Below are 41,152 nucleotides of genomic sequence, written 5' to 3'. Positions count from 1 at the left end.
GACCGATCAGACACTAGCGGGCCGTCTCCTGTAACAGTGCCGCCAGTTTGCTGTAATCTTCACGCAAGGCTGATAACTGCTCTTCCAGTTCCGCCTTGGTCCGCCGAAGCTGACCCACCGTGGCGGCATCGCTTACATCCGTACCATCCGCCACATAGACGATCCGGCGGCGGAACGGGCCGTAGATGCTGGCGTCGCCTCCGACCGAAACGGTAAACGGTGTGGACGCTTGCGATCCTGAACCCAGGGCGACGGCGCTGGGCGCATACGCACCGGCATGAAAGCCGATGGTGACCGCGTCGAGGGCGGGGGTGCCAGTATGGGTAGAGGTCACAGAGGTCGCCATCCATCCAATTGCTATGGAATGGTCACCATTGGCGACGGCTTTGTCCCCGATGGCGATGGCGCGACCATCAGACGCGAAAGCAGCCGATTCAGAGCCGATGGCGATCGAACCGGCTCCTTCCGCGCGAGAAAATTCGGGAGCGTGGGGTACGACCTTGATGAAATCGTCAGTGAGCGCGGCCATGGGGGAAACTCCTCGGCGCTTTGGGGAAGCCAAGCAGCGTCCCGCGTCGCAGGACAGCCGCCGTTTGAATTAACTGATGGCTCTGCCATCAATGCACTCATTAGTTGTTTTTCTGCCCACATGCAATCAAAAAGATTCTTTTTAAAAAGAATAACAACCTTGGGATATGGGGTGCGGATGATTGGGAGTCATGAGGGCGCCTTGCCCAAACCCCGGAAAGGTTTGGAACCAAACTCCTTAGCTGGACTTGATTGATTATCCGGGGCCTGCCGCAGGGGCCTCCCGGTCAAACGAGATCTTCTGATCCGCACAGGAGGAAAACCATGGGTTTGTTCACCAAGGACATCGAGTCGATGAACGATCTGTTCGTTCATCAGCTGAAGGATATTTATTACGCGGAAAAGCGCATCCTCAAGGCGCTGCCCGACATGATCGACAAGGCGACCAATGTGGAACTGAAGCAGGGCTTCGAGACCCACCTGCGGGAAACCGAAGGGCAGATCCAACGCCTGGAGCAGGTGTTCCAACTGCACGGCGTGGAGGTCGAGGCGGTGAAGTGCCCCGCCATCGATGGCATCATCGATGAGGCTGACGACGTGGCCGGCGATGTCGATGACAAGCAGGTGCTGGACGCGGCGCTGGTGGCCGCCGCCCAGGCGGTGGAGCATTACGAGATATCCCGCTACGGCACCCTGGTGGCCTGGGCCCAGCTGCTGGGCCGGGATGACTGCGCCGAATTGCTGGCCCAGAACCTGGCTGAGGAGAAGGCCACGGATGAGAAGCTCACCATGCTGGCCAAGGCTCGCATCAATGTGATGGCGGCGGAATAGCCGTTCGACGCCTGCCGATGTCGCCCCCGGATGGCTGGCCATCCGGGGGCATTTCCTTAATGCAATCCATTGGGGCCGATGGGGCTCCCCTCGCGGGAAGAGGCTTTGGAAACCGCCTTCTTCGGGGCGGCACTTTTCGCGCGGGTCGTCTTGGCGGCCGCCTTCGGCCGGGCGGTGCTGGGTGCGCCGGCCTTGCGGCCTTCCAGCGCGTCGGTGAACGCCTCCCCCCACGCCAATGCCGTCTTGTCCTTGATCACGTCCCACAGGCCCAGCCAGCGCTGCTTGCGCTCCGCCAGCGGCATGGCCAGCGCACGGCTCAGGGCCTGCGCGATCTGGTCGGGGTCATAGGGGTTCACCTGGATGGCGGCGTCCAGCTGGGTGGCGGCGCCGGCGAAGCGCGACAGCACCAGCACGCCCGGATCCTCCGGATCCTGGGCCGCCACATATTCCTTCGCCACCAGGTTCATGCCGTCACGCAGGGGGGTAACCAGGCCCACCCGGGCATGACGCATGTAGCTGGACACCGTGGCGCGCTGGCTGCCCTGGGTGACCAGCTTCAGGGGCGTCCAGTCCGGTTCCGCATAGGCGCCGTTGGTGGCGCCGGTGATCTTCTCCATCTCCCGCAGCAGGGTGCGGTAGGCTTGCACCCCCTCCCGCGACTTGGCGGCGATCTGCAGCAAGCTGACACGGCGATGCCAGCCAGGTTCCGCCGCCAGGAACTGGCGGAAGGCCGTCAGCCGCTCCACCAGCCCCTTGCTGGGGTCCAGCCGGTCCACGCCCAGCACCAGCAGCCGATCGCGCAGGTTGTGCGCCAGATCCTGGGCGGGGCGGCGGCGCATGGCGGCGTCGGTCTGATGGGCGAACTCCCGCGCATCGATCTCAACCGGGAAAACGCCCAGGCGCACGGTGCGGCCATCCACCTTCAGGACCAGTTTGCCCACCCGCCGGGCGCCGGCGTATTGCGCGGCCGTCTGGGCGAAATGTTCCGCGTCCGCCGCCGTCTGGAAGCCGATCAGGTCGGCGGCCAGCACGTCGCGGACCAGGCCTAGCAGGCCTTCGGATATGGCGGCCACCACCGGCGGCGGGAAGGGGATGTGCAGGAAAAAGCCGATGGGGTTGGCGACCTTGCGGGCGCGCAGCGCCGCTGGCATGGCCAGGAGCTGGTAATCCTGCACCCAGACAAGGTCGTCCTTCCTCAACAGGCCGGTCAGCGCCGCGGCGAAACGGTCGTTCACGGCGCGGTAGGTCTCCAGTTCCTGCGGCTGGAAGCGCACCACGCTCGGCAGGATGTGCATCAGGGGCCACAGCACGCCGTTGGCGAAGCCCAGGTAATATTTACGGTGCTCATCCGGCGTCAGGTCGATCATGGCGCAGCTGACGCCCTGGCGGTCGACGATGCGCGGCTCCGCGTCCGGGCGCTCGGCCAGCGCGTCGCTCCACCCGAACCATAGGCCCTTGCGCTCGCGCAGCAGGCCACTCAACGCCACCACCAAGCCGCCGGCCTGCGGCGTGCCGGCGGCGGGAACCCGGTTGGAAACGATCACCAGGCGTTTCATGGGAATGCCCCCTTGGATGTGACTGCCCGCCATGGCAACCCGCGACCGCCTCGGCGGTTCCCTCCGCCCTAGGATAAATTGCGCCGGTTCAAGGGCTTCCCGGCGAGCCTATTTTCCCAAGCGATGCAACCAGATGCGGCACTTCCGGGTTGTGCCCCCGGGGCTTTGTCCCTGGGAGCTTTGTCCGTGGGAAGGGGACGGCTGGTGCGTCGGGATGCGCGGGACCGGAGGGAGAAGCTGATCGCGGCGGCGGCGGCGCTGTTCCAGCGTGACGGCTATCACGTGGCGCTGGAGGCCATCGCGATGGAGGCCGGGGTGGGGCGCGCCACCCTCTATCGCAACTTCATTGACCGCCGGGCCCTTGCCCTGGCGGTGTTCGACCGTCAGCTGGCCGCCCTGGGCCAGGATTGGGTGGCAGAGGGCGCCAATGCCGCCGCGTTCTATCCCTTCCTGTGCCGTATCGCCCACCATGCCATGCTGCACGGCCCCCTGATCGCCAGCCTGCGGGCGGAAAGCGACGGGCCAGCTCTCATCCACGGGCTGCGCGCCCGGCTGGACGCCGTGCTGGCGCCACCCTTGGCCGCGGCCCAGGCCGCCGGCCTGGTGCGGGCGGACCTGACGGTGGCGGATCTGCACCGGGCGGCCAAGATGCTGGTGGCCGCCGCCGCGGACCGGCTGGACACCGACGGGCGAGACCAGGCCCTGGCCGACGCGCTGCCCCTGCTGGTGGAGGGGCTGAAGCCGCGTTAGCCTTCCCGATTCAACAGGAAGGGACGCGCCACCGCCAGGAAGTCGGCCAGCCGGTCATGATGGGGCCAATGGCCGGCTTGCGGTATGGCGGCGGTACGGACATCCCGGAACAGGGCGGCGGCGCCGTTGGCCACCGGATCCTCCACCCAGCTGTTGGCCCCGTTGACCAGCAAGGTGGGGCAGGTGACGGCCGACCACAGGGCCTTCAGTTCGTCCAGGCTGATGCGGAACGGGTAGGCGGTGCGGATGTAGTTGTCGAACTTCCAGCTGTAGGTGCCGTCCTCGTTCTGGTGCAGGCCGTGCACGGTCAGGTGGCGCGCCTGCTCGGTGGTGAGGAAGCCGTTTTCCGCCTGCATGCGGCCCACCGCCTCCTCCAGCGTCGCGTACTTGCGGGGGCCGCGGGCCGACAGTTCGTGCACCTTGTCCACCCAGGAGCGGAAGCGGTCGGCCAGGGGCTTTTGTTCCCGCAGTTCCTGCCAGGGCCAAGTGCCCTCCACCACCGCCAGGCGCTCCACCAGTTCGGGATACAGGCTGGCCAGGAACAGGGCGGCGGCGCCGCCATAGGAATGGCCCATCACCACCACCTTGCGGCCGGCGCGCTGGCGCAGCAGCTGCACCAGGTCGGCCACCACCTCGGCCAGGGTGTAGGCGCCGCCCAGGGACCACGCGGAATCGCCGTGGCCGCGCAGGTCGGGCGCCAGGATGTGGAAATCGCCCGCCAGCTCCTCCGCCACCCAGTCCCAGCTGCGGCAATGGTCGCGCCCGCCGTGGACCAGCAGCAGGGTGGGCTTGTCCTCCCGGCCCCATTCCGCGTAGTGCAGGCGTAGGCGATCGGCGAAGTAGAAGCGTGAAACGGGCCCGTTCATCGGCTTTCCCCTGTGATATTACGGGGGCGGAATGAAAGGCCCGCCCGCCTTCTCATTCAATCGCGCGCGGCGATGGACTCCCGCTCCACCTCCGGCGACACCCAGTCCAGCATCAGCCGGTTCTGCCGCCGCGCCAGCAGCACCGCCATCTCCGGGTCCCGGGCCAGGATGGCATCCACCATGCGCAGGCGGCCGGCGCGCCAGTGGGCGCACCGGTCGGGGTGGCCCTGGAAAACGCGCAGGTTGGCGTCGCGCTGGCCGAATTCGAACAGGGTACGGTGGAACAGCTCCAGCGCCGGATTGCCGGCCATGCGCATGAGGACGGCGTACAGCGCCACCTCGTCCCGCACCACGTCGGCGGCCAGGTAGGTCACGTCCAGGCGGTCCACCAGGTGCTGGCGGAATTCCGCCAGGTCGGCGCGGGCGGCCGTGGCGTCTGTGCCCGCCGGGGTGCCGGCCGCCAGGCGCGCGGCCTCGACATTCACCAGCTGGAAGGCGTCCAGCACGTCGCGCACCGTGGTCTGGCGCAGGCGCAGGTACAGGGCGGCGGCCTGGGTGACGGCGCCGATGTCCGGCCGGCGGCCGTAATAGCCGCCGCCATTGCCCCGGCGGACGACCAGCAACTGCTCCTGTTCCAGGATGCGGGCCGTCTGGCGCAGGGTGGGCCGGCTCAGGCCATAGCGGGCCAGCAGCTCTTCCTCCGAGCCCAGGGGGGCGCCATCAGGCAGGGCCAGGATCTCATCACGCATCCGCCGGGCCGCCTGGGCCGGCGCCCCGCCCCGGACGGGCAGGGCTTCGCGCGTCTTCGCAGTCTGGGTCGTCACGATCGCTGGGTTCACAAGGTACCGGTTTGGGGGCCACAGGCCCCGTCGTCGCGCCGGATCATTTCAGGATTGCCCCGAACAGGCAACCTTTCGGGGCGTGACCCGCTGTCCCGCCGCCGCTGTTCACAAGTTTCGCAATCATCCTTCTCAGCCTTCACCCCCTTTTCCTAGTCAGGCCCGGCCGATCGCTGAATACTCTGAGGGACTATTGGCAGCCGGCTTCGCAAGAGGGCACCCCCATGTCCGAGTTCGCGTACGAGAACATCCTGGTCGAGGTACGGGGGCCCGTGGCCCTGATCCGCCTGAACCGTCCCAAGGCGCTGAACGCCCTGTCGGACGGCCTGGTCACGGACCTGGAGGATGCGCTGAACCGGCTGGAGGATGACGCCGCCATCGGCGCCATCGTTGTGACGGGCAGCGAGAAGGCCTTCGCTGCGGGCGCCGACATCAAGGAGATGAAGGACAAATCCTACATGGACGCCTACCTGGGCGACTTCATCACCAAGAAGTGGGGCCGTCTGGCCACCTGCCGCAAGCCGACCATCGCGGCGGTCGCGGGTTATGCGCTGGGCGGCGGCTGCGAACTGGCCATGATGGCCGACATCCTGCTGGCGGCCGACACCGCCAAGTTCGGCCAGCCGGAAATCACCATCGGTACCATCCCCGGCGCCGGCGGCACCCAGCGGCTGACGCGGGCCATCGGCAAGGCCAAGGCCATGGAGCTGGTGCTGACCGGCCGCTTGATGGACGCGGCGGAGGCGGAACGGGCGGGTCTGGTGGCGCGCATCGTGCCGGCCGCCGACCTGGTGGAAGAGGCGGTACGGGTGGCGGAGAAGATCTGCGGCTTCTCCCGTCCGGCCGTCATGATGGCGAAGGAGGCGGTGGACCGGGCCTTCGAACTGACGCTGGCGGAGGGCCTGCGGTTCGAACGGCGGCTATTCCACTCCACCTTCGCGCTGGAAGACCAGAAGGAAGGCATGAGCGCGTTCGCCGAGAAGCGCCCGCCCCAGTTCAAGGGCAAGTGACGCGGGAATAGACAGGCAGCTGGCGGCGAAACGGGACGGGAGACGACGAAGCAGGGAGGGCTGCGGCATGGTGGCGACGGACGGACTGCCCGGCTGGCGGATGGCATCGATCCTGCTGGCCCTGGTCGATGCCTTGCATCCCTGGCGCATCTACCTGCTGGCGCCGTCCGCCCGGTGCGCCGGTGGCGCCATCGGCCACTTCCTGATCGTTATCGATGACGAGGCGCCGCTGCCCTGCTGGGACGGCAATCTGGCGCTGGACATCCTGGGCCGGCTGGACGTGCCGGCCGCCGTCTCGGTGCAGTGCATGGGGGATTTCCGCAGCACGCTGCAGGTGCAGGGCTCCATCGCCCAGCGCATGGTGGAGGAGGGGGAGCTGCTGTTCGCGGCCAAGCCGCCGCCGACCCTTTCGCGTGATCAGTTTCAGCATCTTAAACGCCGTTCTTGATAATCAAGGTGAGGGAGCATGCGTAGCGTCGTCAAGACAGTGGGCCCCGCGCGGTCCTGGGATGAGGAAAGCCTGGCCCGCCTGGTCGCCATGAACGCCGATGGCCAAGGCGACCGGGAGATCGCCCTGGCGCTGGGGCGCACCGTGGCCTCGGTCCAGCACAAGCGGCATCTGCTGCGCCTCAGCACCCCGGTCGACCACCGCCGGGGCCGCCGCATGCGCATGGAAGGCATGGAGGAGGGGGCGCCGGCGTGAGCTCACTCCCCTTCCGGTGACCTGCGGGCCACCAACACGAAGGTGGCTATCCCGCTCAGCAGGGCGATGGGGATGATGCCCGTCAGTACGTCGGCGCTGCTGCGGCCGGCGGCGATCAGCTGGCCCGCCAGCAGGGGCCCGGCGACAGAGCCCAGGCGGCCAGCGGCCACCACGGCCCCCACGCCCAGGCCGCGCACCTGGGGTGGGTAATAGCCGGGCGCCAGGCTGTAGATCAGGGCTTGGGCCGCCAGCACCGCCGCCCCCGCCACGGCCGCGATGGTCATCAGGAAGTTGGCGCCCGCCCCGGCCAGGCCGGCAAGGGCCAAGGCCAGCGTCAGGAAAATGCCGACCACGGCCACCCGCCTGTCGATCCGCTCCATCAGCTGGCCGGCGATGCCCGAGCCGCAGGCGCCGCCCAGGTTGAAGACGAGTTGCACCCCCAGCACCAGGGTGCGCGGCAGGTCGCGCGACAGCAGCAGGATGGGCAGCCAGTTCAGCAGCAGGTACAGCACCAGCAGGGCGAGGAAGGAGCCCAGCCACAGCGCGCCGGTATCGACGCGCCGCCCGGGCGCGAACAGGGCCTGTCTGATGACGATGCGCGCCTCCGCCGGGGCGGGCGGCACGCGGAAGGCCGGTAGTGCCCAGGCCAGGAACGGCAACAGCAGCAGGGGGGCGATGCCGCCCGCCCAGAAGACGCCCTGCCAGTCGCCATGTCCGCCGCGCAGCGACAGGAAGGCGGCGGTGGCGCCGCCCAGCGGCATGCCGGCGTAGATGATGGAGACGGCGGCCGCCTTGGCCTTGGGCGCGCATTCCGCCGCGATGGCGATCAGGTTGGGAAAGGCGCCGCCCAACCCCAGGCCCGTCAGGAAGCGGGCGGCCAGCAGGCTGGGAAAATCCCAGGCCAGCGCCGTGAGGCAGGAGAACACGCCGAAGACGCCCAGGGACAGCATCAGCGCCACCTTGCGGCCCCTGAGATCGGAGACGCGGCCGCCCACCAGCGCGCCCACGATCAGGCCGGCGATGGCGGCGCTGAACACCCATCCCATCCGCGACGGCGACAGCCCGAAGGCCGGGCCCAGATGGGGGGCGGCCACGCCGGCGGATTGCAGGTCAAACCCTTCGATGGCGGCGGCCAGGAAGCAGAGTGCCATGGTCAGGCGCCGAACGCCGGATCGTTCCCCCGCCGATCCCGCCATCCCGGTCACAGGCAATGTTCCACCCATCCCGTCCCCCGTCGTTATTCTTTAATGGCGTTTCCCATCAGATTTATCTTCGATCTGATCCCGCCGCTAGGCTGCTTTGAAAATCCGCCGTTACACCTGGGGGCCAAAATGCATGACCGTATCCGGCCGGCTGATCGGTTAGGCTGCTGGCTTGGGGACACGAAGGCTTGAGATCATGACGTTCACGATAGACCGCACTTCCAATCCGACCGACGCCGCCACGCTGGCGCGCATCCTGGAAAACCCCGGCTTCGGCAAGGTCTTCACCGACCACATGGTGACCATCCGCTGGACCGAGGGCCAGGGCTGGCATGACGCCACGGTCACGGCGCGGGTACCGTTCACCCTCGATCCGGCCTCCGCCGTGCTGCACTACGCCCAGGAAATCTTCGAAGGCATGAAGGCCTACCGCGCGGCCGATGGTGGCGTGACGCTGTTCCGGCCGGAGGCGAACGCCAGGCGCTTCCGGGAATCGGCGGAACGCATGGCCATGCCCCTGATCCCCGAGGAGCTGTTCCTGGAAGCGGTGGAACAGCTGGTGCGCATCGATGAGGCGTGGGTCCCGGGCGGGGAAGGCAGCCTGTACCTGCGCCCCTTCATGTTCGCCAATGAGGCCTTCCTGGGCGTCCGCCCGGCGTCGGACTACATCTTCTGCGTCATCGCCTGCCCGGTGGGCGCCTACTTCAAGGGCGGGGCCAAGGCCATCACCATCTGGGCGCCGGACAACTACACCCGCGCCGCGCCCGGCGGCACGGGTGCGGCCAAGTGCGGCGGCAACTACGCCGCCAGCCTGATCGCCCAGCTGGAGGCCAGCAAGCACGGCTGCGACCAGGTGGTGTTCCTGGACGCGGCCGAGCATCGCTGGATCGAGGAACTGGGCGGCATGAACGTCTTCTTCGTCATGGACGACGGCAGTCTGCTGACCCCGCCCTTGAGCGGCACCATCCTGCCCGGCATCACCCGCGACAGCATCATCCAGCTGGCGCGCAGCCTGGGCCGCACGGTGGTGGAGCAGCCCTACTCCCTGGCGCAGTGGAAGGAAGATTCCGCGACGGGCCGGGTGCGTGAGGCCTTCGCCTGCGGCACCGCCGCCGTGGTGTCGGCCATCGGCACGGTGCGGACGGCGGAGGGCGATTTCGTCATCGGCAACGGCGAGGGTGGGGCCACCACCGCCGACCTGCGCGAACGCCTGGTCGGCATGCAGCGCGGCGGTGTGCCGCCGCTGGTCGAAAGCTGGGTGCGCCGGGTGATTTAACGCTTCGCTTTCAGGCGGTGACGCGGGCGCGGACGCCCTTCTTCGTCGGCTCCGGCGCCGCCTGGCCCGGCAGACGGCGGGCGACGGAGCGCGCCACCTCCTCCGCGTGGATCAGCACCTGGGGCAGGCCCATCAGCTCACCGAAGGTGCCGCGCGCCAGGGGGCCAGAGACCCACAGTGTGTCGTCGGGCACCCCGCGCGCGTCGATCACCCGGCTCTGATCATCCACGGCGATACCCAGGCCCAGCGCGTCGGCGTGCAGGCGGCCGGTGGCGACCAGGGGCGCCAGGGCCGGCACGGCGTCGATCAGGTGGTCGTGCGCCGGGCCGGTGGCCACCACCACCACGTCCACCGTCCGGGTGAGGGGGGCGCCGCCCCAGCGGGGGCGCAGGGTGGCGCGGATGCCGTCGGCGTCGGCCGTGATGTCGGCCAGGCTGGCCGCCAGGATCTCCAGCTGCCCGCGTGCCTGCAAGTCCTGGATCGTCGCCTCCGGCTGCGGGGCGATGCGGTAGCGGTGGGCGTCCCAGAAGGGGCGCAGGTGGCGCAGCAGTTTGCGCTTCTCCGCCAGGGGCAGAGCCCGCCAGATGGTCCGGGCGTCGCGGCGCACGGCGTCAAGCACCGCTTGCCAGGGGCGCCCCTCCACCTCCGCTGCCGTCACGGTGGCGCGGATGCGGCGCAGCAGGGCCAGCGCCGTCACCTCCGGCCGGGTGGCGAAATCGCCCGCCAGCTCGGTCGCGTCCAGGGCATGGCCCCGGGGCGTCAGGCCCCGGCGGGAGAAGACGGTGATGGGGCCCTTGTGCCCGGCGGCCTGCAGGGTGGCCAGGATGTCGGCCATGGTCAGGCCCGACCCCACCACCAGCACGCGCGCCTCCGGCGCCACGGCGTCCAGGGCGCCCGGTGCCCACGGGTTGGCGATCAGGCGCGGGTCGTCGCCCAGGGCCTGGACCAGGGCCTTAGGCGGGGACGGTGGCGGATGGCTGGTGGCGATCACCACCATGTCGGCCACCAGCCGCGCGCCATTCTCCAGCGCCACGGCATAGCCGAAGGACTGGCCGGGCGGGGCGTCACGGGGGATGGGGGTGACGGCGGTCGCGCGCCGCTGCACGTGACGGATGTGGGCCGGGCCGTCGGCTGCCGCCTGCTCCCGCACCAGCCCGTCAAGGTAGCGCCCGAACTCCAGCCGGCTGGAGAAGATGTGCCCGCCCTTGACCAGGGCCTGCGGGTCGGTGGCCAGCACGCCGGAACGGCGCAGCCAGCGGTCGTAATGCCCCATGTCGGCGGAAAACGCGCTCATGCGCGCGGCCGGCACGTTGATGCGGTGCTGCGGGTCGGGGGTGGAATAGGCGACCCCGCCGCCCAGCAGCAGGCGCGGCTCCACGATGTCGATATCCACCGGCACGGTGGCGGTACGCGCCAAATGCAGGGCGGTGACGGCGCCACTGAACCCGCCGCCCAGGATGACGACGCGGGGGGCGGTTCGCTGTTGGGGGGCATTGCCCAGGGACATGGGAAACCCGATCAAGTGATACCGGTTACAGGTGATACCGGTTACAGGGCGGCGGCGGTCAGGCTGTCGGATGCCAGAGTGTCAGGGGCCAGCGATTGGTTCAAGGCGGCACGGAGCCGCCGTTTGTGAACTTCGAAATTATGGCTGTCGCGGTCGCGCGGGCGGGACAGGACCACCGCCTGGATGTCATCGACGCGACCGGGGCGGGGGCGCAGCGTCACCACCCGGTCGGCCAGTACCAGCGCCTCCTCGATGTCATGCGTCACCAGCACCAGGGTCGGCCGCTCAAAGGCCCACAGCTCCAGCAGATGGTCCTGAAGCGTGGTGCGGGTCAGGGCGTCCAACGCGGAAAACGGTTCATCCAGCAACAGCACCTGGGGCCGGGTGACCAGGGCGCGGGCCAGCGCCGCCCGCTGCGCCTGACCGCCGGACAGTTCGCGCGGCCAGGCGTTGGCGTGGGCGGTCAGGCCTACCCGTTCCAGCGCCGTGCCCACGCGGGCGGCCCGCTCCCCCGCCGCCAGGGCCGCCAGGCCGAAGCCGACGTTGTCGGCCACGCTGAGCCAGGGCAGCAGGCGGGGCTCCTGGAACACCAGGCCCACCGCCGGGTGGGGACCGCCGACCAGGTCGCCGCCCACCCGCACCAATCCGGCGCTGGGCGTCTCCAGCCCCGCGATGAGGCGCAGCAGCGTGCTTTTGCCGCAGCCGGAACCGCCGACGATGGCCAGGATCTCGCCCGCCGGCACGGTCAGGTCGATGCCGCCCAGGGCGCGCTGGCCGTTGGGGTAGGTCTTCGCGAGGCCCGAGATTTCAAGCGCCACGCTCATCAGCGGCCTCCCTGATAGGCGTCCTGCCAGCGCAGCGCGGGGGTGGCCAGGGCCACGATGGCGGCGTCCGCCACCTTGCCCAGCAGGGCGAAGACCAGGATGGCGGCAATGATCTGGTCAGGCTTGCCCAGTTGCTGGCCGTCCACCAGCAGATAGCCGATGCCCTCCGACGCGCCCATGTACTCGGCCGCCACCACGAACATCCAGCCCAGGCCCAGCCCGGTGCGCAGGGCCACCACCAGGGCCGGCAGGATGGCGGGCAACAGGATGCGGCGCGCCAGGTCCAGGCCGGACAGGCGGTGGATGCGCCCCACCTCCACCAACTTGCGGTCCACGCCCAGCACGGCCCCCATGACGCCCAGATAGACGGGGAAGAAGACGCCCACGGCGATCAGCGCCACCTTGGACGTCTCGAAGATGCCCAGCCACAGCAGGAACAGCGGCACCCAGGCCAGCGACGGGATGGCGCGCAGGCCTTGCAGTGTCGGGTCCACCAGGCGGCGGAACAGGGGGGAGTAGCTGGCGGCCAGGCCGGACAGGATGCCGGCCACCCCGCCCAGCACGAAGCCCAGCCCCACCCGGCCGGAGGTGGCGCCGACATGGGGCCACAGCTCCCCCGTCCGCGCCAGCTTCCACAGGGTGACGGCGATGCGGCTGGGTGGCGGCAGCAGCCTGCCGGTGGCCAGGCCGGAGCGCACCAGCGCCTCCCAAGCCAGGGCGGCGGCCACGGGCAGGCCCAGGCCCAGCAGTAGCGGGCGCCAGTCCGGGCGCGGCAGGCTCCAGGGCCGGGGCCCCGCCGCCGCGATGGCCAGCGCGCTGTTCTCCAAACCGGCCGTCGCCTCCGCCGTCATGGCGTCAACCCACGGCGAAGCGGCTGTCGACCAGCTCCGCCGCCACCTTGCGCACGTCCACGCCCGCCTCGATCAGGCCCACCTGCTGCATGGCGAGGCCGGAGGCCACCACGCTTTCCGCCTGGGCCGGCTTCAGGTGGCCTTGGGCGATGTCGGTGCGCTGCAACTGCTTGGCCACCACGGCGTCCGGCAGCTTGGTCTGGGCGACCAGGGACGCGGCCAGGGCATCCGGATGCGCCTGGGCGTGGGCGCGGGCCTTTTCGTACGCCGCCAGCACCTTCTGCACCAGGGCGGGGTTTTGGGCCGCGAATTCCTCCCGCACATTCAGGGCGCCCCAACTGATGAAGGCGGGGTTGCGGTACAGCAGGCGGGCGTTGTTCTCGACCTCCGCCGAGGCCATCAGCGGGTCCAGCCCGGCCCAGGCGTCCACGTCGCCGCGCAGCAGGGCCTGCTTGCCATCCGGGTGCTGCAACAGCACCAGCTTCACGTCGTCCTGGGTCAGGCCGACGCTGGCCAGCGCCCGCACCAGGAAGATGTGCGGGTCGGTGCCGCGGGTGACGGCGATGCGCTTGCCCTTCAAATCGGCGATGGCCTTGGCCGGGCTGTCCGCCGGCACCACCAGGGCCGTCCACTCCGACCGGCCGTAGACGTAGATGGAGCGGATCGGGTTGCCGCCGATGCGGCCCAGCAGGGCGGCGGCGCTGGCGGTGGAGCCGAAATCCAAGCTGCCGGCGTTCAGGAATTCCAGCGCCTTGTTGGACCCCAGCGACTGCACCCAGCGGACGGTGACGCCGTCGGCCTTCAGATCCTCCTCCAGCCAGCCCTTGTCGCGCAGCAGCAGGCTGATGGGGCTGTAGGTGGTGTAGTCCAGGCGCAGCTCGGTGGTTTTGGCCAGCGCCCGGGGCGCGCGCAGCAGGGGCGTGGCCGCCACCGCCAGGCCCCCGGCCAGCAGGGTGCGGCGGGACGGCGTGAAAATCCCGGTCGTCATGAGGTTTTCCTTCTTTTAGACGGCGTTGAGGATGCGGCGCTCCAGCTCGGCCAGGCGGGGGGCGCCGGCCGCGCGGGCGGCGCGGGGGAGGTCGATGGCGACATCGTCGGCGATGACGCCGTCGCGCAGCACCAGCACGCGGTCGGCCAGGGCCACGGCCTCCGCCACGTCGTGGGTGATCAGGACGGCGGTGAAGCCGTGCTGGCGCCACACCTTGGTCAGCAGGCGATGCATGTCACCCCGGGTCAGCGCGTCCAGCGCGCCGAAGGGCTCATCCAACAGCAGGATGCCCGGCTCTGTCACCAGGGCGCGGGCCAGCGCCACCCTCTGCTTCTGCCCGCCGGACAGGACGTAGGGCCAGTCGCCGGCGCGGTCGGCCAACCCGACCTCCGCCAGCAGGGCCTGGGCGCGGGCCTTCCAGCCGGGGCCGCGGGCGATGCCGACATTGCTCAGCACCCGTTGCCAGGGCAGCAGGCGGGCATCCTGGAACAGCAGGCGCACGTCCGGCTGCAGGCCCCGCCGCGCCGTGCCGGCGATACGGATGGTGCCGCCCGTCGGGCCGTCCAGCCCGGCGATCAGGCGCATCAGCGTGGTCTTGCCCCCGCCGGAGCGGCCGACGACGGCCACGAACTGCCCGGCGGGAATGACCAGGTCCAGGCCGCGCAGCACGCCCACGTCGCCGAAGGCCTTGGTGACGCCGTCGAAAGCCAGCTCCAGCCCCTTGCCGGTGCCGTGTGTGCCAGCGCCCTGTTCGCCGGTGCCCTCCCGGCAAGTGGCGGGGGCCGGTTCCTCAAAATCGGTGACCGCGCGCAACGGGACCATCACGCCGCCTCCAGTCCGGTGCGATAGGCCGGGTTCCAGTCCAGCGCCCGCCGCTCCAGCCAGCGGGACGCGATGTCGGCCAGCTTGCCCAGCAGGGCGTAGACGATGATGCCCAGCAGCACCATGTCGGTTTGCAGGAATTCCCGCGCGTTCATGGTCATGTAGCCGATGCCGGAGGAGGCGGAGATGGTCTCCGCCACGATCAGCGTCAGCCACATGATGCCCAGGGCATAGCGTAGCCCCACTAGGATGGCGGGCAAGGCGCCGGGCAGGATGACGCGCAGATACAGCGCCACCGGCCCCAGGCCATAGACCCGCCCCATCTCCACCAACCCCCGGTCCACCGAACGGATGCCGTGGAAGGTGTTGAGATACATGGGGAACAGGACACCCACGGCCACCAGGAAGACCTTGGCCTCCTCCCCGATGCCGAACCACAGGATGACCATGGGAATGATCGCCAGGTGCGGCACGTTGCGCAGCATCTGCAAGGAACTGTCCAGGATGTCCTCGGCCACGGGCAGGGCGCCGTTGATCAGGCCCAGGGCGAAGCCCAGGCCGCCGCCGATGACCAGGCCCAGGAAGGCCCGCTCCGCGCTGATGCTGACATGGTGGGGCAGGCTGCCATCCTTCAGGGTGGTCCAGAAGGCGACGGCGATGTCGCTGGGCGCCGGCAGCACCCTGGCCGACAGCCAGCCGGCCTTGGCCGCCACCTCCCAGCCCAGCAGCAGGGCCAGGGGCAGCAGCCAGGGCACCAGGCCCCGGCGCAGGGCCCTGCCGCTCAAGGCCCGGCTCATGATGCCGACGCCTGGCGCAGCGCCTCCGTCCCCTTGGCGGGGGGCAGGGTGTTGGCGATGCGCTCCCCAAAGGGGCCGTGGTTGGTGGCCGGGCCCCGGTCACGGCCCGTGCCGGCCGCCAGGGGCAGCAGGGGAAAGACCAGTTCGGCGAAGCGGTAGGCCTCCTCCAGGTGCGGGTAGCCGGACAGGATGAAGCTGTCGATGCCGACGGCCATGTATTCCTTCATGCGCTGGGCCACCGTTTCCGGATCGCCCACCAGGGCGGTGCCGGCGCCGCCCCGCACCAGGCCCACGCCAGCCCAGAGGTTGGGACTGACCTCCAGCTTGTCGCGCCGGCCGCCGTGCAGGGCCTGCATGCGGGCCTGGCCCACGCTGTCCATGCGGGCGAAGGTCTTCTGCGCCTGGGCGACGGTGTCGTCGTCCACATATTGGATCAGGTCATTGGCGGCGGCCCACGCGGCGGCGTTGGTCTCGCGCACGATGACGTGCAGGCGGATGCCGAAGGTCACCTTGCGGCCCTTGGCGGCGGCGGCGGCGCGCACGGTCGCCACCTTCTTCGCCACCTGCTCCGGCGGCTCGCCCCAGGTCAGGTACTTGTCCACCGTCTCCGCCGCCACATCGATGCCGGCGTCCGACGATCCGCCGAAGTACAGGGGCGGATAGGGGCGCTGTTGCGAGGGGAAGAACAGGCGCCCATCCTCGATGCGGATGTGCTTGCCTTCGTAATGCACCGTCTCGCCGGCCACCAGGCGGGTCCAGACCGACAGGAACTCCCGCGTCACCTCATAGCGTTCGGCGTGCGACAGGAAGATGCCGTCGCCGGCGTTTTCCACCGGGTCGCCGCCGGTGACGACGTTGATCAGCAGCCGGCCGTTGGACACGCGATCCAGGGTCGCCGCCATGCGGGCGGAGACGGCGGGCGACTGCAGGCCCGGCCGCACCGCCACCAGGAAGCGCAGGCGTTCCGTCAGCGGCGCCAGGGCGGAGGCCACCACCCAGCTGTCCTCGCAGCTGCGCCCGGTGGGCAGCAGCACGCCGTAATAGCCCAGGCTGTCGGCGGCTTGCGCGATCTGCTTCAGGTAATCGAAGCTGACGGCGCGGGCGCCATGGGTGGTGCCCAGGTAGCGGCCGTCACCATGGGTGGGGATGAACCAGAAGACGTTCGCTTCGGTAACGGGGGCCTCAGTAACGAGGGGGGTGGATTCGCTCATGATTTCGATCCCGGAATGGCGTCGGAAACCTTGATGGGCTTGGGGATGAGGCCCAGCTGGTAGAAGGTGTCGGCGATTTTCTGCTGGGCGGCGATCACCTCCGGCGTGATGGGCTGGATGCCATAGCCCATGCGGGCCAACGCCACCTCCAGCACTGGGGCGGGGATGCCGATCTGTGGGCTCAGGCGCTGGGCCACGGCCTTCTGGTCGCCCTTGGACGCGGCGTCGATGTCCTTCAGGCCCGTCAGGATGGTCTGCACCACCTGGGGCCGCGCCTCGTTGAAGCCACGTTCAGCCAGGTAGAACTGGTGGTTGGCCACCAGGTTGCTGCCGTCGGCGCGCACGCCGTCCACCAGCACGCGGGCCTGGGTGGCGGCGGCCGCGGCGGCATAGTAGGGGTCCCAGATGACCCAAGCGTCCACGCTGCCCTGTTCGAACGCCGCGCGGGCGTCGGCCGGGGCCAGGTAGGTGGGCTGGATGTCGGCGTAGGTCAGGCCAGCCTCCTCCAGCGCCTTCACCAGCAGGTAATGGACGTTGGAGCCCTTGTTCAGCGCCACCTTCTTGCCCTTCAGGTCCGCCACGCTTTTCAGCGGGCTGTCCTTGGGCACCAGGATGGCCTCCCCCTTCGGGGCCGGTGGTTCAACGCCGACATAGACGAAGGGGGCGCCGGCGGCCTGGGCGAAGATGGGCGGTGCCTCACCGGTGATGCCGAAGTCCAGCGCGCCGACGTTCAGCGCCTCCAGCAACTGGGGGCCGCCAGGGAATTCCCGCCATTCCACGGCGATGCCCTGGGCCTTCAACTGTTCGTCCAGCTTGCCGCTTTCCTTCAGCAGCAGCAGCGTGCCGTATTTTTGATAGCCGATGCGCACCGGCTTCTCCGCCGCGTGGGCGGTACCAATGCCCAAGGTGAGGGCCGCGGCCAGGGCCAGGCGGCAAAGGGCGGAGTAGGCTTTACCCATGACAGTCTCCCGTTGGTCGTCCGGCCGGCGAAGCCAAAATCCACAAAATTTAGCCGTTGAATGATTTACGCTGTGTGAATTTTCGTCCTGATGGGATGCTAAATTAACGTTAAGTGCAGCGTCAATATAGTTTAATAACATATATCTAATGTAAAATGAGTTCAGCAAATGGATTTGGGAGACGCCTCCACCGGCCTGTGTGTAGCCTTGGATTTGACGTTGCGGCAACATGCCTGAAGCACAGGGCCCGGTATGGCGGCGGTTCGGGTTGTGCTTTGTTCTCAGATACTCGTATTTATATTAATTTTTTGAAATTCTCCCTTGAGGAGGGTGCCGCAATTCTGTAACCATAGGAGGAATAGCCCCGCGAAAATTCACACTTAAAAGTGTAGGCGCCGCCAGTCCTTTTGGAGGTGACGTTACCTCCTTGGCATGGACCAGGCGTCTTCCCGGGGGAACAGGGCTAGGGGTGACGGGGATGAACTCAAAAAACCTGCTCCGGGCCGGAGCTGTGGCGGGGGCCTGCTTGCTCACCGGCTGTGTCGGTGTCACGGACAGCATCATCCAATTGGATCAGCCGTCCGGAGCGGCCGAGAGTAGCGGTCGGGGCAAATATGCCAGTCTGCCGGTCGCCCTGGGCTATGCGGAAACGGCGAAGAGCAAGTACATGGAGGCTGTCGCCAACCAGGCGCGGCTGACGACCTGGACGGGGGCGGCCCTTATCCCGATGGGCGGCGCCGCACTGGGCCTCACCTCGATCGGTGGCACGACGCGCACGGCCAGCATCCTCGGCCTCGCGGGTGCCACGGGGCTGGGCGTCGCCGGATGGCTGCGCAACCAGCCCGCGGCCGCCGCCTATCTCCAGGGTTACACGGCGGTCAATTGCGCCATCGAGATCATCATCCCGCTCAATATGAGCGATGGCAGCCTCAAGCTGTTGACTGAGCAAAGTGCGAAGCTCGGCGGTGAACTCGGCTCCCTCAGGCAGGCCATCGAGACGGTCGAGCGCGAGGCGCGTTCAGCCGACGCCAGAATGCGTGACGCGGCGTCCCTGGCCGTCCAGGCGGCGAAGAGCATCGCCCAGGCGGGTGACGAGGCTTATGAGAACGCGACGCGGGTGCGCGCCGACGTGAATGGCGCGGCCGGCCAGCTTGTCGTCACGGTTGATCGGATCGCCGCCGAGGTGAATGCCGCCGTCCTGACCAATCAGCCCTCCTTGGCTGCCTTGCCGGGAATCATCGGCGGGTTGGCGCAGGGCGCTGCGCAGATCGCGCCGACCAAGGCGGCCACCTCCACCGCCGGGGCCATAGCGACTTCGCAAGCCATGGCCGGAACCATCTTGGCCGATGCCATTGGCGTCCTGAAGGAAAAGGCGGCGGCCGTGGAAACGTCGACAGCCGCCGTCGTGGCTATCCTCAACACCGTGTCGGGCGACACGACGCGCGAGCAGCGCGCGGCGAAGCTCAAGAACTGCGGTGTCGACCCGGCTTCGATCGTGACGCCCCTGGTCTTCGAGCCGGCGACGGCACTTGAGGTCACAGAGGGCGACATGTCCGGTCGCCAACTCCTCATCTCCGGCGGGCAGGCGCCCTATGATGTAGCCTTCCAGAATGCGCCAAGCGGTCTCTATGCGCGACCGGCCAACACCTTTGGTTCCGTCACCATCCAGGCGGAGGCCAAGAAGGAACTGGAGGGCAACACCTACACGCTCCTGATCCGTGACAAGACGGGCCGGTCGAAGACGACGACGGTCAAGGTGGTCACGACGACGGCAGCGGCGACGGTAACGGCGGCAGGGGCTGGCGGCGGCAGCGGAAGTACTGCGCCGGCGGCGGGGGCCACGTCGGCATCGCACGGTGCCGATGCGGTTTTCCTAGGTCTCCCTACGGATGAAGACCGCAAGACACTGCAGCGCGCACTCTGTCTGGTCGGCAAGGATGGGGTTGATGGCCGATGGGGGCCGCAGACGCGGGACAAGCTGATCGCTTATCAGAAGGCCAGATCCGGCGCCGCCGTAACGGACGGCAACGGAGTCCTGACATCCGCACTCGCCACTGAACTGTTGGCGCAGAAGCCGGATGCGATAGAGAAACGGTGCGGGATTCCCGCCGCCGCCTCCGTCGAGCATTTGACGCGGATCGTAAAGGATTTTGGTCGGCCGTTCACAACCAACGTGCCGACGGCCGCGACGCCCATTCGGGTAACAGCCAAGGCGACTTCCTATGTGCCCAAGGACAACGCCGTCGAGTTCACCATCGCCGGTGACGTGGGTGAAACCAAGGATGACGTGATCGCGGGCGCGCTGCTCCAACGCGTTAAAGATGCCAAGAAATTCGAAGATCTGATCGCAAGCAACTTCCATATCAAGAGGTAGCGGACCATGGTGCGCCAGCCCAGGGAACCGGAGAAGCGGCCAAAGCCGGACAAGCAGCCCGCACGGTTGCGGAAGATTGAGGCACCCGAAGAGCATCCTGCCCCCGCCGCGGAACAGGCCTTCGCCGCGTTGCCCCTGACACTGCAGCGCCGCCTCACAGCGGAGATCGTGGTGACACGAGGCGCCGAGTTGCGCCGTGCCTACAAGGACGTGAAGGCGGTGGCAGCGGGATTCCGGACGAGGCAACATCACGGCCAGCGGGTGGTAACGGACGAACCTTGCGTTGTCTTCGTCCTTCGGAAAAAGCGTTCCCTGGAGGAACTGGAGCCCCAGCGCCCTCTGCCCCGGCACCTTCTGGCTTATGCCGAGCTGGACGGCGTTCGTCGGCTATGCGCCGTCCCGACCGATATCGATGAAGCTCCAAAGCGTCGCCGGGTCTCGCTCCACGCCAGCATCGATGTGCGGCCCGCAGATGGGGGCGAGGTGCTTCACGGGTCGCTCGCCTGCGCCATCGAGCGCGAGCTTGAGCCGGGGGTCCCATATCTTGTCAGTTGCCGACACGTCTTCGGCCATCCCACCTGGTACGAGGAAACGGCAGCTTCAAGCGTCATTTCCCTGCCCGGCCGGGATGAGCCGATCGCCGAGGCCGATGGGCTCTTCTTTGGGCGCCTTGGCGACGGCCTCGTCAGTTGTGACGTGCAACTGGGGCGGATCATGGATCCGGCGGGATGCCGCGAGGCGCTTGGCCATGCCGTCTTCGATGATCATTGCCGCGAGGAACACGACATCGTCGCGACCAGGCTTTTCATTTTATCGACAAGTGGCGCGATCCCGGTCGACTTCAAGCATGTCCTGCGTGATGAGCCAGGTAATTCATTGGATTACCTGGTAGCGGGTTGCAACCGCATCGTTCACGCATCGCTCATCGAAATGCAGTACGCCGGCGAGCCGGCGGGCCGGGGTGATAGTGGCAGCGCGATCGCGACCCGGGCGGACGGTGGCCTGCTGGTCGGCATGTTCATCGCGAACAGTGAAGATAAGAAGTTGGCCTATGCGGTGCCAGCTTGGGATCTGCTGAAGCCGGGGAATTATGATCCGGATTCTGCCGACGAAACGTGGCGGCTGCTCCCGGGCATCCCGGTGCCGGCCACGGAGGCCCCAGCAGCCGAGACGTCCGTCGCCGACTTTGAAGCGGAGTTCACGCGCGCATTTCCGGGTGCCACCATCACCGACGGGATGCGGGAAGGCGTCAGCGCGTTGCGGGCCGCGGCTGCGGAGGCCGATGTCACCGATAAAAGCCAGATCGCCTACATCCTGGGCACCTGCTGGCACGAGACCGGTGGCCGGATGGAGCCGGTACGCGAAGCCTTCGGCGCGAATGATGATGAGGTGGCACGCCGGCTCGATCGCGCCTTTGAAAATGGGCAGATCACGAACCGGTACTGGGACAAGGCGCCGAACGGGCAGCGCTACTATGGCCGCGGTTATATCCAACTCACTTTTGCCGGGAACTACAGCAAGGTCGGCCGGGCGCTGGGCGTCGGCGACGACTTCGTCGACAACCCCGATTTGGTGATGGAACCGGCGACGTCGGCGAAGATCGCTGTTATCGGCATGCGCGATGGTTTGTTCCGGCCAGGGAACCGGCTGTCGGGGTTCGATCTCAGGACCGATGAGGGGCGCCGCGAGGCGCGGGCGATTGTCAATTCAAGGGGAGACCGTGCCACCGAAATCGCGGAGTATGCCAAGCGGTTCCTATCTTGCCTCGCCTAGCGGGACGGGCCATCCGGTTGACAAGGCGGCGAGGGTGGACAAGGATGACCCCATGGTCACGACGCTGCCCCTCTGCTGCACGTATTACGCGCCCTCCTCATAGGGGCGGCGTTGTTCGATCATGTTGAAACGATGCCGCCGCCAAGGCGGCAGTCGTTTTGAAAAGCGGTCTCCCTCCCTGGTGGCGGTCCACCACCCCAGGGAACCGCTGAATGGACACGCTTAATCCTCCCCGCCACGACTTCCGCTCCTCCGCCTTGCGAACGCTAGAGGCGCGCGGCTACCTGCACCAGTGCACCAATCCGGAGGGGCTGGACGCTGCCTTCGCCGCCGGCGTGGTGCCGGTCTACATCGGTTTCGACGCCACGGCGGATAGCCTGCATGTCGGCCACCTGCTGCCCATCATGACGCTGCGCCGCCTGCAACGCTTGGGGCACAAGCCCATCGTGCTGATGGGGGGCGGCACCACCCGGGTGGGCGACCCCAGCTTCCGCGCCACGGAACGCCCGCTGTTGAGCGACGATCAGATCGCCGCCAACATCCAGGGCATCCGCCGGGTGTTCGAACGCTTCCTGACCTTCGGCACCGGCCCCATCGACGCCGTCATGGTGGACAACGCCGACTGGCTGGACCGCCTGGGCTATATCGACCTGCTGCGAGACGTCGGCCGCCATTTCTCCGTCAACCGCATGCTGTCCTTCGACAGCGTGAAGGCGCGGCTGGAGCGGCAGGACCCCATGAGCTTCCTGGAATTCAACTACATGATCCTCCAGGCCTACGACTTCCTGGAACTGCACCGGCGCGCCGGCTGCCTGGCGCAGATGGGTGGGTCGGACCAGTGGGGCAACATCGTCAACGGCATCGACCTGGTGCGCCGGCTGGAGGGGCGGGAGGTGTTCGGCCTGACCACGCCGCTGCTGACCACGGCGTCGGGCGCCAAGATGGGCAAGACGGCCGGCGGTGCGGTCTGGCTGAACGCCGACCGGTTGTCGCCCTACGACTACTGGCAGTTCTGGCGCAATACCGAGGACGCGGACGTCGGCCGCTTCCTGCGCCTGTTCACCGATCTGCCGCTGGAGCGCATCGCGGCGCTGGAGGGCCTGGCCGGCACCGGCATCAACCAGGCGAAGGAGGTGCTGGCCGATGCCGCCACCACCCTGGCTCACGGGGCCGATGCCGCCCAGGCGGCCAACGCCACCGCCCGCCAGGCCTTCGCCGGCGCGGCGGCCCAGGGCTTGCCCGAGGTGACGCTGACGGAGGATGAGGGGCGGGACGGGGCCGTCATCGTCGACCTGCTGGTGCGCGGCGGGCTGGCGACCTCGAAGGGGGAGGCGCGGCGCCTGATCGCTGGCGGCGGCGTGCGGGTGGAGGGGGAAGCGGTCAGCGACCTGGACGCCCGCTTGACGGTGGGGACTGCACCCCTGCGCCTGTCTGCGGGGCGCAAGCGCCACGTCCTGGTGCGCCGGCTGTGACGATGAAACGGTGGGCGCCAGGCGATCCCTTGCGCCCACCGTTGCCCTTGGGCACAGTTCATCCGGGCAAGCATGAGGCGTCGGGGGCGTCATGGGCAAGTGGGCGGTCATCACCTTTCTGGCGGCTTTGTTGGGCGCGGGTGCCGCGCTGGCGGCGGAGCCATCCCCACCGCCCGGCCTGACGGCGGCGGACTGCCGGGCGCCCGCCTCCGCCTCCCTGCAGGCCTTGTGCACCGATTCCGGCCTGCGCCAACTGATCGAGGGCGTGCAGGACGTACCCTATGTCCGGTTGGGGCGGGCCTGGACCCTGGATGCCGACGTGTTCCGGCGCTGCGATTCCACGCTGGATGCCCGCGCCTGCCTGGACCAGGAATACCGGATGAAGGTCAAGGCGGTTCAGGCGGAATCGGCCAAGCGCGCCACCGCCTACGTCCCGGACGGCAACAAGGCGGACGCCAAGGCCCTGCTGGCCCGCCTGGCCGGGCTATACAAGCACCGCGTCCGCACCGCCGACGGCCCCGGCCATGAGGCGGAGAACGTGTTCGAGATCGTTGGCGTCGGCGATGCCGCCGCTTATGTGCGCATGCAGCTGTTCTTCTACGACGGGCAGACCTGCGGCATCGCCGGTGTCGCGGAATACAAGAAGATTGGCGGCTTCGTCTTCCAGGACCCCGACCGGCACGACCAGTGCCTGCTGACCGTTTCGCTTACCGGGGGCGAGGTGGGGTTCAGCGACCCCAACGGCAGCTGCCAGAAGTTCTGCGGGACGCGTGGCAGCCTGACGGAGGAGACCTTCCTGCTGAAGCAGAAGAAGAAGGCCCGCAGCCTGTCGGTCCTGCGGAAAACGCCCGAATTCCAGCAGGCCATGCAGGACTACACCGCCCGGCGCGCCGGTGTCGCCAAGGCCGATCGCTGAAGCGGCTTCAACCGCATAAAAATTGCCGCTGGTGCCCCTGTCGGCGGGACAACGCAAAAACATTCCACGGGCGGCCGGTATATTTCCCCTGAGAACAGGGTGCCTGAAGGGGAACGAGGATGACTGGGAAACGAGACCGCCGCCGATTGGGCGGCTTGGCCGCCGCGCTGATGCTAGTCACGGCGATGCCGGCCTTCACCAATGCGGCGGCGGCCGAGGCGCCGGTGGCAACCCATCACACCACCACGCTGAACGGCCGCAAGCTGGGCTATACCGCGACAGTGGAAGGCACCGACGTGCTGGACGCGGCGGGCCAGCCGGGCGCCCACCTCGTCAGCTTCGCCTATATCGCCGACGGCATGAAGGAGCCGGCCAAGCGTCCGGTGTTGTTCGTCTTCAACGGCGGGCCCATCACCGCCTCCTTGTGGCTGCACCTGGGCGTCATGGGGCCGAAGCGCGTGGCCGTGCCGGACGACCTGAAGGCCGATCCCAGCACCTTCACCCTGGTGGACAACCCTTATTCGCCCCTGGACGCCACCGACCTGGTGTTCATCGACCCGGCCTCCACCGGCTTCAGCCATGTGGCGCCGGGCGTGGATCCCAAGAGCTATTACTCGGTGAAGGCGGACGGGCAGCAGGTCACGGCCTTCATCCAGGCCTGGCTGACGCAGCACAACCGCCTGGGCTCCCCCGTCTATCTGCTGGGGGAGAGCTACGGCACCATGCGCGCGGTCGAGGTGGCGGGCCAGCTGGCCGAACTGCCGAAGCCCATCCTGTTGGATGGCGTGGTTCTGATGGGGCAGGCGGTCAACATCATCGAATACGCCCAGCGGCCGCAGAACATCATGAGCTACGTGGTGTCGCTGCCCACCCTGGCGGCCATCGCCTGGTACCACCAGAAGGTGGACCGCCACGGCCTGTCGCTGGAGGCCTTCGTGGATGAGGCGCGGCGCTATGCCCAGAGCGACTACATGCCGGCATTGTATCAGGGCAGCGATCTGCCCACGGCCGACCGCGACCGCGTGGCCCAGCGGCTGCAGGAACTGACCGGCATCCCCGCCGCCTATTACCGCGAGCATGCCCTGCGCATCAGCAAAGAGACGTATCGGGGTGAGCTGCTGAAGGACCAGGGCCTGCTGCTGGGCCGGGCCGACGCGCGCTACACCGCCCCCATCACCGACAAGGGCATAGCCCCCGACCCCTTCGGCGCCTCAGTGATGGCGCCGTTCTCCCGCCTGTTCAACGACTACATCCACAACGACCTGAAGGTCGACCGGACGGACCCCTATGTGGAGATGGCGGAGGTCGGCGGGCTGGACGATTGGGGCTGGAGCTTCGCCTCGCCCTTCGCCAACTGGGCCTACGGCGACCGGCTGCTGAAGGCTATGAAGGCCAATCCGAAGTTCCAGCTGCTGATCGGTAACGGCTATTACGACACGCAGACCACGGTGGGCGCGGCGGAGCTGCTGGCCCGCCAGGGCGGCTGGCCCCAGGGCCGCGTGCACCTGACCTTCTATGAAGGCGGGCACATGGCCTATACGGTGGAGAGCGCCGCCAGGAAGTTCGGCGCCGACATCCGCGCCTTCGTCAAGCCGGCTTCCTGACCGTCTCCATTCCAGGAAGCCAGTGAACGCCCGCAGGTCTGCCGCCTGCGGGCGTTCGTTTTTGAAGACCGCGGGGGACCGGCGCGCCAGCCTAAGGGGCGGAAGGGCGGAAGGGCGGAAGGGCGGAAGGGCGGAAGGGGACCGCCGACTATGTACGGACAAGATGCGAATGATTCTTATTGACTAATCAACCAATTTCACCGATGCCTGACCGCCGACGCCATCCTGACGCTTACTTTAAATTTGCGACTAAGACGTAATCGCATTTGGTGTCGGTGGGTGAAGTCAAGGCCGGTCGGGACCGGCGGCGGTCGTGAAATGGGGGAGTCATCAGGTGAAGAGGATTGTGAAGCCGGCGCGCTGGTGGGGCGCCTACTTCTTGGGAACGGTGGCGCTGGCAGGGTTGGCGCCGGGCATGGCGGCGCGGGCGGCTGAGCCTGCCGACGCCGCGTCGGCGGATGCGACGATGGCCGAAGGTGCCTCCGAGGGAACCGGGGACCCCGTCGCCACCGTGGACGTCTATGCGGACCGGGAGAAGGACCGGACCGTCACCGCCAAGCTGCCCATGACGCCGCATGAACTGCCGCAGTCGCTGTCCGTGCTGGGGGTGGAGCAGTTGCAGGAGCAGAAGCTGATCACCCTGGACGACGCGTTGCGCCAGACGCCGGGTGTGATCGTGGAGCCCATCGACGGCAACCGCGTGAATTTCTATTCCCGCGGGTTCGAGATCACCAACCTGCAGTTCGACGGCATCCCGACCACCATGGACGACCGAATCTTCGCGCCGCCCGACCTGGTGGTCTTCGACAAGGTGGAGGTGCTGAAGGGCCCCGCCGGCCTGCTGTCCGGCTTCGGTGGCCCGGGCGGCGCCATCAACCTGGTGCGCAAGGCGCCGCTCAGCACCACGGCGGGCTATGCCAACCTGACCGTCGGGTCGTGGGACAATTATCGCCTGGAAGGGGATTTCACCGGTCCCCTGAATGACAGCGGCACGGTCCGCGGTCGCCTGGTCGGCACATTCCAGGAACGGGACACCTTCCAGGACTGGACGCACCAGAAGCGCCTGCTGGGCTACGGCACCGTGGGCGCCGACCTGACACCCGACACCACCGCCACCGTGGGCGTCTACCGGCAGGAGAATGACTACAAGGGCGGCTGGAACTGCCCGGCGGGATCAATGTGGCCGGTGGCAAGTACGTGCTGAGCCTGCTGAACGTGCCGCGCTCCACCTCCCTGGGGGAGAAGTGGAACGACGATGAGTTCACCACCACCGGCGCCTTCGCCAATGTGGAGCATCGCTTCGGTAACGGCTGGCACGTCAACCTGGGCACGCAGTACCTGGACAACGTGATGGACCGGGTCATGGCCTATGCCTACGCGCCAGTATACGCCGGCCAGAACACCACCACCCTGTATGCGCAGAAGGTACGCTACGACCAGTCGCAGGCCGGCACCGACATTTCCGCCTCCGGCCCCTTCACCCTGTTCGGCCAGGTGCATGAAGCGGTGATTGGCGCCAGCTACGAGCGTACGGAATTCCGTGCCCGCTCAGCCAACGGCTATGACACCAACGGCAACATCTGGTCTGCCACCGTCAACGTCAACTCCGCCGTGGCGACGGCGGCGGAGCCGGTGTGGGCCGCCTGGCAGCGGGACAACACCACCCTGACCCAGACCTACAGCACCTATGGCGCGGTGCGGCTGCGTCTGCTGGACCCGCTGCGCCTGATCGCCGGGGTACGCGCCACCTGGTGGGACACGGCGGTCGACACCGCCATTCCGGCCAACACGGCGCGCAGCACGTCGTCCATCAATGGCAAGGTAACGCCCAACGCCGGCCTGGTCTATGAAGTGACGCCGGCGGTGGCGCTCTACACCAGCGTGACGCAGGTGTTTCAGCCCCAAGACTATACCGACGCCAGCGGCAAGGTGCTGAAGCCGCTTCAGGGCATGCAGTATGAGGTCGGCACCAAGGTGGACTTGCTGGACGGCCGCCTGCACAGCAGCCTGGCCCTGTTCCATGTCGATGAGGAGAACCGCGCCCAGGCCGACACGCGCTATCCCAACCAGTCCATCTACCTGGCCCAGGGCAAGGCGCAGAGCCAGGGCTTGGAACTGGACCTCACGGGCGAGGTGCTGCCCGGATGGACCGTCACCGCCGGCTATGCCTACACCTTCGCGGAGAACCTGGACGACAGCGAGGCCGATAGCAGCGCCTTCAGCGCCATCGCGCCCAAGCATTCGTTCAAGCTGTGGACCAACTACCGTCTGCCGGAAAGCCTGGACAAGCGCTGGACCATCGGCGGTGGCGCCACGGTGCAGTCGGCCATGTCCAACACCTTCCCCACCCTGGGCAATGCCGTGCTGACCCAGGGCGGCTACGCCGTGTTCGACGCCCGCGTCGGCTTCGACGTCACGGAGAAGGTCAGCGTGGCCGCCAACCTTAAGAACCTGTTCGACCGCACCTATTACCAGCGCATCGGCACGCCACAGTCCGGCAACATCTATGGCGAACCCCGGTCGGTGATGGTGACCCTGCAGGCCAAGCTGTGACTGCCGGTAATCTCCATACCGTGGCGCGGGTGCTGGCGGCCATCGCCGGCACCTACGCCCTGGCCTGGGGCTTCAGCGCGCTCGGCGCCGTGGCGGGCGCCCGCCTGGGCATGGCGCCGGCGGAGGCCACGACCCTGTTCGGCCTGCTGGCCCTGCTGGCGGTGCCGGCCGTCGCGCTGTGGGCGCTGGCCACGCGGCGGCTGGGACGGACCTGGGCCGTGCTGGCCGTGGGCGGTGTCGCCATGACCCTGCTGGCCCGGGGAATGGCGCCATGAGTAAACAGGAAAAGGGTAAGGGGGGCCTGCGCGCCCTGCTGCTGTGGCCGCACACCTGGATGGGCGTCACCCTGGGCGGCCTGCTGGTCCTGATCTTCTTCATGGGCTCGCTTTCGGTGTTCGCGCCAGAGATCGACCGCTGGATGATGCCCGCCACCCGCCTGCCGGCGCCAACGGCGCCCATCTCCCTGGACGCGACGATGCGCCCGCTGCTGGAGCAATTGCAGGCGCCGGCCCTGGCGCAGGGCGGGAGGGCGCAGGGCTGGATGGTGGAGATGCCGGAGGAGCGGGTGCCGGTCGCCTGGCTGCGCGTCCGCACCACCCAGGGGATGGAACAGGCGCTCGTCACGGCCGATGGGCGGCGCCTGCCGCCGCCGCAGACCCTGGGCGCTTCCGGCTTCTTCTATCCACTGCACTACTGCCTGCTGCTGCGGCCGGGCTTCGTGGGCTATTGGATCGTGGCGCTGGCCGCGGTGGCCATGCTGGCCGGCCTGGTTTCCGGTGTCGTCGTCCACGCCCGCCTCTTCGCCGACTTTTTCACCTTCCGCCCCCGGGCGCGGCCGCAGCGGGCCTTGCTGGACCTTCACAACCTGCTGGGGGTGTTGGCCCTGCCGTTCCACCTGATGATCACCTTCACCGGCGTGGTCATCGTGCTGCCCATCGTCCTGCCGTCGGGCGTCAGCGTCCTGTACGACGGCAACCTCACCCGCTTTTATAATGAGGCTGTCGCCGCCTATGACCGTCCGGCCGCCGGTGTGGCGGCACCGCTGCTGCCCCTGGATCCCTTGGTGGTCCGGGCCAAGGCGATGTGGCAGGAGGGGGGCGGCAAAGAGGCGCGCGTGGCCCAGGTCACGGTGGTCCATCCCGGCGACGCCGCCGCCTATGTCCGTGTCACCCGTTTCAATGACGATCGCGTGACCTTGCATAACCAGCCCATCGTCTTCGACGGCGTCACCGGCGCCCTGCTGCTGCGGGGCGCGCCGGGACCGGTGGTGGCGGCCCAGCGCTTCATGGCCGGCCTGCATGTGGTGCACTTCGACCATTGGACCCTGCGCTGGCTGTATTTCCTGCAAGGGCTGGCGGGGGCTGTGCTGATCGCCACCGGCCTTCTCTACTGGCTGGAGAAGCGGCGGGCGCGGCATGGCCAAGGGCTGGCCGGCTGGCGGGTGGTGGCGGCCACCACCTGCGCCACCACCACCGGCCTGGTCATCGCCACCTTGGCCATGATGGCGGCCAACCGCCTGATCCCCGCCACCCTGGCCGGCCGCATGGGGGAAGAGGTGGGGGTGTTCTTCCTGGTATGGGTCGGCACCGCCGTCCACGCCGCCGTGCACCTGCGCCGCCATCCACAGCCGCCCTGGGCGGGGCACGCCTGGGCCATCGCCGGCCTGGCCGCCTTGTGCGTGGTGGCCAACTGGGTGACCACCGGTGACACCCCGTGGCGGGCTTGGGCCCTGGACCGGCACGCCGTGCTGGGGGTGGACGCGGGCTTGGCCGTCACCGTGCTGCTGGCCGTCGCGGCTGCCCGCCGCCTGGGGGCCGCCCGGCGTCGGCAGGCGGCGCCGGTGACCGGCGGGCAATTGCTGAAAGGGGCCAACAATGCCTGAGGCGCCCTTCCTGATCGCGGTCTTCGCCCTGGCCTACGCCGGCATGGCCCTGGCCGCCCTGGGCCTGGACCGCCACTGGCGTGACCTGGTGGACCCCCGCCGTCCCGCCAGCCGACGGCAGGTGCGGTGCCTGCGGGCCGGGGCCATCGCCTGCGGCCTCGCCGCCCTGGCGCCGGCCCTGGCGTGCGACGGGATGGCCATCGGCCTGCTGTTGTGGATCAGCGCCCTGACGGCCGGTGCCCTGGCGGTGGGCGCCACCCTGGCCATCCATACCGTGATGATGGCCAAGCCGCGGGCCTGAGCCGTCATTTGGAAACGGCGGATCCCCGTGAAGCCAGCATAGCTTATGCGCACCCGTCCGTGCTGACGGAATACCATGCCTGGAGGATGGTGGCGCCGGGGCGCCTCGGCAGGGGCTGCCACCCCCTGCCAGCCCTTCCAGACCTCACCTTGGTATTCGCGTTTTAGAGATAATCTATCCGGGATCCGGTCCACGGCTCGCATTGGAATGCCGGCTTCAGCCCTTAAGCCGGTGTACAGTTTCACCCATCCCCCTCTGAGCCATCCGTTTGATGCCGCCGATCAGGGGCGTCCGGCAGAAAATTTCCGCACCGCACCCTCGGGGGATAAAATTTTCTCCCCGGCCGGCCGGCGACCCCCCAATTGGGAAAGAAAACCCCGCCACCGCCGGTATCATAAATTATCTTTTTTGCCTCACCGGATAACAAAACCCCGCAAGTGTTGGTGGTGGCGGTGGGCGCTTATAAGAACAGGGGGTAGTAATATGAAGGGTATGAGTGGTATCCGGGCGCTGCTCGCCACGACTATTCTTGGCACGTTTTCCTTCTGGGCCATGCCTGGCCTGGCCGAGGGTGCCGCCACCGATGACAGCCTGGACGACCTGCAGGAAATCGTCGTCACGGCGCAGAAGAAGTCCGAGCGTCTGATGGACGTGCCGGCCTCCGTCGCCGTGGTCAACACCCAGTCCCTGCTGCAGACCAACAGCACGCAGCTGCGCGACTTCTACGCCCAGGTGCCGGGCCTGAACGTCACGTCCAGCGGCAACGGCCGCACCACCATCGCCATCCGCGGCATCACCACCGGCGCTGGCAACAACCCCACCGTGGGCCTGACCATCGATGACGTTCCCATCGGCTCGGCCACCAGTTCCGGTCTGGGTGACGCGGTCGTGCCGGAAATCGACCCATCCAGCCTGCAGCAGATCGAAGTTCTGCGCGGGCCCCAGGGCAGCCTGTACGGCGCCAGCTCCATGGGCGGCCTGATCCGCTATGTGACGGCGGCCCCCAGCCTGACGGAGACCTTCGGCCAGGTGGCCATCAGCGGCTCCACCGTCGCCCATGGCGGCGAGGGCGGCGGCGGCCGGGCCTACGTCAACGTGCCCATCGTCGAGGACAAGCTGGGCCTGCGGGTCAGCGCCTTCGCCCGCATGGACCCGGGCTACATGACCAACGTCAACAGCGGTCAGACGGAAACCAACGTCAACCGCACGGAAGGCGGCCGCGCCACCCTGCTGTGGCAGATCACCCCCAGCGTCAGCTACCAGGCCTCCGCCACCTACCAGCACATGACGGCCGGCGGTAACGCCAACGAATATGTGACTGTGAACCGCGTCCCCATCTCCGGCGACTATACCCAGGCGCCCATTTCCGGCCTGAACACCGGTTACCTGGACATGGGCATCTACAACGGCAACCTGAAGGCTGACCTTGGGTTCGCCAACCTGGTGGCCGTCACCTCCTACAGCCACACGGTGTTCAACGGCCCGCAGGATACCACCGGCACCTTCGGCCGCTATCTGGGCTACTTCTTCCCATCGTCGGCGCTGCCGGCGCTGGGCACCGGCATCTACAACTATTACCAGACGAACAAGCTCAGTCAGGAACTCCGCCTGGAATCCCAGCCGGGCGGCATGATCGACTGGATGGTCGGCGGCTTCGCCACCAACGAAGATAATTTGAACCGCCAGACCGTCTACGTCGCCGACAAATCCACCGGCAAGAACGTCGGCTTCCCCGATCTCTACACCGTGTTCGGTCCGGCGCATTACCGGGAATACGCCGGCTTCGGCTCCGCCACCTACCACTTTGACGACAAGCTGGACTTCACCTTCGGTGGCCGGTACAGCCGCCAGTTCCAGGAGAACGCCAGCGAGGTCGGGGGCGTGCTGCAGGGCGACACGACCTACAGCGACCTGCATTCCAACACCAGCGTCTTCACCTATTCGCTCGGGCCGCAGTATCACATCACCAAGGACATGATGGTCTATGGCCGCGTGTCCACCGGCTACCGCCCCGGCGGCCCCAATGACGCGCCGGGTGAGCCCGCCTCCTACAATTCCGATACCACCACCAACTATGAGGTGGGTTTCAAGGGTGTCATCATCGATCGCCTGCTGACGGTGGACGCCGCCCTGTTCGATATCGAATGGGACGACATCCAGCTGCAGGCGGCCTCGCCCTCCGGCTTCTCCTACATCCAGAACGGCGGCACCGCCCGGTCGCGGGGTGCGGAACTGAGCCTGACCCTGACGCCGTCGGAAGGCCTGAGCGTGGTGGCCAACCTGGGCTACACCGACGCCACCCTGACCGAGGACATCAAGACCTCCGGCCTCTATGGACTGAAGGGCCAGCGTCTGCCGTACTCCGCCAAGTTCAGCGGCAGCCTGTCGGCCGACCAGAAGTTCCGCATCATGGACGGCTTCACCGGCTTCGTCGGCGGCACCGTGTCCTATATGGGCAACCGCTACGGCGTGTTCCCCACCAAGTCCACCGGCCAGCGTTTCTTCATGCCGTCCTATGCGACGGTGGACGTGCGCGCCGGTGTCACCCATGACGACTGGAACCTGTCGGTCTACGGCAAGAACCTGGGTAACGAGATCGCCTTCGTCTCAGGTAGCCCGTTGGATACCATCACCCGCACGGGCACCTATTCCGCGGCCATCATCCAGCCGCGGACCTTCGGTGTCACGATCAGCAAGGACTTCTAAGGTCCAAGCTGAGGTCAGCGCTTAAAGGGCCGGTCCGGTAGTGCCGGGCCGGCCCTTCCCACGTCAGTACTGAAAGAACAACAGGGGCACGGGCGATGCGGCATCTCAAAATTGGCGGTCTGGCGGCGCTGTTGGCGCTGTCCGTGGCACCGGTGGCCCTGGCGGCGCCGGAACCGCACCTGACCGTGACGCTGAAGCCGGCCCCGGCCGACGGCGCCGGCACCGTGCCCTTCGTCGACGTCACGGTGGAAATCCCCGCTGTCGCGGCCGCCGCCGGGGCCCCCCTGCTGCGCCTGCCGCTGGTGACCAACAACGTCAAGAGCGTGGCCGAGACGCTGTCCAACCTGGCGGCCGCCGATGCTGGCGGGCCGGTCGAGCTGGCAGCCAAGGATGATGCCGACAGGCCCACCCGGGCCTATCGCCACTGGACGGCGGCGCGTTCCGTGCGGGGCATGCTGACCGTGCGCTACCGCGCGCCCATCACCACCCTGGCCAATCCGCGCGGCGCCGCCCCGCCCCTGGAGCTGCGCACTGACGGTGGCGGCTTCTCCGGCGCCACCGACACCTTCCTGATCCTGCCGGACACGGAGACGGCCTACGGCATGGCCATCCGCTGGGATCTGTCGGCTTCCGGTCCCGGGGCGGCCGGCGTGTCCAGCTTCGGCACGGGCGACGTCACCTCCGCCACCGCGCTGAAGCCGGAGGAATTGGGCGCCACCTACGTCATGGGCGGTACCGTCCACCGCTATCCCGACGTGCCGCCCAAGCAAGGATTTTTTTCCGTTTGGCAGGGGGACCCGCCCTTCGATGGCCGCGCCCTGATGCAGTGGACCGAGGCGCTGTACCACCATTACCTGGGCTATTTCAAAGCGGTGGGCACGCCGCCCTACGGCGTGTTCCTGCGTCCCAACCTGGTGAACGCTGGCGGCGGGGTGGAACTCAACGGCTCCTTCATCGGTACCTTCGATCAGAAGACCGACGTGAAGCAGTTCAAGTTCACCCTGGCGCATGAGATGGTGCACACCTTCATCGGCTCGCTGGACGCGCCGCAGGGCCTGGCTTCCTCCTGGTTCGGGGAAGGGCTGGCGGTCTACTACCAGAACCGCCTGCCGCTGCGCGCCGGCATGGTCACGGGCGATGAGTTCCTGAAGGACCTCAACACCACGGCCGCCCGCTACTACACCAATATCCTGAACACCACGCCCAACAGCGTAATCCCGGAGCGTTTCTGGGCCGACACGCGGGTGCGGGTGCTGCCCTATGATCGCGGCGCCCTGTACTTCGCGCTGGTGGACGGGGAGGTGCGCAAGGCCAGCCACGGCAGGCGCTCGCTGGACGACCTGGTGCTGGCCATGCTGGCGCGGCGGCGCCACGGCCAGCCCATGGACCATGACGCCTGGGTGGCCGTCGTCAGCAAGGAGTTGGGGGAGCGGGGCAAGGCGGAGTTGGAGGCCATGTTGAACGGCGCCCTGGTGCTGCCGGACGACGACACCTTCGGTCCCTGCTTCACCCGCACCACGGCACCCTTGCGCCGGTATCAGTTGGGCTTCGATCCCGAAGTGCTGATCGAGCCCAAGCGCGTCATCCATGGCCTGATCCCCGGATCGGCGGCGGAGAAGGCGGGCTTGCGCGATGGCGATGAGATCGTGAAGCCCGTGCCGCAGGACGGCATCCAGGCCGACCAGCAGGCGACGCTGACCCTGCAGATCCGCCGCGACGGCCAGATCTTCCCCGTCACCTACCTGCCGAGGGGCGAGACAGTGGAGGCCTATCAGTGGGTGCGCCGGCCCACCGCCCCCGCCAGTTGCAAGTGAGCCGGCAAGGGGACGATTAGCTTATGCGTGGCCGCCGCGGACCGCCGCATAAACTAACCGCCGGCCCCGCACCGGCCCTGGGCATTCGCAAAAAAGCACCCGCCACGCTGACTAGAATTAGGCATCGCAGGATCGCTGGGGCCCCGACCGGGCCCGGGTTCCTCGCCCGGATAGGAAGTACGCCTTGAAATCTGCCGATAAATCCGTCGGTACCGCATCCCCCGCCAACACTGGTCCTGCCGCCCCTGGCGGCGATTTTTTCGCGGCGGCGCAGTATTCAGACTGGGTACGGGGCTCCCTGCGCGCGGTGGCCGGCCGGCCCAATGCCATCGCGCTGTACGACAGCACCATCAGCGAGCCGTCCGACCTGCTGGCCCGCCTGGTGGCCACGTCGCTGGTGACCACGGATGACGCTGGCGCGCCCCAGCTCAGCGACCGCTACGTCAGCGTGTTCGCCAACGGCAACCGCTTCCTGGTCGACGCGCTGTGCGCCCGCTATGGCGAGACGCCGGAGCGCCTGCAGACCACCACCGGTGTCACCGGCGCCCTGCAGTTGATCCTGCGCGCCCTGGTGAAGCCGGGGGAACGGGTGCTGGTGGAGAACCCGGGGTTCACGCTGCTGTCCAACCTGGCGGAGGAGGCCGGCGCGGCGGTGGAAGGGCTGGACCGGCCGGCACCCGATTTCGGCATCGACCCCGCCCAACTGGCGGCCGCGCTGATGCCGGACACCCGCCTGGTCATTCTGACCAATCCGCACAATCCCACCGGCGTCTTCCTGGACCACGCCACCCTAAAGGCCGTGGCCAGGGCGGCCGGTACGGTGGGCGCCCTGGTGGTGGTGGACGAGGTCTATGGCGACTTCGCCCGCCGGCCCTCCGCCGGGCTGGCGGCCAGGCTGGCCCCCAACATCATCAGCCTGGCCAGCCTGACCAAGGTGTTCGGGCTGTTCGCGCTGAAGTGTGGCTGGATGGTTGCTGCACCTGAGGTGCTGACCCGCATCCGCGCCGGCCAGCCGGAGGGTGACGTGGGGGTGTCCAAGCTGGCCCACGCCGTGGCGGCCCACGTGATGGAAAGCGCCGATACCTTTGACCGGCACTGGCAGGCGGTCATGACCGCGACCACGCCGGTGCTGCGGCGCCACGCCGCCGCCCTGCAGGCGGAGGGCCTGATCGAGGGCGCGGTGCCGGCCGCCGGTTGCCTTTACTTTCCCCGCATCGTCGGGGTGGCCGACACCATGGCCCTGACGCGCTATCTGTGGGACCAGGCGGATCTGCTGGTGGCGCCGGGTGAGTATTTCGGTTTGGCTGGCCATGTCCGCGTGGGCTACGCGGGCGATGCCGACACGCTGGACCGGGGGCTGGCCCGGCTGCATGCCGGCCTCAGGGCGTGGCGGGCGGGGCAGGGGCGCTGACGGAATAAGACAGGGGGCGGGGGACATGCGGGCAGGATTTCGGTACGGCATCAGCGCGCTGGCCCTGGCTCTGGCGGCCGCGTGTGCCGGCCAGGACAAGGCCCCTGCCGCCAGCCAGGGCGTCAACCAGCGGATCGTGGTCGCGGGCAAAGTCCTGCGCTACACCGCCGAGGCCGCGACCCTGGACTTGACGGACGCGCAGGGCGTGGTGCGCGGCCACGTCTTCTATGTCGCCTATCGCGTGCCGGGGCAGGCCAAGCGGCCGGTGACCTTCCTGTGGAATGGGGGACCCGGCGCCAACTCCACCCTGCTGCATTTCGAGGCCTTCGGGCCCAAGCGTCTGGAAGGCGGCGCCCTGGTCGACAATGCGGAGACCCTGCTGGGGGGCAGCGACCTGGTGTTCGTCGATCCCGTCGGCACGGGCTTCAGCCGCCCGGCCACGGCGGAGGATGGCCAGCGTTTCTACAGCACGTTGGGCGATCTGGCCTCCGTCACCGACTTCGTCCAGGCCTGGACCAAGCGCCATGCCGCGGCCGGCACGCCCCTCTACCTCATCGGCGAAAGCTATGGCGTCTGGCGCGCCGCCGGCGTGGCGGAGGCGCTGGAGAAGCGGGGCCAGCCGGTGGCGGGCGTGGTCCTCATCTCCGGCGGCATCCCGGTGGGGCCGGTGCTGCCCAAGGAACTGACCACGGCGCTGAAGCTGCCCGGCCGCGCCGCCGCCGCCCAGATCCACGGCCGTCTGCCGGCCAGCCTGGCGGCGGGCACTCCGCAGGCGACGGCGGACGCCACGGGCACCTGGGCGGAGCAGACCTACGCCCCGGCGCTGGCGCACCTCGGTGACCTCAACGCCCAGCAGAAGGCGGCCCTGGCCCAGGACGTCGCCCGCCACATGGGTGTGGACGCCGGCTTGGTGGATAGGACGACGCTGACCGTCTCCTCCCGCCAGTTCCTGAACAATCTGCTGCCTGGCCGCCGGCTGGACACCTTCGACATGCGCATCAGCACGCCGACGGGGCAGGGTGAGGGGGCGGAGCCCGGCGGCCCCGTCATGGTGCGCTACCTGCGCGAAACCCTGGGCTTTCGCACCGACCTGCCCTATCTGGGCCTGGAGAAGGACACCGATCCCACGGCCAAGGCGGTGGGGGAGCAGTGGGACTACAATTCCGGTGACACCTCGCCCGCGGCCTTCGCCGCCGCCATCGCCGCCGCGCGGGCGGGCGAGGGCCCGCCCGGTTCCGAACCGTGGATCCGGCGGGCGATGGAGATGGACAAGAACCTGCGCGTCTTCGCCGCCGCCGGCCTGTACGACAGCCTGAACAGCTGCGCGGCCAATGAGATCCTGAAGACCAGGCTGCAGCCCGGCCTGTCCGCCCGGCTGTCGGTCAACTGCTACGGCGGCGGCCATATGATGTACCGCGATGCCGAGGCGCGGGTGCGCCTCAGCGCCGATCTTGCCCGGTTCATGGCCCCTCGACCCTGAGGGGTTATTTTATTCACTGGAAGGTGCGGGGCTTCAGCGGCACGGCCGTGGTGTGCTTGGCCTCCGACAAGGTCACGATGGACCGGATGTCCTGCACACCCGGCAGCTTCATCAGGCTACTGAAAATGAATTCCTGATACCATTTCACATCCGGCGCGACGACCTTCAGCAGGATGTCCATCTCCCCGAATACGGTATAGCATTCAAGGATCTCCGGAATGTTCTCCACCCCCCGGAAGAAGGTCTGACGTTCCTCGTCCGACAGTCGGGCCATCTTCACCTGGGCGAAGATCTGCATGTGGAAGCCCAGCTTCTCCCGGTCGACGATGACGACCTGGCCCTTTATGTAGCCGTCATCATGCAGGCGCTGGATGCGGCGCCAGCAGGGGGATTGGGATATCCCAACCTTTTCAGCCAGTTCTGCCGTTGTCAGCGATGCATCCCTCTGCATCAGCGTCAGGATTTTCATGTCTATGGCGTCTAGTTCGGCAGCCGGCATATCCTATGTGTTCCCCTGTCCGTTCCCGCATCGCCCATGGGGTCTTTCGCCCCTGCTTGGCATAAATCTACCCACTTTGGCGTGGCGTCGATAGTGCCATGCGCGCGATCCGCGTTTACTGGAATTTGCGGGGCGTCAAGGGGATGGCCGTGGTGCTCTTGGCCTCGGACAGGGTGACGATGGAGCGGATGTCCTCCACCCCCGGCAGCTTCATCAGGGTGTTGAAGATGAACTCCTGGTACCACTTCACATCCGGCGCCACGATCTTCAGCAGGGCGTCCATCTCACCGAAGACGGTGTAGCACTCCAGCACCTCCGGGATGTTCTGGATGCCGCGGAAGAAGGTCTCCCGCTCCTCCTCCGACAGGCGCGCGATCTTCACCTGGGCGAAGATGTGCATGTCGAAGCCCAGCTTCTGCCGGTCCACCAGCACGACCTGGGACTTGATGTAGCCCTCGTCATGCAGGCGCTGCACCCGCCGCCAGCAGGGGGATTGGGAGATGCCGACCCGTTCCGCCAGTTCCGCCGTCGTCAGCGAGGCGTCGCGCTGCATGTGGGTCAGGATCTTCATGTCGATGGCGTCCAGTTCCGCGTTCGCCATGGCCGTCAATCCCTTCGCAGCAGGGGCCAGGCCGCCGCCAGGTCCTGCACCACGTGGCCCAGGGACTTGTACAGCGTCACCTGTTCCGCCGACTGCCGGCCGTCGACCTTGCCACCCAGCACCTCCCCGATCTCCGCCACCACATGGGCCTCGTCGATCAGCCCGGCCGCCTTGGCCCGTAGGAACTCCGCCCCCTGGCGCAGCACATGCTCCCGGCAATCGGCGATGAAGCGCGCGCGGATGACCATGTCATGATCCACCTCCGCCGGGCCGGCGATGCTGGATCCCACGACGTTGACGTGACAGCCCGGCGGTACCCAGGCCCCCTGCAGGATGGGCTCCCGCGCGGCGGTGACGGTGCAGACGATGTCGGCGTCCACCACCGCCTCCTGCGCGCTGGCCGCCGCGCGCGCGGGCAGGCCCAGTTCCTGTCCCAGGCGGGCGGCGAAGGCGGCGGCGCGGCCGGGGTGGCGGCCCCAGACGGTGACGCGGCCGAGGCGCCGCACCCGGGCGATGGCTCGGGCGTGGGTCAGCGCCTGCTCACCGTAGCCCAGCAGCGCCATGGTCTTGGCGTCTTCCCGGGCGAGGGCGTCGGTGGCGACGGCGCTGGCCGCCGCCGTGCGGATGGCGGTGACCTCCCCGCCGTCGACCACGCCCAGGGGCCGGCCGCTGTCGCGGTCGAACAGCACGATGACCCCCTGGTGGGAGGGCAGGCCCTTGTCGAAATTGTCGGGGAACACGGCCACCAGCTTGGCGCCGAAGGGCCCGTCCCCATGAGGACCAGGGGCCAACGCGCCCGGCATGACGCCGAACATGTGCCCGTCATCCAGGGCCAGCACGCCCCGGGGCAACTGCTGCGTCTCCCTGTTAGACAGGGCGGCCATGGCCTGGCGCACGATGGGGATGCAGGTGTCGTAGTCCAGGCGCGCCGCCACCTCATGGCCATCGACCATGGCCAGGGACGGGGCGGGCGTGGGCCGGGCATGCTCAAACAGCCAGGCGGTGGCGGCCAGATCCTGCACGGCATGGCCCAGGGACTTGTAGACGGTGACCTGCTCCGCCGTCTGGCGGCCGGGCGCTTCACCCGCCAGCACGGCGCCGATCTCCGCCGCGATGTGGTCGTCGCCGATGGCGTCGGCGGCCTTGGCGCGCAGGAACTCCCCGCCATGGACCAGCACATGCTCGCGGTGGTCGACGATGAAGCGGCTGGCCGCCACCAGGTCGGTGTCGACCTCCGCCTGGCCCGGGCCGCTGGATCCGACGACGTTGACATGGGTGCCCGGGGCGATCCAGGCGCCGCGCAGCACCGGGTCGGTGGCGGCGGTGACGGTGCAGACGATGGCGGCCTGGGCCACCGCCTCCACCACGCTGTCATAGGCCTGGGTGTCGATGCCGGTCGTGGCCTCCACCTCCGCCGCGAAGGCCCGGGCCTTGGCACCGTCGCGGCCCCAGACGCGGATATGGCGCAGGCGCCGCACCGTCCGGATGGCCTGGACATGGGCCAGGGCCTGCCGGCCGATGCCGACCAGCGCCAGGGTGTCGGCGTCCGGCCGGGCCAGGATGTCGGTGGCGACGGCGCTGGCCGCCGCGGTCCGGATGGCCGTGACCTCCGCCGCGTCCGCCAGGCAGACGGGGCGGCCGCTGGCGCCGTCGAACAGCACCACCAGCCCCTCATGCGCCTTGCGGCCCCGGGCGTCGCTGTAGACGCTGACCAGCTTGGCGCCGAAGTAACCGGGCCGCTCGCCACCCACGAAGGCCGCCGGCATGATGGCGAAGGTACGGCCGGCGCCCAGGCTGATGAAACTGCGCAGCTGCTGGCGCACCCCGTCGGTGCTGAGCGCCACCATGGCCTGGCGCACGGCGGGAAGGGCGGCCTGATAGGTCAGGCTGGCCCGCACGGCGGCGGCATCGAAAACGGCAAGGCCGGTTGGCAGGGTGCCCATGTTTCTGTCCCCGAGATCCTGTTCCACCATCACCTTAGGGCAGGGACACGGGTTTTTCTTTCCGGAGTTCCGCGCCAAGCTGCCAATGTGCCGGTAAAATTTGCGCCATGTCGGTATATGTTCGGATGGTTTATGCAGGGAAACGGGTAAAGCCGGTGGGAAACTCCGCTGACTTCAGGGCTCACGCACGGAAGGATTATCGCGTCCTTTCCCGGTATGGGTATATCCATGCGCCATGCGCGTGGTCGCGGGATAAATTTTCCATACAGCCGTCGAGCAAGCGCAAATTCCCGAAAATGCCCC

The 41,152-nt window shown here is 68.2% G+C and carries 36 protein-coding genes; 20 read left to right on the top strand and 16 right to left on the bottom strand.

Annotated features, from left to right (window positions below):
- Positions 1-13: 13 nt before the first annotated feature.
- A complete protein-coding gene (locus I55_RS24005) occupies positions 14-529 on the bottom strand; it encodes a hypothetical protein (RefSeq protein WP_044563163.1) in 516 nt (171 codons plus the stop codon).
- A 323-nt stretch (positions 530-852) separates the two neighbouring features.
- Between I55_RS24005 and I55_RS24000 the strand changes: the two genes are divergently transcribed.
- The gene (locus I55_RS24000) at positions 853-1,359 is read left to right on the top strand and encodes a ferritin-like domain-containing protein (RefSeq protein ID WP_044563162.1); all 507 of its coding nucleotides are present in this window, start codon (positions 853-855) and stop codon (positions 1,357-1,359) included.
- A gap of 56 nt (positions 1,360-1,415) precedes the next feature.
- Here I55_RS24000 and I55_RS23995 read toward each other — a convergent pair whose 3' ends face one another.
- Complete coding sequence (locus tag I55_RS23995; protein WP_083901387.1) at positions 1,416-2,915, bottom strand: trehalose-6-phosphate synthase; 1,500 nt, start codon at positions 2,913-2,915, stop codon at positions 1,416-1,418.
- Positions 2,916-3,119: 204 nt separating this feature from the next.
- Between I55_RS23995 and I55_RS39140 the strand changes: the two genes are divergently transcribed.
- On the top strand, positions 3,120-3,665 hold the full coding sequence (locus tag I55_RS39140; RefSeq protein ID WP_049974445.1) for a TetR/AcrR family transcriptional regulator: 546 nt from the start codon (positions 3,120-3,122) through the stop codon (positions 3,663-3,665).
- Here the strand turns inward: I55_RS39140 and I55_RS23985 are convergent.
- Positions 3,662-4,531 carry an alpha/beta fold hydrolase gene (locus I55_RS23985; RefSeq protein ID WP_044563160.1) on the bottom strand — a complete coding sequence of 290 codons (870 nt, stop codon included), beginning with the start codon at positions 4,529-4,531 and terminating at the stop codon, positions 3,662-3,664. The two genes, I55_RS39140 and I55_RS23985, sit on opposite strands and share 4 nt — an antisense overlap.
- A gap of 56 nt (positions 4,532-4,587) precedes the next feature.
- Entirely contained in the window at positions 4,588-5,355 is a 768-nt protein-coding gene (locus tag I55_RS33445; RefSeq protein WP_049974444.1) for a FadR/GntR family transcriptional regulator, read from the bottom strand.
- Between the two features lie 239 nt (positions 5,356-5,594).
- On the opposite strand from I55_RS33445, the gene I55_RS23975 reads away from it, so the two are divergent.
- From I55_RS23975 to I55_RS23965, 3 genes are all read left to right on the top strand, one after another.
- Complete coding sequence (locus I55_RS23975) at positions 5,595-6,380, top strand: enoyl-CoA hydratase (RefSeq protein ID WP_044563158.1); 786 nt, start codon at positions 5,595-5,597, stop codon at positions 6,378-6,380.
- Between the two features lie 67 nt (positions 6,381-6,447).
- Positions 6,448-6,828, top strand: coding sequence for a hypothetical protein (locus tag I55_RS23970; RefSeq protein ID WP_044563156.1), 381 nt, complete (start codon positions 6,448-6,450; stop codon positions 6,826-6,828).
- Positions 6,829-6,846: 18 nt separating this feature from the next.
- Complete coding sequence (locus I55_RS23965; protein ID WP_044563154.1) at positions 6,847-7,083, top strand: hypothetical protein; 237 nt, start codon at positions 6,847-6,849, stop codon at positions 7,081-7,083.
- 2 nt (positions 7,084-7,085) lie between these two features.
- Here I55_RS23965 and mhpT read toward each other — a convergent pair whose 3' ends face one another.
- Positions 7,086-8,279: a 3-(3-hydroxy-phenyl)propionate transporter MhpT gene (mhpT, locus tag I55_RS23960; protein WP_044563153.1), complete on the bottom strand. Its 1,194-nt coding sequence runs from the start codon at positions 8,277-8,279 to the stop codon at positions 7,086-7,088.
- Between the two features lie 202 nt (positions 8,280-8,481).
- Here mhpT and I55_RS23955 point away from each other — a divergent pair, with 202 nt between their 5' ends.
- Positions 8,482-9,561, top strand: a complete 1,080-nt coding sequence (locus tag I55_RS23955; RefSeq protein WP_044563151.1) for a branched-chain amino acid aminotransferase — start codon at positions 8,482-8,484, stop codon at positions 9,559-9,561.
- Positions 9,562-9,571: 10 nt separating this feature from the next.
- Here the strand turns inward: I55_RS23955 and I55_RS23950 are convergent, their stop codons facing one another.
- The 8 genes from I55_RS23950 to I55_RS23915 are packed head-to-tail and all read right to left on the bottom strand — an operon-like array spanning position 9,572 to position 17,520.
- Positions 9,572-11,068 (bottom strand): FAD/NAD(P)-binding protein, encoded by a 1,497-nt coding sequence (locus tag I55_RS23950; RefSeq protein WP_044563150.1) that lies wholly within the window; start codon positions 11,066-11,068, stop codon positions 9,572-9,574.
- 41 nt (positions 11,069-11,109) lie between these two features.
- Positions 11,110-11,892 (bottom strand): ABC transporter ATP-binding protein, encoded by a 783-nt coding sequence (locus tag I55_RS23945; RefSeq protein ID WP_044563148.1) that lies wholly within the window; start codon positions 11,890-11,892, stop codon positions 11,110-11,112.
- Complete coding sequence (locus I55_RS23940; RefSeq protein ID WP_049974443.1) at positions 11,892-12,743, bottom strand: ABC transporter permease; 852 nt, start codon at positions 12,741-12,743, stop codon at positions 11,892-11,894. The genes I55_RS23945 and I55_RS23940 overlap by 1 nt, the downstream gene beginning before the upstream one ends.
- A 4-nt stretch (positions 12,744-12,747) precedes the next feature.
- Positions 12,748-13,731 carry an aliphatic sulfonate ABC transporter substrate-binding protein gene (locus I55_RS23935; protein ID WP_049974442.1) on the bottom strand — a complete coding sequence of 328 codons (984 nt, stop codon included), beginning with the start codon at positions 13,729-13,731 and terminating at the stop codon, positions 12,748-12,750.
- A 15-nt stretch (positions 13,732-13,746) separates the two neighbouring features.
- Positions 13,747-14,553 carry an ATP-binding cassette domain-containing protein gene (locus tag I55_RS23930; protein ID WP_083901383.1) on the bottom strand — a complete coding sequence of 269 codons (807 nt, stop codon included), beginning with the start codon at positions 14,551-14,553 and terminating at the stop codon, positions 13,747-13,749.
- Complete coding sequence (ssuC, locus tag I55_RS23925; protein WP_044563146.1) at positions 14,553-15,350, bottom strand: aliphatic sulfonate ABC transporter permease SsuC; 798 nt, start codon at positions 15,348-15,350, stop codon at positions 14,553-14,555. The genes I55_RS23930 and ssuC overlap by 1 nt, the downstream gene beginning before the upstream one ends.
- Complete coding sequence (gene ssuD / locus I55_RS23920; protein WP_044563145.1) at positions 15,347-16,561, bottom strand: FMNH2-dependent alkanesulfonate monooxygenase; 1,215 nt, start codon at positions 16,559-16,561, stop codon at positions 15,347-15,349. The genes ssuC and ssuD overlap by 4 nt, the downstream gene beginning before the upstream one ends.
- Positions 16,558-17,520: a sulfonate ABC transporter substrate-binding protein gene (locus I55_RS23915; protein WP_044563144.1), complete on the bottom strand. Its 963-nt coding sequence runs from the start codon at positions 17,518-17,520 to the stop codon at positions 16,558-16,560. The genes ssuD and I55_RS23915 overlap by 4 nt, the downstream gene beginning before the upstream one ends.
- A gap of 478 nt (positions 17,521-17,998) precedes the next feature.
- On the opposite strand from I55_RS23915, the gene I55_RS23910 reads away from it, so the two are divergent.
- The 14 genes from I55_RS23910 (at position 17,999) to I55_RS23850 (ending at position 37,806) form a co-directional block, all read left to right on the top strand.
- Positions 17,999-19,894 carry a hypothetical protein gene (locus tag I55_RS23910; RefSeq protein ID WP_148293933.1) on the top strand — a complete coding sequence of 632 codons (1,896 nt, stop codon included), beginning with the start codon at positions 17,999-18,001 and terminating at the stop codon, positions 19,892-19,894.
- Between the two features lie 6 nt (positions 19,895-19,900).
- The gene (locus I55_RS33440; RefSeq protein WP_049974441.1) at positions 19,901-21,667 is read left to right on the top strand and encodes a glycoside hydrolase family 19 protein; all 1,767 of its coding nucleotides are present in this window, start codon (positions 19,901-19,903) and stop codon (positions 21,665-21,667) included.
- A gap of 212 nt (positions 21,668-21,879) precedes the next feature.
- Positions 21,880-23,139 (top strand): tyrosine--tRNA ligase, encoded by a 1,260-nt coding sequence (gene tyrS, locus I55_RS23900; RefSeq protein ID WP_044563141.1) that lies wholly within the window; start codon positions 21,880-21,882, stop codon positions 23,137-23,139.
- Between the two features lie 91 nt (positions 23,140-23,230).
- A complete protein-coding gene (locus I55_RS23895; RefSeq protein WP_044563140.1) occupies positions 23,231-24,055 on the top strand; it encodes a hypothetical protein in 825 nt (274 codons plus the stop codon).
- A gap of 119 nt (positions 24,056-24,174) precedes the next feature.
- Positions 24,175-25,659 (top strand): S10 family peptidase, encoded by a 1,485-nt coding sequence (locus I55_RS23890; RefSeq protein ID WP_252181291.1) that lies wholly within the window; start codon positions 24,175-24,177, stop codon positions 25,657-25,659.
- 334 nt (positions 25,660-25,993) lie between these two features.
- A complete protein-coding gene (locus I55_RS33435; RefSeq protein WP_148293932.1) occupies positions 25,994-26,863 on the top strand; it encodes a TonB-dependent siderophore receptor in 870 nt (289 codons plus the stop codon).
- Positions 26,839-28,212, top strand: coding sequence for a TonB-dependent siderophore receptor (locus tag I55_RS23885; RefSeq protein WP_049974439.1), 1,374 nt, complete (start codon positions 26,839-26,841; stop codon positions 28,210-28,212). Before I55_RS33435 ends, I55_RS23885 begins: the two co-directional genes overlap by 25 nt.
- The gene (locus I55_RS23880; RefSeq protein WP_044563138.1) at positions 28,209-28,487 is read left to right on the top strand and encodes a hypothetical protein; all 279 of its coding nucleotides are present in this window, start codon (positions 28,209-28,211) and stop codon (positions 28,485-28,487) included. The genes I55_RS23885 and I55_RS23880 overlap by 4 nt, the downstream gene beginning before the upstream one ends.
- Entirely contained in the window at positions 28,484-30,094 is a 1,611-nt protein-coding gene (locus I55_RS23875; RefSeq protein WP_044563137.1) for a PepSY domain-containing protein, read from the top strand. Before I55_RS23880 ends, I55_RS23875 begins: the two co-directional genes overlap by 4 nt.
- Positions 30,087-30,395, top strand: coding sequence for a DUF3325 domain-containing protein (locus I55_RS23870; protein ID WP_044563136.1), 309 nt, complete (start codon positions 30,087-30,089; stop codon positions 30,393-30,395). The genes I55_RS23875 and I55_RS23870 overlap by 8 nt, the downstream gene beginning before the upstream one ends.
- A gap of 492 nt (positions 30,396-30,887) precedes the next feature.
- A complete protein-coding gene (locus tag I55_RS23865; RefSeq protein WP_044563135.1) occupies positions 30,888-33,101 on the top strand; it encodes a TonB-dependent receptor in 2,214 nt (737 codons plus the stop codon).
- 95 nt (positions 33,102-33,196) lie between these two features.
- Positions 33,197-34,915, top strand: a complete 1,719-nt coding sequence (locus I55_RS23860; protein WP_044563134.1) for a hypothetical protein — start codon at positions 33,197-33,199, stop codon at positions 34,913-34,915.
- 184 nt (positions 34,916-35,099) lie between these two features.
- Entirely contained in the window at positions 35,100-36,326 is a 1,227-nt protein-coding gene (locus tag I55_RS23855) for a pyridoxal phosphate-dependent aminotransferase (protein WP_083901380.1), read from the top strand.
- A gap of 25 nt (positions 36,327-36,351) precedes the next feature.
- On the top strand, positions 36,352-37,806 hold the full coding sequence (locus I55_RS23850; RefSeq protein ID WP_044563132.1) for a hypothetical protein: 1,455 nt from the start codon (positions 36,352-36,354) through the stop codon (positions 37,804-37,806).
- A 13-nt stretch (positions 37,807-37,819) separates the two neighbouring features.
- On the opposite strand, the gene I55_RS23845 is transcribed toward I55_RS23850, so the two are convergent.
- From I55_RS23845 to I55_RS37850, 3 genes are all read right to left on the bottom strand, one after another.
- Positions 37,820-38,305, bottom strand: coding sequence for an Lrp/AsnC family transcriptional regulator (locus I55_RS23845; protein WP_044563131.1), 486 nt, complete (start codon positions 38,303-38,305; stop codon positions 37,820-37,822).
- Between the two features lie 115 nt (positions 38,306-38,420).
- Entirely contained in the window at positions 38,421-38,906 is a 486-nt protein-coding gene (locus tag I55_RS23840; RefSeq protein WP_044563130.1) for an Lrp/AsnC family transcriptional regulator, read from the bottom strand.
- A gap of 5 nt (positions 38,907-38,911) precedes the next feature.
- The gene (locus I55_RS37850) at positions 38,912-40,849 is read right to left on the bottom strand and encodes an ornithine cyclodeaminase family protein (RefSeq protein WP_199902699.1); all 1,938 of its coding nucleotides are present in this window, start codon (positions 40,847-40,849) and stop codon (positions 38,912-38,914) included.
- Between the last annotated feature and the right edge of the window lie 303 nt (positions 40,850-41,152).

The organism is Azospirillum sp. B4, assembly GCF_000333275.1.
Lineage (GTDB): Bacteria > Pseudomonadota > Alphaproteobacteria > Azospirillales > Azospirillaceae > Nitrospirillum.
This window is presented reverse-complemented; position numbering and strand designations above follow the sequence as displayed.

What these genes read in the sequence shown, in the direction of transcription:
- I55_RS23860 (WP_044563134.1), top strand. Translation starts at nt 33,197, where the DNA reads ATGCGGCATCTCAAAATTGGCGGTCTGGCGGCGCTGTTGGCGCTGTCC.
- I55_RS23890 (WP_252181291.1), top strand. Translation starts at nt 24,175, where the DNA reads ATGACTGGGAAACGAGACCGCCGCCGATTGGGCGGCTTGGCCGCCGCG.
- I55_RS23935 (WP_049974442.1), bottom strand. Translation starts at nt 13,731, where the DNA reads ATGACGACCGGGATTTTCACGCCGTCCCGCCGCACCCTGCTGGCCGGG.
- I55_RS23870 (WP_044563136.1), top strand. Translation starts at nt 30,087, where the DNA reads ATGCCTGAGGCGCCCTTCCTGATCGCGGTCTTCGCCCTGGCCTACGCC.
- ssuD (WP_044563145.1), bottom strand. Translation starts at nt 16,561, where the DNA reads ATGAGCGAATCCACCCCCCTCGTTACTGAGGCCCCCGTTACCGAAGCG.
- I55_RS23950 (WP_044563150.1), bottom strand. Translation starts at nt 11,068, where the DNA reads ATGTCCCTGGGCAATGCCCCCCAACAGCGAACCGCCCCCCGCGTCGTC.
- I55_RS23945 (WP_044563148.1), bottom strand. Translation starts at nt 11,892, where the DNA reads ATGAGCGTGGCGCTTGAAATCTCGGGCCTCGCGAAGACCTACCCCAAC.
- tyrS (WP_044563141.1), top strand. Translation starts at nt 21,880, where the DNA reads ATGGACACGCTTAATCCTCCCCGCCACGACTTCCGCTCCTCCGCCTTG.
- I55_RS23910 (WP_148293933.1), top strand. Translation starts at nt 17,999, where the DNA reads ATGAACTCAAAAAACCTGCTCCGGGCCGGAGCTGTGGCGGGGGCCTGC.
- I55_RS23915 (WP_044563144.1), bottom strand. Translation starts at nt 17,520, where the DNA reads ATGGGTAAAGCCTACTCCGCCCTTTGCCGCCTGGCCCTGGCCGCGGCC.
- I55_RS23965 (WP_044563154.1), top strand. Translation starts at nt 6,847, where the DNA reads ATGCGTAGCGTCGTCAAGACAGTGGGCCCCGCGCGGTCCTGGGATGAG.
- I55_RS23985 (WP_044563160.1), bottom strand. Translation starts at nt 4,531, where the DNA reads ATGAACGGGCCCGTTTCACGCTTCTACTTCGCCGATCGCCTACGCCTG.
- I55_RS23940 (WP_049974443.1), bottom strand. Translation starts at nt 12,743, where the DNA reads ATGACGGCGGAGGCGACGGCCGGTTTGGAGAACAGCGCGCTGGCCATC.
- mhpT (WP_044563153.1), bottom strand. Translation starts at nt 8,279, where the DNA reads ATGGCGGGATCGGCGGGGGAACGATCCGGCGTTCGGCGCCTGACCATG.
- I55_RS23850 (WP_044563132.1), top strand. Translation starts at nt 36,352, where the DNA reads ATGCGGGCAGGATTTCGGTACGGCATCAGCGCGCTGGCCCTGGCTCTG.
- I55_RS23865 (WP_044563135.1), top strand. Translation starts at nt 30,888, where the DNA reads ATGAGTGGTATCCGGGCGCTGCTCGCCACGACTATTCTTGGCACGTTT.
- I55_RS23955 (WP_044563151.1), top strand. Translation starts at nt 8,482, where the DNA reads ATGACGTTCACGATAGACCGCACTTCCAATCCGACCGACGCCGCCACG.
- I55_RS24005 (WP_044563163.1), bottom strand. Translation starts at nt 529, where the DNA reads ATGGCCGCGCTCACTGACGATTTCATCAAGGTCGTACCCCACGCTCCC.
- I55_RS37850 (WP_199902699.1), bottom strand. Translation starts at nt 40,849, where the DNA reads ATGGGCACCCTGCCAACCGGCCTTGCCGTTTTCGATGCCGCCGCCGTG.
- I55_RS23895 (WP_044563140.1), top strand. Translation starts at nt 23,231, where the DNA reads ATGGGCAAGTGGGCGGTCATCACCTTTCTGGCGGCTTTGTTGGGCGCG.
- I55_RS23995 (WP_083901387.1), bottom strand. Translation starts at nt 2,915, where the DNA reads ATGAAACGCCTGGTGATCGTTTCCAACCGGGTTCCCGCCGCCGGCACG.
- I55_RS33440 (WP_049974441.1), top strand. Translation starts at nt 19,901, where the DNA reads ATGGTGCGCCAGCCCAGGGAACCGGAGAAGCGGCCAAAGCCGGACAAG.
- I55_RS23975 (WP_044563158.1), top strand. Translation starts at nt 5,595, where the DNA reads ATGTCCGAGTTCGCGTACGAGAACATCCTGGTCGAGGTACGGGGGCCC.
- I55_RS23875 (WP_044563137.1), top strand. Translation starts at nt 28,484, where the DNA reads ATGAGTAAACAGGAAAAGGGTAAGGGGGGCCTGCGCGCCCTGCTGCTG.
- I55_RS23930 (WP_083901383.1), bottom strand. Translation starts at nt 14,553, where the DNA reads ATGGTCCCGTTGCGCGCGGTCACCGATTTTGAGGAACCGGCCCCCGCC.
- I55_RS23845 (WP_044563131.1), bottom strand. Translation starts at nt 38,305, where the DNA reads ATGCCGGCTGCCGAACTAGACGCCATAGACATGAAAATCCTGACGCTG.
- I55_RS23840 (WP_044563130.1), bottom strand. Translation starts at nt 38,906, where the DNA reads ATGGCGAACGCGGAACTGGACGCCATCGACATGAAGATCCTGACCCAC.
- I55_RS23970 (WP_044563156.1), top strand. Translation starts at nt 6,448, where the DNA reads ATGGTGGCGACGGACGGACTGCCCGGCTGGCGGATGGCATCGATCCTG.
- I55_RS24000 (WP_044563162.1), top strand. Translation starts at nt 853, where the DNA reads ATGGGTTTGTTCACCAAGGACATCGAGTCGATGAACGATCTGTTCGTT.
- ssuC (WP_044563146.1), bottom strand. Translation starts at nt 15,350, where the DNA reads ATGAGCCGGGCCTTGAGCGGCAGGGCCCTGCGCCGGGGCCTGGTGCCC.